Source organism: Mycobacterium sp. H4Y (assembly GCF_000364405.1).
Taxonomy (GTDB): Bacteria; Actinomycetota; Actinomycetes; order Mycobacteriales; family Mycobacteriaceae; genus Mycobacterium; species Mycobacterium intracellulare.
In genome coordinates this window covers 2,994,875-3,051,585 of record NZ_AKIG01000001.1, presented here as the reverse complement: position 1 = coordinate 3,051,585, position 56,711 = coordinate 2,994,875, and the positions used below count along the sequence as shown (strand labels likewise).

Here is a 56,711-nt window from a genome sequence, read left to right as displayed (position 1 = left end):
GGCCGGTCAGCGCGTGCAGGTGATCCGGCGCGACAGGCGAAAGGGCGGGGTGCTCGACTTCGACACCACGGTGGTGGGGGCCGCCGACGGAAGCATCGCGGGTCTGCTCGGCGGCTCGCCCGGGGCGTCGACCGCGGTGCCGATCATGCTCGACGTGTTGCAGCGGTGCTTTGCCAACCGTTTTCAGTCGTGGTTGCCCGCGCTCAAGGAGATGGTTCCCTCTTTGGGGGCGTCGCTGTCGGACGAGCCGGCGCTCTACGACGAGGTCTTTTCGTGGGGAACGAAGGTACTGGGGTTGGATGTCAATGACTGAAGCACTGCGGCGTATCTGGGCCAAAGACCTTGATGCCCAGACACTTTACGAGCTGCTCAAGTTGAGGGTGGAGGTGTTCGTCGTCGAACAGGCGATCCCGTATCCCGAACTGGACGGCCGTGACCTCCTCGCCGAAACCCGGCACTTCTGGCTGGAGACGGCCGACGGCGAGGTGATCTGTACGCTGCGGCTGATGGAGGAGCACGCCGGAGGCGAGAAGGCGTTCCGCATCGGGCGCCTGTGCACCAAGCGCAGCGCCCGTGGCCAGGGCCACACCACCCGGCTGCTGCGCGCGGCCCTGGCCGAGGTGGGTGACTACCCGTGCCGGATCAACGCGCAGACCTATCTGGCCGACATGTACGCGCAGCACGGATTCGTGCGCGACGGCGACGATTTCGTCGACGACGGCGTCCCGCACGTGCCCATGCTGCGGCCGGGCTCCGGTCTGGCGGCCAAGCCGTGAGGCCCTACCCGTTCAGCGCCATCGTCGGGCACGACCAGCTGCGTCTCGCCCTGCTGTTGTGCGCCGTGCGCCCTGAGATCGGGGGCGCCCTCATCCGCGGCGAGAAGGGCACCGCCAAGTCGACGGCCGTGCGCGGCCTGGCGGCGCTGCTGTGCGCGGCGACCGGCAGCGATTCCGGCCTGGTCGAAATGCCGCTCGGGGCAACCGAAGACAGGGTCATCGGCTCGCTGGATCTGCAGCGGGTGCTGCGCGACGGCGAGCACGCTTTTTCCCCGGGCCTGTTGGCCCGCGCGCACGGCGGGGTGCTCTACGTCGACGAGGTCAACCTGCTGCACGATCATCTCGTCGACGTGCTGCTCGACGCCGCGGCGATGGGGCGGGTGCACATCGAACGCGACGGCATCTCGCATTCGCATGAGGCGCGGTTCGTGTTGATCGGCACCATGAATCCCGAAGAGGGCGAACTGCGTCCGCAGCTGTTGGACCGCTTCGGGCTCACCGTCGACGTGCACGCCTCACGCGACGTCGACGTGCGGGTGCAGGTCATCCGGCAGCGAATGGCGTATGAGGCCGACCCGGACGGCTTCGCGGAGCGATACGCCGCCGCCGACGCCGAGCTGGCCCGGCGCATCGCCGCGGCCCGCGCGCTCGTCGACGATGTGGTGTTGCCCGACAACGAGTTACGGCGCATCGCGGCGCTGTGCGCGGCGTTCGATGTCGACGGCATGCGCGCGGACCTGGTGGTGGCCCGCACCGCCGTCGCCCACGCTGCCTGGCGCGGGGCGCCCGCCGTCGAGGAATCCGACATCCGGGTCGCCGCCGAGCTGGCGCTGCCGCACCGGCGCCGCCGCGACCCCTTCGACGATCCGGGGATCGACCGCGACCAGCTGGACGAAGCCCTGGCGCGGGCCGGCTCCGAGCCGGACCCCGAGCCCGACCCGCCCGGCGGCGGTCAAACGCCGGACACCGAACAGGCTGGGCCACAACGGGACTCGGGGGACAGCACCACGGGGAAGCCGCCGAAGTCCAAGCCCAGCGCGCCTCCGTCGAAAACCTTCCGCACCCGCGCGCTGCGCGTCCCCGGGGTGGGGGAGGGCGCGCCCGGGCGGCGGTCGCGGGCGCGCAACGCCGGCGGCAGCGTCATCGCCGCCACCGACGGGGACGACACCAGTTGCGGCGGGCACGGACTGCACGTGTTCGCCACGCTGCTCTCGGCCGCCGAGCGCGCCGGGGCCGGGCCGCTGCGGCCCGGGCCCGACGACGTGCGCCGCGCCGTGCGCGAGGGACGCGAGGGCAACCTGGTGATCTTCGTGGTGGACGCCTCGGGTTCGATGGCCGCCCGCGACCGGATGGCGGCGGTCAGCGGCGCCACGCTGTCGCTGCTGCGCGACGCCTACCAGCGCCGCGACAAGGTCGCCGTGATCACCTTCCGGCACCAGCAGGCGCAATTGTTGCTACCGCCGACCTCCTCGGCCCACATCGCCGGGCGGCGACTGGCCCGCTTCGACACCGGCGGCAAGACGCCGCTCGCCGAAGGCCTGCTGGCCGCGCGCGAGCTGATCGTCCGGGAGAAGGCGCGCGACCGGGCCCGCCGCGCCCTGGTGGTGGTGCTCACCGACGGCCGGGCCACCGCCGGACCGGATCCGTTGGGCCGCACCCGATCCGCGGCGGCCCGGCTGGTGGCCGAAGGCGCGGCCGCGGTGGTCGTGGATTGCGAGACGTCGTTCGTGCGGCTGGGCCTGGCCGAGCAGCTGGCCCGCCAACTCGGCGCACCCGCCGTTCGGCTGGAGCAGCTGCACGCCGATTCGTTGACGCGTGCGGTACGCGACGTCGCGTGAGAAAGGTAACCCGTTATGCCGCAAGGAGTTCCAGTCCAGGTTCCCGATGATGGCCTGACCACCCGGGCGCGACGTCACACGCCGGTGCTGGCGGTGCACACCGGCGCCGGCAAGGGGAAGTCGACGGCGGCGTTCGGAATGGCGTTGCGGGCCTGGAACGCCGGGCTTTCCGTCGCGGTGTTCCAATTCGTCAAGAGCGCGAAGTGGAAGGTCGGCGAGGAGGCGGCGTTCGCCGCGCTCGGCGACGTGCACGAACAACACGGCGCCGGCGCGCCGGTCGAATGGCACAAGATGGGTGCGGGCTGGTCCTGGACGCGCAAGGCGGGCAGCGACACCGATCACGCGGCGGCCGCGGCCGACGGCTGGGCCGAAATCGCGCGCCGGCTGGTCGACCAGCGCCACGACTTCTACGTGCTCGACGAGTTCACCTATCCGCTGAAGTGGGGCTGGGTCGACGTCCACGAGGTGGTCGAGGTGCTCGCGGCGCGGCCCGGCCACCAGCACGTCGTCATCACCGGACGCGACGCCCCGCGGCCGCTGATCGACGCGGCCGACCTGGTCACCGAGATGACCAAGCTCAAGCATCCGATGGACGCCGGGCGCAAGGGGCAGAAGGGCATCGAGTGGTGAGTGTTCCCGCCGTGGTCATCGCCGCACCCGCGTCCGGCAGCGGAAAGACCACCGTGGCAACGGGTTTCATCGGCGCTTTGCGCCGGGCGGGGCACACCGTCGCGCCGTTCAAGGTGGGCCCGGACTTCATCGATCCCGGGTATCACGGCCTGGCCGCAGGCCGGCCGGGCCGCAACCTCGACCCGGTGCTGGTCGGGGAGGGCCTCATCGGCCCGCTGTACGCGCATGGTGCCGGGGGCGCGGACATCGCGGTGATCGAGGGCGTGATGGGGCTGTTCGACGGGCGGATCGGGCCGTCCGCCGCCACCCCCGCCGCCGGATCGACTGCCCACGTCGCCCGCCTGCTGGGCGCCCCCGTCGTCCTGGTCATCGACGCGCGCGGTCAAAGCCAGAGCATCGCCGCGCTGCTGCACGGCTTTTCGACGTTCGACACCGCGACCCGGGTCGCCGGCGTGATCCTGAACCGGGTCGGCTCGGCCCGCCACGAGCAGGTGTTGCGGCAGGCCTGCGAGCAGGCCGGTGTCCCGGTGCTGGGGGCGATCCCGCGGTCGGCCGAATTGGAGCTTCCCACAAGGTATCTGGGCCTGGTCACCGCCGTGGAGTACGGCCGCCGGGCCCGGCAGGCGATCGACGCGATGACCGCGTTGGTCGCCGCCCACGTCGACCTGGCGGCCGTGATCGCGGTCGCGCGGGCCCCGGTGGCCGGGGAGCCGTGGGATCCGGCGGCGGCGGTGGGGGACTCGGCGCGGCGGCGCGCCACCGTGGCCGTGGCGGCCGGGAAGGCCTTCAGCTTCGGCTATGCCGAGCACCCGGAGCTGCTGGCGGCCGCCGGCGCGGACGTCGTCGCATTCGATCCGCTCAGCGACGCGTTGCCCGACGGCAGCGATGCGGTGTTGCTGCCCGGCGGCTTTCCCGAACAGTTCACCGCCGAGCTGTCCGCCAACGAGGTCGTGCGCCGGCAGATCAAGGAGCTGGCCGCCGCCGGCGCGCCCGTGCACGCCGAGTGCGCCGGGCTGATCTACCTGGCCGCCGAGCTCGACGGCCACCCGATGTGCGGCGTGCTGGCCGGACACGCCCGGTTCACCCCGCAGCTGACGCTGGCCTACCGCGACGCCGTCGCCGTGGCCGACTCCCCGCTGTACACCGCGGGCCAGCGGGCCGTCGGGCACGAATTCCACCGCACCGCAGTCACATTCAGCGACAGCTACCAGCCGGCATGGATGTACCAAGCCCCCGACGCCGACGACGCCGACGAAGCCCCCGATGCCGGCGGGGCCGTGCGCGACGGCGTCGTGCACGCCGGCGTGCACGCGTCGTATCTGCACACCCACCCGGCCGCCGCGCCGGAGGCGGTGGCGCGCTTCGTCGCCCACGCGGCCCGGCGAGCGGGTTCGCGGACGTAACGTCACGGCGAAAAATCCGGCCGAACTTCGCCGTGGCGTTACGCGCGCGGTGCCAAGGCCACGAACCACTAAGCTTGCCGGGTGACTGAGAGCGCCTACCTCGTAGGGCTGCGGCTGACCGGTAAGAAGGTCGTCGTCGTGGGCGGCGGCACCGTCGCCCAGCGCCGGCTGCCGTTGCTCATCGCCAGCGGCGCCGACGTCCACGTCATCTCCCGCAGCGCCACCCGGTCGGTCGAGGCCATGACCGGAATCACCCTGGCACTGCGCGAATACCGCGACGGCGACCTCGACGGCGCGTGGTACGCGATCGCGGCCACCGACGACCCGCGCGTCAACGAGGCCGTGGTCGCCGAGGCCGAAAGCCGCCAGATCTTCTGCGTCCGGGCGGACGTCGCCGTCGAGGGAACCGCGGTGACGCCAGCGTCTTTCAGCTATGCCGGGCTGTCCGTCGGCGTCCTGGCCGGCGGCGAGCACCGGCGTTCGGCGGCGATCCGCTCGGCCATCCGGGAGGCGCTGCAGACCGGGGTCATCACCCCCGAGGGCCCGGTGGGCTCCGACGCCGTCAAGGGCGGCGTGGCGCTGATCGGGGGCGGTCCCGGCGACCCCGAACTGATCACCGTGCGCGGGCGCCGGCTGCTCGCCCAGGCCGACGTCGTGGTCGCCGACCGCCTCGCGCCGCCGGAACTGCTCGCCGAACTGCCCCCACACGTGGAAGTCATCGACGCCGCCAAGATCCCGTACGGCCGGGCGATGGCCCAGGACGCCATCAACGACGTGATGATCGAACGCGCCCGGGCCGGAAGCTTCGTGGTGCGCCTCAAAGGGGGGGACCCCTTCGTCTTCGCCCGCGGCTACGAGGAGGTGCTCGCGTGCGCCGAGGCCGGGATCCCGGTCACCGTGGTGCCGGGTGTGACAAGCGCCATAGGGGTGCCCGCATTGGCGGGTGTCCCCGTCACCCATCGGGCGATCAACCACGAGTTCGTGGTGGTCAGCGGCCATCTCCCTCCCGGGCATCCCGAATCGTTAGTGAATTGGGATGCGCTGGCCGCGATGTCCGGCACGATTGTTTTGCTGATGGCCGTCGAACGCATCGAACTTTTCGCCGAAGCCCTTTTGGCAGGCGGTCGACCAGCGGATACGCCCGTGCTTGTCGTTCAGCACGGAACGACGGCCGCTCAACGCACTTTGCGGGCCACCCTCGCCGACACGCCCGAAAAGATTCGCGCCGAGGGGATCCGACCTCCCGCGATCATCGTGATCGGCGCCGTGGCGGCTTTCGGGGTTTAAACGCTTCTTAAGATTACTGTAAGGTAACCCTTTATGACGGCTCTCAACGACTCAGAGCGCGCTGTCCAAAACTGGACGTCTGCACGCCCCGATCGTCCGGCCCCGGTGCGCACGGCGGAGACCGCCGCAAAGCCCCCGGCGGAGACCGCCTCCAATCGCATCAGCAAGTACTACCCGGCGTGGCTGCCCTCGCGACGCTTCATCGCGGCCGTCATCGCCATCGGCGGTATGCAGCTGCTTGCGACGATGGACAGCACCGTCGCGATCGTCGCGCTCCCCAAGATCCAAAACGAGCTCAGCCTGTCCGACGCCGGCCGCAGCTGGGTGATCACCGCCTACGTGCTGACGTTCGGCGGGCTGATGCTGCTCGGCGGGCGGCTCGGCGACACCATCGGGCGCAAGCGCACCTTCATCGTCGGTGTCGCCCTGTTCACCATCTCCTCCGTGCTGTGCGCCGTCGCCTGGGACGAGGCGACCATGGTCATCGCCCGGCTGTCGCAGGGCGTCGGGTCGGCCATCGCCTCGCCGACGGGCCTGGCGCTGGTGGCGACCACCTTCCCCAAGGGACCGGCGCGCAACTTCGCGACCGCGGTCTTCGCCGCGATGACGGCCGTCGGCTCGGTGATGGGCCTCGTGGTCGGGGGAGCGCTCACCGAGGTGTCGTGGCGGCTGGCGTTCCTGGTGAACGTGCCGATCGGCCTGGTGATGATGTATTTGGCCCGCACCGCGCTGCGCGAGACCAACCGCGAGCGGATGAAGCTGGACGCCACCGGCGCCATGCTGGCCACCCTGACGTGCACCGCCGCGGTGTTCGCCTTCTCGATGGGGCCGGAAAAGGGGTGGGTTTCGATCACCACCATCGGTTCGGGTGTGGTGGCGATGCTCGCCGGGCTGGGCTTCATCATCGTGGAGCGCACCGCCGAGAACCCCGTGGTGCCGTTCGATCTGTTCCGCGACCGCAACCGCCTGGTCACGTTCACCGCGATCTTCCTGGCCGGCGGGCTGATGTTCAGCCTGACCGTGTGCATCGGCCTGTACGTGCAGGACATCCTCGGCTACAGCGCGCTGCACGCCGGCGTCGGCTTCATCCCGTTCGTCATCGCGATGGGGATCGGCCTCGGCATCTCCTCGCAGCTGGTGTCGCGGTTCTCGCCGCGGGTCTTGACCATCGGCGGCGGCATCCTGCTCTTCTGGGCGATGCTCTACGGCTGGGCGTTCATGCACCGCGGCGTCGCCTACTTCCCCAACCTGGTGTTGCCGATCGTGGTCGGCGGGATCGGCATCGGCATGGCCGTCGTGCCCCTGACGCTGTCGGCCATCGCCGGTGTGGGTTTCGATCAGATCGGTCCCGTCTCCGCGGTCACGCTGATGCTGCAAAGCCTGGGTGGCCCGCTCGTGTTGGCCGTCATCCAGGCCGTGATCACTTCGCGGACACTGTATTTGGGCGGCACCACCGGCCCGGTCAAGACCATGAACGACGCGCAGCTGCAGGCGCTCGACCACGGGTATACCTACGGCCTGCTGTGGGTGGCCGGCGTGGCCGTCATCGTCGGCGGCGCGGCGCTGCTCATCGGCTACACCCCCGACCAGGTTGCGCACGCGCAAGAGGTCAAGGAAGCGATGGACGCCGGGGAGCTGTAGCTCACCGCATGCGGGCACTGCGCCTGTCACGGGCGCTCTTCGCAGCACGCTAGGCTAGCCCGCTGTGATCACCCGGATGTCCCAGCTGTTTTTGCGCACGTTGCGCGACGATCCCGCCGACGCCGAAGTCGCCAGCCACAAGCTGCTGATCCGGGCCGGCTACATCCGACCCGTCGCACCCGGGCTGTACAGCTGGCTGCCGCTGGGCCTGCGGGTGCTGCGCCGCATCGAGCGCATCGTCCGCGAGGAGATGAATGCCATTGGCGGGCAAGAGATCCTGTTTCCCGCCCTGCTGCCCCGCGCGCCGTACGAGGCGACGAACCGGTGGACCGAATACGGCGACTCGGTGTTCCGGCTCAAAGACCGCCGCGGTAACGACTACCTGCTGGGCCCGACACACGAGGAGTTGTTCACCCTGACGGTCAAGGGCGAATACAGCTCCTACAAAGACTTTCCGGTCCTGCTCTACCAAATCCAGAACAAGTACCGCGACGAGGCGCGGCCCCGCGCCGGCATCCTGCGCGTGCGGGAGTTCCTGATGAAGGACTCCTACTCGTTCGACGTCGACGACGCCGGGCTCAAGGCCGCCTACCACGCGCACCGCGAGGCCTATCAGCGAATCTTCGCGCGCCTGCAGGTGCGCTACGTCATCGTCTCGGCGGTGTCCGGCGCCATGGGCGGCAGCGCCTCCGAGGAGTTTCTGGCCGAAAGCCCGGTCGGCGAGGACACCTTCGTGCGCTGCCTGGAGTCCGGCTACGCGGCCAACGTCGAGGCCGTCGTCACGGCGCGTCCGGAGGCGCAGCCGATCGACGGGCTGCCCGAGGCGGTGGTCCACGACACCGGCGACACCCCGACCATCGCCACCCTGGTGGACTGGGCCAACACCGCCGACCTGGGCCGCACCGTCACCGCGGCCGACACGCTGAAGAACGTCCTGCTCAAGGTGCGCGAGCCCGGTGGGGACTGGGAGCTGCTGGCCATCGGGCTGCCCGGCGACCGCGAGGTCGACGACAAGCGGCTGGGCGCGGCGCTCGAGCCGGCCGAATACGCGATGCTCGACGACGCCGACTTCGCCAAGTACCCCTTCCTGGTGAAGGGATACATCGGCCCGAAAGCGTTGCAGGACAACAATGTTCGCTACCTGGTCGATCCACGCGTGGTCGACGGCACCAGCTGGATCACCGGGGCCGACGAGCCCGGCCGGCACGTCGTCGGGCTGGTCGCCGGCCGCGATTTCACCGCCGACGGCACCATCGAGGCCGCCGAGGTGCGCGACGGGGACCCGTCGCCGGACGGCGCGGGCCCGCTGGTGTCGGCGCGCGGCATCGAGGTCGCGCACATCTTCCAGCTCGGCCGCAAATACACCGACGCCTTCACCGCCGACGTGCTCGGCGAGGACGGCAAGCCGGTGCGCCTGACCATGGGCTCCTACGGCCTGGGCGTCTCGCGGATGGTGGCCGTGATCGCCGAGCAGCACCACGACGAGCTGGGGCTGCGGTGGCCGCCGTCGGTCGCGCCCTTCGACGTCCACCTGGTGATCGCCAACAAGGACGACCGGGCCCGCACCGGGGCCACCGAGCTCGCCGGCGAGCTGGACCGGCTGGGCGTCGACGTGCTGCTCGATGACCGGCAGGCCTCGCCCGGCGTGAAGTTCAAGGATGCCGAGCTGTTGGGCGTGCCCTGGATCGTGGTGGTGGGGCGCGGCTGGGCGGACGGCGTGGTGGAACTGCGCGACCGCTTCGGCGGGCAAACCCGCGAACTGGCGACGGGGGCGTCGCTGGCGGGCGAGATTGCGGCCACCCTTAACGACTAGCTAGTCGTTGCCGCCCGGGAAGCTCGTCGTGATCGGCCAGGCCCCCAAGACCCGGTTCCACCGGGCGGCCATCACCGCGCTCTGCACCAGCGCCGTCGAGGCGAACGCCCGGTCCTCGGCGGTCTCGGCGTGTTCGGCGACAACGCGCCACGCGCCGGCGCCGTCGTTCTCCATCCGCGCGGCCAGCCGCGCAGCGTCCGCCGGGCTGCCGACCACCAGGGGCAGCTGGTAGCCGGCGGCGGCAACCGGGGCGGTGACCTTGCGGGCGGTCAGCATCGCGATGACGTCGTCGCGGCGCTGCCGGTGCTGCTCGAGCGCCTCCACCACCATGCCGTTGACGCTGGGCGGCGACATGGCCGAGACGATGCCGTAGCCGTAGATCGTCGAGTGTTCGATGGCCAGCGCGTCGGACAGCGCGGCGTTGTCGGCGTCCTTCCCCGAGCTCATATCGACGGCCCCCCGGGCACCAGCGCCACGGTGTAGGACGCCGTGCAGGACGCGGCGATCGAGGCGAGCAGCCCGGCCCGGTAGCCGGATTCGGTGCCCACCAGGCGAGCGGCGCTGTCGGCCGAGGCGTGCAGCGCGTTGATCACGTCGGCCACCGGCGGCGGGGGAGGCGGGGCGCCGGCCGGCTCGGCCTGACTCGGGCTGGGCGTTTCGCTCGACGACGGCGCGGCGAGCTTGCCGGCGGCCCGCGCGATCTCGGTGGACAGCGCGCGGGCGTGCGCGGCGCGCTGGCTCGCCACCACCGTCAGCGCGGCGGCGACCTGCGGGGGGTTCCCGACGGCCGAGGCGGCGGCACTCGCCAGCGCGCTGTCGTGGCGCGCCTGGTCCAACGGGCCCAGCAGTTGTTCGACGGGCGGGGGCTTGGGCGCGGACTTTCCGCACGCGGACACCACACCGAGCGCGGCCAAAGCGACGCCGCCGGAGAGGACGTCTCGCCGGTTGACGAACGGAACTGCGCTAGGCACAAGCACATCCTGCCACCGGTGCGTCGGCGGGCACGAAGCCAGCACGCGATCGCGCCGCCATCCGCGATTCCTGGCGTATCGTGGATAGCTGGTTCTCGCAGAGGACAGCCAGCACGTTCTCCGCCGGGACACCGGAAGCCGGACGCGAAGCCATCGCGGCGGCGACATCCGCCAGATGACCGGACAACTCAAGATGAGGAGCTCGCCGTGACCACCGGGCTACCGTCGCAGACGCAGGTGATCGAGCTACTCGATGCAGAGTTTGCGCGCGCGGGATACGAGATCGAAGACGTGGTCATCGACGCACGCACCCGGCCCCCACGCATCACGGTGATCGCCGACGGCGACGACGGCCTCGACCTGGACACGGCCGCCGCGCTGTCACGCTCGGCGTCGGCGCTGCTCGACGATCTGGACACCATCGGCGACCACTATGTGCTCGAGGTCTCCTCGCCCGGTGTGGACCGCCCCCTGACCCGCGCGAAGCACTTCCGCCGCGCCCGCGGCCGCAAGGTCGACGTCACCCTCTCCGACGGATCGACGCTGACCGGCCGCATCGGCGAGACGAACGAGGACGCCGTCGCGCTGGTGGTTCGCACCGGCCGGGACTGGGCGATCCGCGAAATCTCGCTCGGTGATGTCGTCAAAGCTGTTGTCCAGGTGGAGTTTTCGCCCCCTGCCGACGCCGAACTGGCATTGGCGAAGCGTGGGGCTGGGGAGGAGCGGCGCAGATGAACATCGACATGGCCGCACTGCATGCGATCGAGGTGGATCGGGGCATCTCGGTCAACGAGCTGCTCGAGACCATCAAGTCCGCGCTGCTCACCGCCTACCGGCACACCGAGGGCCATCAGAACGACGCGCGCATCGAGATCGACCGCAAGACCGGCGTCGTCCGGGTGATCGCCCGGGAGACCGACGAAGACGACAACGTCATCAGCGAATGGGACGACACCCCCGAGGGCTTCGGGCGCATCGCCGCCACCACCGCACGCCAGGTGATGCTGCAGCGATTCCGCGATGCCGAGAACGAGCGCACCTACGGCGAGTTCTCCACGCGTGAGGGCGAGATCGTCGCGGGCGTGATCCAGCGTGACAGCCGGGCCAACGCGCGCGGCCTGGTGGTGGTCCGGATGGGCACCGAGACGAAGGCGTCCGAGGGCGTGATCCCGGCGGCCGAACAGGTCCCCGGGGAAAGCTACGAACACGGCAACCGCGTGCGGTGCTACGTGATCGGGGTGACCCGCGGGGCCCGCGAGCCGCTGATCACGCTGTCGCGGACCCACCCCAACCTGGTCCGCAAGCTGTTCTCCCTGGAGGTGCCCGAGATCGCCGACGAGTCGGTCGAAATCGTGGCCGTGGCGCGCGAGGCCGGCCATCGCTCCAAGATCGCGGTGAAGTCGAACCTGCCCGGCCTGAACGCCAAGGGCGCCTGCATCGGCCCGATGGGGCAGCGGGTCCGCAACGTGATGAGCGAGCTCTCCGGCGAGAAGATCGACATCATCGACTACGACGAGGACCCGGCCCGCTTCGTCGCCAACGCGTTGTCGCCGGCCAAGGTGGTCTCGGTGTCGATCATCGACCAGTCCGCCCGCGCCGCCCGGGTGGTCGTCCCCGATTTCCAGTTGTCACTGGCCATCGGCAAGGAGGGGCAGAACGCGCGGCTGGCCGCCCGGCTCACCGGATGGCGCATCGACATCCGCGGGGACTCGCCCGGCGGGCACGCGGAGAGCGAGCCCGAACACGGCGCCACCCACGGAATGGCCCACGACCGCTAGGGCGCGCCCGCACACCCTCGGGCGGTGCTGACCATCGATCCGGTGACGCTAGACTAGCCGTGATCCAGCGTGAGCCTTCGGCCTCCGAAACCCAGAAGGGCGCACCGACACATGGGTGGACCCGTGCGGACGTGTATCGGGTGCCGAAAGCGAGAGTTGGCCGTCGAACTGCTTCGCGTGGTGGCTGTGCCGACCGGGAACGGCGAATTCGCCGTGATCGTTGACACAGGCAGTCGCCTGCCGGGGCGGGGTGCATGGCTGCACCCCGTGCCGCACTGCGCACAACAGGCGATCCGGCGGCGGGCTTTCACCAAGGCGCTGCGCATCACCGGTTCACCGGACACCTCCGCGGTGGTCGAGCACATAGAGTCGCTGAATGCGCCCGATCGCCCGGCAACAGAACAGGTAGCAAAGAACATGAGCACACCGTGAAGTCCCGATGACAATGTGTCATAGCTAAACCCGAGGCGCGGCCCCACGACTGTCGCCTCATAGACAGGAGATGTAGTGGCAGGTAAGGCCCGCGTACACGAGTTGGCAAAGGAACTCGGTGTCACCAGCAAGGAAGTCCTCGCCCGACTGAATGATCAGGGCGAATTCGTCAAATCCGCGTCGTCGACGGTGGAAGCGCCGGTCGCTCGCCGGCTGCGCGAGTCCTTCGGGGGCGGCAAGCCCGCGGCCGAGAAGGCCCCCGCGAAGGCCGCGAAAGGCGAGGCCAAGGCGTCCGCCAAGGCCCCCGACAAGTCGCTCGACGCGGCCCTCGACAACGCGATCAACAAACCCGCCGGCAACGGCGAAGCGACCGCGACGCCGGCCCAGCCCGGTGGCGCGGCGCCCGCTGCCGCCGCCCAGGCCTCCGGCGCCGCGCCGAGCGACGCCCCGGCGCGACCGGGGCCGGCCCCCGCGCGGCCGTCGGCGCCGTCGCCGGGGCAGCCGAAGCCGCCCGCTCCCGGCCAGGCGCCGCACCCCGGCATGACGCCGGGCCCGCGCCCCGGCCCCATCCCCAAGCCCCGCGCCCCGCGCGTCGGCAACAACCCGTTCTCGTCGGCGCAACCCGTCGACCGGCCCATCCCGCGCCCGGCGGCGCCGCGTCCCGGAGCGCCCCGCCCGGGCGCGCCGCGGCCCGGCGCCTCCCCGGGCAACATGCCACCCCGGCCCGCCGGCGCCGCCGGACAGGGCCGCCCGCCGCGCCCCGGCGCCCCGCGGCCCGGCGGCGGCCGGCCCGGTGGTCCCGGCGGTCGTGACGGGGGAGGCGGCAACTACCGCGGCGGTGGCGGCGGAGTCGGCGCCCCGCCCGGAGGCGGCGGCGGTTTCCGCGGCCGGCCCGGTGGCGGCGGCCGTCCCGGCCAGCGCGGCGGTGCGGCCGGCGCGTTCGGCCGTCCCGGCGGCGCGCCCCGGCGTGGCCGCAAGTCGAAGCGGGCGAAGCGCGCCGAGTACGAGAACATGCAGGCCCCGGTCGTCGGCGGTGTGCGGTTGCCGCACGGCAACGGCGAGACGATCCGGCTGGCCCGCGGCGCGTCGCTCTCCGACTTCGCCGACAAGATCAACGCCAACCCGGCCTCGCTGGTGCAGGCGCTGTTCAACCTCGGTGAGATGGTGACGGCCACCCAATCGGTGGGCGACGAGACGCTCGAACTGCTGGGCAGCGAGATGAACTACGTCGTCCAGGTCGTCAGCCCCGAGGACGAGGACCGCGAGCTGCTCGAGTCCTTCGATCTGACCTACGGCGAGGACGAAGGCACCGAGGAAGACCTGCAGACCCGCCCGCCGGTGGTGACCGTGATGGGTCACGTCGACCACGGTAAGACGCGGCTGCTGGACACCATCCGTAAGGCCAACGTGCGCGAGGCCGAGGCGGGCGGCATCACCCAGCACATCGGCGCCTACCAGGTGTCCGTCGAGCACGACGGCGACGAGCGGCCGATCACCTTCATCGACACCCCGGGTCACGAGGCGTTCACCGCCATGCGTGCCCGCGGCGCGAAGGCCACCGACATCGCGATCCTGGTGGTCGCCGCCGACGACGGCGTCATGCCCCAGACGGTGGAGGCCATCAACCACGCGCAGGCCGCCGACGTGCCCATCGTGGTGGCGGTCAACAAGATCGACGTGGAGGGCGCCGACCCGGCCAAGATCCGCGGCCAACTCACCGAATACGGTTTGGTGGCAGAGGATTTCGGTGGCGAGACGATGTTCGTCGACATCTCCGCCAAGCAGGGCACCAACATCGATGCGCTGCTCGAGGCGGTCCTGCTGACCGCCGACGCCGCCCTGGACCTGCGGGCCAACCCCGACATGGAGGCCCAGGGTGTCGCGATCGAGGCGCACCTGGACCGCGGCCGCGGGCCGGTCGCGACCGTGCTGGTGCAGCGCGGCACGCTGCGCGTCGGCGACTCGGTGGTCGCCGGCGACGCCTACGGGCGCGTGCGCCGCATGGTCGACGAGCACGGCGACGACGTCGAAGAGGCGCTGCCGTCGCGGCCCGTGCAGGTCATCGGGTTCACGTCGGTGCCCGGCGCCGGTGACAACCTGCTGGTCGTCGACGAGGACCGCATCGCCCGCCAGATCGCCGACAAGCGCAGCGCGCGCAAGCGCAACGCGCTGGCGGCCCGCTCGCGCAAGCGGATCAGCCTGGAGGACCTGGACTCGGCGCTGAAGGAAACCAGCCAGCTGAACCTGATCCTCAAGGGCGACAACGCCGGTACGGTCGAGGCGCTCGAAGAGGCCCTGATGGGCATCCAGATCGACGACGAGGTGGCGCTGCGCGTCATCGACCGCGGCGTCGGTGGCATCACCGAAACCAACGTCAACCTGGCGTCGGCGTCGGACGCGGTGATCATCGGCTTCAACGTGCGGGCCGAGGGCAAGGCCACCGAGCTGGCCAACCGCGAGGGCGTGGAGATCCGCTACTACTCGGTGATCTACCAGGCGATCGACGAGATCGAGAAGGCCCTGCGCGGCATGCTCAAGCCGATCTACGAGGAGAACCAGCTGGGTCGCGCCGAGATCCGGGCGATCTTCCGGTCCTCCAAGGTGGGCATCATCGCCGGCTGCATGATCAGCTCCGGCGTGGTGCGGCGCAACGCCAAGGCCCGGTTGCTGCGCGACAACGTCGTGGTCACCGAGAACCTCACGATCAACTCGCTGCGACGCGAAAAGGATGATGTGACCGAGGTCCGCGAGGGCTTCGAATGCGGTATGACGCTGGGCTATTCCGACATCAAGGAAGGCGACATCATCGAGTCCTACGAGCTGGTCCAAAAGGAACGGTCGTGACCCGGCATGGCTGACCCCGCCCGGGCCCGCCGCCTGGCCAAGCGGATCAACACGATCGTCGCCTCGGCGATCGAGTTCGAGATCAAGGACCCCGGGCTCGACGGGGTCACCATCGTGGACGCGAAGGTGACCGCCGACCTGCACGACGCGACCGTGTTCTACACGGTCATGGGGCGCACGCTGGACGACGAGCCGGACTACGGCGCCGCCGCGGCCGCGCTGGAGCGGGCCAAGGGCGCGCTGCGCACCATGGTCGGGGCGGGCACCGGCGTGCGCTTCACGCCCACCCTCACGTTCACCCGCGACACCACGTCGGACAACGTGCAGCGGATGGACGAGTTGCTGGCGCGGGCCCGCGCCGCGGACGCTGATCTGGCGCGGGTTCGTTCGGGCGCCAAGCCGGCTGGGGAGGCCGATCCATACCGGGATAGCGGATCGGGCGCCGAGCCCGGCCTCGACGGGAGCATCGGTGACGACGACCAACGCGAATACTGAACTGGCCGGTGTGGGTGCACGCGTCGACGCGCCGGCCGCCGTCGACCTACTGTCGGACGCCGCCACCGTCGCGGTGATCGCCCACGTGCATCCCGACGCCGACACCATCGGCGCCGGTCTGGCGCTGGGTTTGGTGCTCGACAAGTGCGGCAAACGGGCCGAGGTCAGTTTCGCCGAGCCCACCGGCCTGCCGGAATCGCTGGCTTCGCTGCCGGGCCGCCACCTGCTGGTCAGCCCGGACGCGATGCGCCGCGACGTCGATCTGGTTGTCACCGTTGACGTTCCGAGCGTCAAGCGGCTGGGCGCGTTGAGCGAGCTGGCCGTGTCGGGCGCCGAGGTGCTGGTGATCGACCACCACGCCTCCAACGACATGTTCGGCACCGCCAATTTCGTTGATGTGTCGGCGGATTCGACGACGATGATGATCGCCGACATCCTCGACGCGTGGGGCAAGCCCATCGATCCCGACGTCGCGCACTGCATCTACGCCGGCCTGACGACCGATACCGGATCGTTCCGCTGGGCCAGCGCGCGCGCCCTTCGTCTGGCCGCCCGGCTGGTCGACGCCGGCGTGGACAACGCCGCCATCAGCCGGACCCTGATGGACACCCATCCGTTCGGATGGCTGCCGCTGCTGTCGCGCGTGCTGGCGTCGGCCCAGTTGGTGCCGGGCGCGGCCGGCGGCCGAGGGCTGGTGTATGCCGTTGTCGGCCACCAGGATTGGAGCGGCTCCCGCCCGGAGGAAGTCGAAAGCATCGTCGACATCGTGCGGACCACGCAGCAGGCCGAGGTGGCCGCGGTCTTCAAGGAGGTCGCGCCGGGGCAGTGGTCGGTATCGATGCGGGCCAAGGCCGAAGTGGACCTGGCGACGGTCGCGTCCGCATTCGGCGGCGGCGGGCACCGGCTGGCGGCCGGCTACTCGACCACCGGCCCCATCGAGGACGCCGTCGCGGCGCTGCGCACCGCGCTCGGGTGACCGAGCCGGATCGACCCGACGCCGGGGGCCGTCGGATCGCCGGCCTGGCGCTGCCCGCGCTGGGCGTGCTGGCGGCCGAACCGCTCTACCTGCTCTTCGATACCGCGGTCGTCGGCCGGCTCGGCGCCCTGAGCCTGGCCGGGCTGGCCATCGGCGGGCTCCTGCTCAGCCTGGTGGGTTCCGACCTCACCTTCCTGTCCTACGGCACGACGGCACGCTCGGCCCGCCACTTCGGCGCCGGCAACCGCTCGTCGGCGGTGATCGAGGGCGTGCAGGCGACGTGGTTGGCGCTGGGGTTGGGCGCGCTCGTCGTGATCGCCGTGCAGGCCGCGGCGGTGCCGCTGGTGTCGGTGATCGCCGGCGGCAAAGTGGGCGGGGAGGGGATCGCCGCGGCGGCGCTGCCGTGGCTGCGCATCGCGATCTTCGGCGCCCCGGCCATATTGGTGTCGCTGGCGGGGAACGGGTGGATGCGCGGCGTGCAGGACACCGTCCGCCCGCTGCGTTATGTGGTTGCCGGCTTTGGGCTTTCGGCGCTGCTGTGCCCGCTGTTGGTCTACGGCTGGCTGGGGTTGCCGCGGTTGGGGCTGGCCGGATCGGCGGTGGCCAACCTGGCGGGCCAGTGGCTGGCCGCGGTGCTGTTCGGGCGCGCGCTGCTGGCCGAGCGGGCACCGCTGCGGCTGGACCGCGCCGTGCTGCGGGCCCAACTCGTGATGGGCCGGGACCTGGTGGTGCGGACGCTGGCTTTTCAGGCCTGCTTCGTCTCGGCGGGCGCGGTCGCCGCCCGATTCGGCGCCTCGGCGCTGGCCGCGCATCAGGTCGTGCTGCAGCTGTGGGAATTCCTTGCGCTGGTGTTGGATTCGTTGGCCATAGCGGCGCAGGCCCTCGTGGGCGCCGCGCTGGGCGCCGGTGACGCCGCGCACGCGAAATCGGTGGCGCGGCGGGTGACGCTGTTCTCGGCGGCGGCCGCCGCCCTGCTGGCGGCCGTCTGCGCGGTCGGGTTTTCCGCGCTGCCCCGCCTGTTCACCGACGACCGTTCGGTGCTGGCCGCGATCGGAGTGCCGTGGTGGTTCCTGGTGGCCCAATTACCCTTTGCCGGAATTGTTTTCGCCCTGGATGGCGTGCTGCTGGGTGCGGGGGACGCCGCGTTCATGCGCACCGCCACCGTGATCAGCGCGCTGGTCGGCTTCTTGCCGTTGATCTGGCTGTCGCTGGTGTTCGGCTGGGGTCTGGCCGGCATCTGGACGGGGCTAACCACGTTCGTGCTGCTGCGGCTGGTCTTCGTTGGCGCCCGGGCGATCTCGGGCCGCTGGGCGGCCACCACGGGCCGCTAGAACGCCCAGCTGCCCGAGCGCTGCACGACGAATCCGTGGTCGCCGCTGGTGGTGTCCAGGCAGGCGACCAGGTTGTCGGCTCCCACCGCGCAGGTGACGTTGAGGTAGGTCAACTTCTGGCCCGCGGCCAACAGCTTGGCGCCCGTGGGCAGCGCGGGCGGGTTGCCGTCGCATCCGCTGTAGGACATGCGGCTCAACTGGTAGCCGGGGCCCTTGAAGTCGACGGAACCCACGACGCAATCGCCCGGCCTCGGGCGGCCCCCGGGGATGGGGACGTCGTCCATGCCCGACATGTCGCCCTTGCACTTGATGTCCTGTGAGGGTTGCGGCGCGGGCGCCGGCCCGCCGTAAAAGTCACAGACCAGCGCGTACGGGGCCGAAAAGGCGATCCGCGGCGAGGCGCCGGTGCTGAGGTAGCCCTCGGGCGGGACGGCGGTGTAGCCGTCGAGGTTGGGGAACTTCGGCGGCGGCTGGGCGGCCGCGAGGGGCGCACCGGCCGCGATCGCCGATGCCGCCAGCGCCAGGCAGGCGAGCGCCCTGCTGATTCCCACAACCGCGCGCATCACCTGATCGTATTGGGTGGCCGGAAATCGGCCCGACCGGACCGCCCGGTCAGCGAACCTGCGCCCGCCCGCGTTGCAACACGGCCTCCCGGTTGGCGGCGATGTCGTCGCCGCTGGTCCGGAACTGCCGGGCGGCCGTCGCCTCCTGCCAGAGCCCGGCGCCGGTCTGCGCGTCGTCGATGCGGTGATAGGACGCCAGCAACGCCCGCACCGCGTCCTGGTTGTTCCCCACGATCGACGCGGCGACCTGGCGCGCGGCACCCAGCAGCCGCTCGTGGGGCACCACCTCGGTCACCAGGCCGGCGCGCAGCGCGTCGGCGGCGGACAGGTAGTCGCCGGTCATGCTCATCCGCCGGGCCAGGCCGATGCCCACCTTCTGCGGTAACCGCACGCTCAGCCCCCAGGTGGGCAGCAGGCCCACCCGGGCGTGCGTGTCGGCGAAGCGGGCGTTCTCCGAGGCGATCAGGATGTCGCAGTACAGCGCCAGCTCCAGCCCGCCGGTCACCGCGGCGCCGTTGATGGCGCCGATCACCGGCTTGGTCATCGCCGGCCACCGCGGCGAGATGTCCGGCAGCGCCGTCGAGCCGCCGAGCTCCTTGAGATCGAGTCCCGCGCAGAACACCGGGTCGGCGCCGGTGACGATGACGACGTCGACGTCGTCGTCGGTTTCGGCGTCGGCCAGCGCGCCGAAGAAGCGGTCCCGCAACGCCGAGGACAGCGCGTTGCGCGATTGGGGGCGGTTCAGGGTCAGGGTGCGGACCCGTTCCTCGGTGTCGATCAGCAGGATCTCGTCGGTCATGAATGCAACCGTAGTCAGCCGTCCGTTGCGACCGGAGGCGGTACGGCGGGGCAGCGCTTATCGTGGGGACCATGTGCCGGAACATCACCGAACTGCGGGGTCTTCAGCCGGCGGCCACCGCGGAGGAAATCGCCGCGGCGGCCCGCCAGTACGTGCGCAAGGTCAGCGGCATCACCCACCCGTCGGCCGTCAACGCCGAGGCGTTCGAGCAGGCGGTCGCCGAGGTCACCGAGACGACGACCCGGCTGCTCGGGCGGCTGGCCCCGCGGCGTCAGCCGCCCAAGACGGTGCCGCCGTTGCGCCGGCCCGAGGTGGTGGCCCGGTTGGCGGGTGCGACATGACGGTGACCGCCACGATGCCCGCGCTCAAAGAGTGGAGCGCCGCGGTCCACGCCCTGCTCGACGGCCGCCAACGGGTGCTGCTGCGCAAGGGGGGCACCGGGGAGAAGCGGTTCGACCTTGCCGCCCGCGAATTCCTGTTGTTCCCGACGGTCGCGCACAGCCACGCCGAGCGGGTGCGCACCGAACATCGAGACCTGCTCGAGCCCGCCGCCGCCGACAGCACCGACGACGAGCTGGTGATCCGCGCGGCCGCGAAAGTCGTTGCGGCGGTGGCTGTTGAGCGGCCCGACGGCCTGGCGGCCATCGAGGACCTGCACATCTGGACGCCCGAGTCGGTGCGCGCCGACCGGCTCGATTTTCGCCCCAAGCACAAGCTGGCCGTGCTGGTGGTGTCGGTGATCCCGTTGGCCGAACCGGCACGCATCGCCCGGACGCCCGAATACGCCGGCTGCAAGAGCTGGGTGGAGCTGCCGGTGCACGCACCGTTGGCGGCGCCGGTGCACGACGATCCCGCGCTAGACGCCGTCGCCGCCCGCGTCCGCGATGCCGTCGGCTGACAACTCCGCCGGGCCGACGGGCAACACCAGCCGGGAGCGTCCGTAGCGCACGCTGTGGGTGACCGGCGTGGCGCGCCGGGCGGTCAGCACCGGTTCGTCGCCGCCGAGGTTGTGCGCGTAGCGCGGGGACCAACTACCGGCGATCAGCACCCGGATGCGTGACCCGGCGCGGAACCGGTGGGCGATGCCGTCGAGCTCGAGGCGAACGACCTTCTCCGACTTCGTCTTCGCCGCGGTGGCCAACCGGCGGTAGGCCTCGCTCACGTTGCGCGACCGGCCCTTCGGATCGACCTCACTCACCCGCACGAACAGGTCGACGTGCGGATTGTCGGCGCCGTGTGCGAGCTCGACGACCGGGGTTCCGTAGGCGTACAGGTCCTGGGTGAGGGTGGCGCTGGTGAACGCCAGCACGTCGGCGCGCGACGCGAGCCGGCCGTCGTCGCGGTAACCGCCGTTGGCGGACAGCATCGGGCCGCCGATGGTCGGTGTCGGATCGGCCGGGTCGTAGCGAAACGTGGCCGGGGACAGCCCTTTCAGCGTCGGGGCGGTCTCACCCAGGTAGCCACCGGGCCGCAGGTACAGCGCGCGCTCGGTGGTGACGGGCGGCCACGCGGGCAGGCTGCGCCACCCTTGGCCTCGACCCACGCCGGTGACGTAGACCCGGACCGGGCTGGGCCGGCGGGCGGGGGCCTCACCCAGGTGAGTGCCCAGCCAATCCAGCGTCTCCCGGGCGCAGGTGGCGAGCCCGGTGGTGAGCAGCTGGGTGTGCGTCCACGGGCCGACGGTGAGCGCGACATCGACTCCCCGGCCGTGCAGATGCGCGTACTGCCGCAGCGTCTGCCCGATGAAGAGGTCCTGCCAGCCGCCGATGAGCAGCACGGGCACCTGAACCCGGTCCAGCGCCTCGTTGCAGCGCAACGCATTCCAGAAGGGATCGCCGGGATCGCTGTGTTCGGCCCACGATTCGAACCAGGGTGCGCCCGTGCCGAGCAGGGCCCGGGCGGCTTCGCCCAGTGGCGTCGCGGCCGCGGCCCGCGGCACCTTGCGGCGGGTCTGCAACTGGCGCAGCGCGGCGCGGGCCCGCACCGGGTCCTCCTGGTGCGCCACCATGTCGCTCCAGCCCAGGAAGTCGTTGACCGCGAACGACCCTGTGCCCCAAGTCGATTCGTTGAAGTCATGCGGTCCCACCGCGATCACCGCGGTCGCCAGTTCCGGCGGGGGATCCTGCAACAGGGCCCACTGCGTGAATCCCAGGTACGACATGCCGATGGTGGCGAAGCGGCCGGTGAACCACGGCTGCTCACGCAGCCATGCGACGGTGTCCGCGCCGTCGGCGATCTCGTCGGCCATCGGCTCGAAAACTCCGCCGGACCCGAACGTTCCGCGCACGCTCTGCAGCACCACGTGGTAGCCGCGCGCCGCGTACAGCGCACCGAATATCAGGGTGAACGGGAACCCGCGTCCGTAGGGGCTGCGGATCAGCACGGTGCCGACGGGGGTGGCGGGCGTGTAATGGTCGGCCACCAAGGCGACCCCGTCGCGCATCGGCACGCGCACGCGCTCCACGGTGTAGTCGGTGGTCGCCGGCGGCAGACCCAGCAACCGGCCAAGGGCCTTGCCGCCCAAGTGATTCACGGTGTGCAGGGTCGGCTGCGCGGGGCGGATCGAGGTGATGCTCACCCTAGAACTTGTAATACGGAGCGAGGTCGTTGGCGCGCTGCAGGTTGGTCTGCATGCAATCGACCTCGGGGTCGGAGTAGACGGTCGAGTAGTACAGCGCCTGCTGCAGCACACCGTAGCTGGTCTTGAACACGACCATGCAGGAGTAGAACCAGTAGCTGTTGTGATAGGTCGGCTTGAGCACCCAGTACTGCGCGGCGCGGTGGCCCGCGATCGTCGTCTCGACGGCGTCGGCGGGCAGCGAGGCCTCGTAGGTGCGCCAGATGATCGGCTCGACGGCCACCTGATAGTTGCCGGCGTCGAAGTGGCAGCGCAGCCCGTCCTCGTGCTCGGGCGGTGTGAATCCCAGCCCGACGCGCTGGACGACGTCGAACGGGATGTCCTCGCACGCGTCGAACGGGCGCGGATCGGTGGTCGCCACGATCGGGCTCTTCATCGTGGTTTCCATCGGCTGGGCGGTCGACCGCAGCTCGACGGGTCGATCGCCGCCACCCGGTAGGGAAGGGGAACCGGACAACACGCCCACCGTGCCCCCGATGGCCGCTGTGAGCAGCGCACCGAGCGCCCCCATCAGACGAACATTGGCGAACACGACACCCCCTGACGCCGCAGCGGTCCTTTCGGGGGAGTGTACAAGTCGCGCGCTCGGGGTCACAGGCAAAGGTGAACTTGTTCTAGTTCACCCGCCGACCGGGCGCGAAAACAGATCGCCCGGCCCGGGTCGTTAGGGTGGTTATTCGTGGCTGGGCATAGATCGGGGCAGGACTCGACCAACGGTGGGCAACCGACGCTGTGGGCGGTGTCCGACCTGCACACCGGTCACCTCGGCAACAAGCCGGTCACCGAATCGCTGCATCCGTCGTCGCCGGAGGACTGGCTGATCGTCGCCGGCGACGTCGCCGAGCGCACCGACGAGATTCGCTGGGCCCTTGACCTGCTACGACGGCGGTTCGCCGAGGTGATCTGGGTGCCCGGCAACCACGAGCTGTGGACCACCACCCGCGACCCCGTGCAGGTCTTCGGCAAGGCGCGCTACGACTACCTGGTCAACATGTGCGACGAGATGGGTGTGATCACGCCGGAGCATCCGTTCCCGGTCTGGACCGAGCGCGGCGGTCCGGCCACGATCGTGCCGATGTTCCTGCTCTACGACTACAGCTTCTTGCCCGAGGGGGCCACGAGCAAAGCCGAGGGGCTGACCATCGCGCGGGACCGCAACGTGGTGGCCACCGACGAGTTCCTGCTCTCCCCGGAGCCGTACCCCACCCGCGAGGCGTGGTGCCGCGAGCGCCTGGAGATCACCCGTGCCCGCCTCGAAGAGCTGGACTGGATGACGCCGACCGTTCTGGTGAACCACTTCCCGTTGGTCCGCGATCCCTGCGACGCGCTGTTCTACCCGGAGTTCTCGCTGTGGTGCGGAACCACCAAGACCGCCGACTGGCACACCCGCTACAACGCCGTCTGCTCGGTCTACGGTCACCTGCACATCCCGCGCACCACCTGGTATGACGACGTGCGCTTCGAGGAGGTGTCGGTGGGCTATCCGCGGGAGTGGCGGCGCCGCAAGCCGCCCAGCTGGCTGCGCCAGGTACTGCCGGATCCCCAGTACGCGCCCGGTGACCTCAACGACTTCGGCGGCCACTTCGAGATCACCCCCGAGATGCGACAGCAGGCCACGCAGTTCCGGGAACGGTTGCGGCAGCGGCAATCACGATGACGGGGGAGCACACGCTGGTGTCCTCCGTGTTGCCGGCCACCGACGGCCTGGCCTACTCGGAGGTGTATTCCGATCCGCCCGATCTCGCCCCGCTGCCCGAAGAGGAGCCGTTGATCGCGAGATCGGTGGCCAAGCGGCGCAACGAGTTCATCACCGTCCGGCACTGCGCCCGCATCGCGCTGGGCGAGCTCGGCCTGCCGCCGGTGCCGATCCTCAAGGGCGAGAAGGGAGAACCCTGCTGGCCCGACGGCGTGGTCGGCAGCCTCACCCACTGCACGGGGTACCGCGGCGCGGTGGTGGGCCGCACCGACGCGCTGCGCTCGGTGGGCATCGACGCCGAACCGCACGACGTGTTGCCCGACGGCGTGCTCAACGCGATCAGCCTGCCGGCCGAACGCACCGAGATCCCCGCCCACCTGTCGGGGGATCTGCATTGGGACCGAATCCTGTTCTGCGCCAAGGAGGCGACGTACAAGGCGTGGTTCCCGCTGACCAAACGGTGGCTGGGCTTCGAGGACGCCCACATCACGTTCGAGTCCGACGGCCCCGGCGCGGCGACGGGCCGGTTCGTCTCGCGGATCCTGATCGATCCGGCGGCGCTGTCCGGTCCGCCGCTGACGGAGCTGGCGGGCCGCTGGTCGGTCGAGCGCGGGCTGGTGCTGACCGCCATCGTCCTATGAGCGGTCCGGGCATCGTCGTCGTCGACAAGCCGCCGGCGATGACCAGCCACGACGTCGTGGGCCGCTGCCGCCGGATCTTCTCCACCCGGCGGGTGGGGCACGCGGGGACCCTGGACCCGATGGCCACCGGAGTGCTGGTGATCGGCGTCGAGCGCGCCACCAAGATCCTTGGCCTGCTGTCGGCTTCTTCGAAGTCGTACGCGGCCACCATCCGCCTGGGCCAGAGCACGTCGACCGACGACGCCGAGGGCGAGCCGGTGCGCAGCGTCCCGGCGGGGCACCTGACCGCCGAGGCGATCGGGACCGCCGTCGAGGGGCTGCGGGGTGACATCGCGCAGGTGCCCTCGACGGTCAGCGCCATCAAGGTGGGCGGCAAGCGCGCCTACCGCCTGGCCCGCGAGGGCCACGCCGTCGAGCTCGAGGCCCGCCCGGTGCGCATCGACCGGTTCGACGTGCGCGACATTCGCCCCGGACCGCACGGCGTGGACGTGCTCGACGTCGACGTCGAGGTCGATTGCTCGTCGGGGACCTACATCCGTGCGCTGGCCCGCGATCTGGGTGCCGCGCTGGGGGTGGGCGGGCACCTGACGGCGTTGCGCCGCACCCGGGCCGGCCGCTTCGGGCTAGACCAGGCGTATTCGCTCGACGAGCTCGCCGAGCGGCCGCGGCTGAGCTACAGCCTCGACGAGGCCTGCCTGCTGATCTTTCCGCGCCGGGAGTTGTCCGCCGGGGAGGCCGACGCCGCCGCCAACGGCCGGTCCCTGCCGGCGGCCGGGATCGACGGCGTCTACGCCGCCTGTGACCCCGACGGCCGGGTGGTTGCGCTGTTGCGCGACGAGGGGGCGCGGACCAAGTCGGTGGTGGTGGTCCGCCCGGCGACGCTTTAGCCGCCCCGGCCGAACGGTTGGTTGGGGTCCGTTGCACACTGGAATGCCTACGGGGCGAGGGAAAGGACAACGATGTCTACCAAGCAGTCCAACAAGGTTTACGTCATCGGCGTCGGCATGACGAAGTTCGAGAAGCCGGGTCGCCGCGAGGGCTGGGACTACCCCGACATGGCGCGCGAGTCGGGGACCAACGCGCTGGCCGACGCCGGCATCGCCTACCACGAGGTGCAGCAGGGCTACGTCGGCTACGTCGCCGGGGATTCGACGTCCGGGCAGCGCGCGCTCTACGAGCTCGGCATGACGGGGATCCCGGTGGTCAACGTCAACAACAACTGCTCCACCGGGTCCACCGCGCTCTTCCTGGCCGCGCAGGCGATCCGCGGCGGCATCGTCGACTGCGCGATCGCGCTGGGTTTCGAGAAGATGCAGCCCGGTTCGCTGGGCGGCGGAGCTCAGGACCGCGAATCGCCGATGGGCAAGCACGTCAAGGCGATGGCCGCGATCGACGAGTTCGCGATGCCCGTCGCGCCGTGGATGTTCGGCGCCGCCGGCCGCGAGCATATGAAGCAATACGGTTCCACCGCAGAGCATTTCGCCAAGATCGGCTACAAGAATCACAAGCACTCGGTGAACAACCCGTTCGCCCAGTTCCAGGAGTCCTACACGCTCGAGGACATCCTGGCGGCGCGGATGATCTCCGACCCGCTGACCAAGCTGCAGTGCTCGCCGACCTCCGACGGTTCGGGCGCGGCCATCCTGGCCTCGGAGAGCTTCGTCGACAGCCACGGGCTGGCGGGCCAGGCGGTGGAGATCGTCGGTCAGGCCATGACCACCGACTTCGCGTCGACGTTCGACGGGAGCGCCAAGAACCTCATCGGCTACGACATGAATGTGCAAGCCGCACAACAGGTCTACGACCAGTCCGGGCTGGGTCCGCAGGACTTCCAGGTGATCGAACTGCACGACTGCTTCTCGGCCAACGAGCTACTGCTCTACGAGGCGCTGGGCCTGTGCGGGCCGGGTGAGGCGCCCAAGCTGATCGACAACAACGACACCACCTACGGCGGCCGCTGGGTGGTCAACCCCTCCGGTGGCCTGATCTCCAAGGGGCACCCGCTGGGCGCGACCGGGCTGGCGCAGTGCGCCGAACTGACGTGGCAGCTGCGCGGGACGGCCGAGGCGCGTCAGGTCGAGGGCGTCAGCGCCGCACTGCAACACAACATCGGACTGGGCGGCGCCGCCGTCGTCACCGCCTACCAGCGCGCCGAACGCTAAGGGCGCCATGATCGAGTGGTCCGACACCGACCTGATGGTCCGCGACGCCGTTCGGCAGTTCGTCGACAAGGAGATCCGCCCGCATCTCGACGAATTGGAAACCGGCGCGATGTCGCCCTATCCGATCGCGCGCAAGCTGTTCAGCCAGTTCGGCCTCGACGCCATGGCCGCCGAATCGGTCAAGAAGATGCTGGACCGGGAGCGCTCGGGAGAGCGTCAAAGCGACGGCGAGGCAAGCGGTTTCGGCGGCGGAGCCCAGGGATCGATGATCGCGGTGCTGGTCTCCGAGATCGCCCGGGTCAGCATCGGGTTGCTGAGCACCGCCTCGGTGAGCCTCGGTCTGGGCGCGGCGACCATCATGAGCCGCGGCACGCTGGCCCAAAAGGAGCGCTGGCTGCCCGAGCTGATGACGCTGGAAAAGATTGCCGCGTGGGCCATCACCGAGCCGGACTCGGGCTCGGACGCGTTCGGCGGCATGAAGACCTACGTCAAACGCGACGGTGCCGATTACATCCTCAACGGGCAGAAGACGTTCATCACCAACGGGCCCTGCGCCGACGTCCTGGTCGTGTACGCCAAACTCGACGAGGGCTCGACCGAAGACAAGCGCAACCGCCCGGTGCTGGTGTTCGTGCTCGACGCCGGCATGCCGGGCCTGACGCAGGGCAAGCCGTTCAAGAAGATGGGCATGATGTCCTCGCCGACCGGCGAGCTGTTCTTCGACAACGTGCGGCTGAGCCCGGATCGCCTGCTCGGCGAGAGCGAACAGCACACCGACGGCGACGGCCGCGACAGCGCGCGCGCCAACTTCGCCGCCGAGCGGATCGGGATCGCGATGATGGCCCTGGGCATCATCGACGAATGCCACCGGCTGTGCGTCGACTACGCGAAGAGCCGCACGCTGTGGGGCCGCAACATCGGGCAGTTCCAGCTGATCCAGCTCAAGCTGGCCAAGATGGAAATCGCACGAATGAACGTGCAGAACATGGTCTTTCACACCATCGAGCGCCAACAGTCCGGTAAACCCCTGACGCTGGCCGAGGCGTCGGCGATCAAGCTGTACTCGTCGGAGGCGGCGACCGAGGTGGCCATGGAGGCCGTCCAACTGTTCGGCGGCAACGGATATATGGCCGAGTACCGGGTGGAGCAGCTGGCCCGCGACGCCAAGTCGCTGATGATCTACGCCGGCAGCAACGAGGTGCAGGTCACCCACATCGCCAAGGGATTGCTGGCCGACTGAGCTACGCGGTCACCCAGATCGCCCGCGCGGCCGGGCTGCCCAGGTCGACGGTCGTCTCGTCGCCGTCGCCGGATTCGATCGCCACCGAGATCATGCCCGCGAACTCGCGGCGGGTCAGGACCCGCAGCCGGGAGTCGAGGTTGATGCCGACGTCGGTGAAGTAGCGCAGCATCTCGGGGTCGGCGTCGGAGATGCGGGCCACCGTCCCGGCGTCGCCGTCGCCGCACGCCCACAGCTGGCGCGCCGGCGGGGTGGGCACCTGCCCGTCGGTGGCGGGGATGGGGTCTCCGTGCGGATCGCGCTGCGGGAATCCCAGCTTGGCGTCGATGCGGGCCACCAGGCGATCCGACACCGCGTGCTCGAGCACCTCGGCCTCGTCGTGCACCTCGTCCCACGCGTAGCCCAGCTCGTTGACCAGGAAGGTCTCCAGCAGCCGGTGGCGGCGCACCATCTCGAGCGCCGCGCGCCGCCCGGCCTCCGTCAGCGTCACCGCGCCGTACTTCTCGTGGTCGACGAGGCCCTGCTCGGCGAGTTTGCGGATCGACTCCGAGGCCGTGCTGGCCGACACCCCGATCTTCTCGGCCAGCATCTTCGTGCTGACCTTGTCGGGGGACCACTCCTGGGCATTCCAGATCGCCTTGAGGTAGTCCTGGCCGACCGCGGTGAGACCGCCACGCTCTTCGTCAGCACTCACAACGACAAAGTTTAGGCAACCCCATCCAGATCCGGCGTGTTCCCCGCCACCCTGGCGGGTGTCGGGCCCTCTCCGATCTCCCGGCCGGGCACTCGGCGCCGTAGGCTTGCGGTCGTGCAGCGGTGGCGCGGCCAAGACGAGATTCCCACGGACTGGGGCAGGTGTGTGCTCACCATCGGTGTGTTCGATGGTGTGCATCGCGGGCACGCGGAGCTGATCGCGCATGCGGTGAAGGCGGGGCGGGCGCGCAGCGTGCCGACGGTGTTGATGACGTTCGACCCGCACCCGATGGAAGTGGTCTATCCCGGCAGCCATCCGGCCCAGTTGACGACGCTGACGCGGCGCGCCGAGCTGGTCGAGGAACTCGGCATCGACGTCTTCTTGGTGATGCCGTTCACCACCGACTTCATGAAACTCACGCCGGACCGCTACGTGCACGAGCTGCTGGTGGAGAACCTGCACGTGGTCGAGGTCGTCGTGGGGGAGAACTTCACCTTCGGCAAGAAGGCGACCGGCAACGTCGAGACCCTGCGGCGCGCCGGCGATCGATTCGGGTTCGCCGTGGAGTCGATGTCGTTGCTCTCCGAGCACCACAGCAACGAGACCGTCACGTTCTCGTCCACCTACATCCGGTCCTGCGTGGACGCCGGCGACGTGGTGGCGGCCACCGAGGCCCTGGGTCGCCCGCACCGGGTCGAGGGCGTGGTGGTGCGGGGGCACGGCCGCGGCGCCGAACTGGGCTTCCCGACCGCGAACGTGGCGCCGCCGATGTATTCGGCCATCCCGGCCGACGGCGTGTACGCCGCGTGGTTCACCGTCCTCGGCCACGGCCCGGTGACCGGCACCGTCGTGCCGGGCGAGCGTTACCAGGCCGCGGTCTCCGTCGGCACCAACCCGACCTTCTCCGGGCGCACCCGCACCGTCGAGGCGTTCGTCCTGGACACCGACGCCGACCTGTACGGGCAGCACGTGGCGCTGGATTTCGTCGGCCGCATCCGTGGGCAGCACAAGTTCGACTCCGTCGAGGAACTCATCGTCGCGATGGGCGAGGACACCGAACGGGCCCGCACCATCCTGTCGACGCAGGACTGATCCACCGCGGTTGTCAGGAAGCGACCAGGTCGTCGATCTGGTTGATGGCCGACGACGAGCCCTCGACCACCCCCATGTCGAGCACCTGTTGCAGCGCCTCGGCGGACTCGAAGGCGCTCACGTAGGTCGCGCGAGTGCCGCCGCCGTGCTCGGTGAAGGTGTAGACGTTCCTCGAGACCGGCAGTCCGGGGTTCGGGTTGAAGTCCAGGTCGGCGAAGCCGTCGAGGAACGAGAAGCTCGTCGGCTCGTCGACGGCCGTGATCTCCCAATATCCGGCGTATTTCTCGCCGTCCGGACCGGTCATGAAGTACGTCGTGCGACCTCCGGGCGTCAGGCTGTGGTCGACGACGGTCGCCGGATGGGACGGCGGCCCCCACACCTTCTCCAGTTGACGCGGGTCGGCGTAGACCTGCCAGATCCGGTGCACCGGCGCGGCGAAGTCCGCGGTGATGGTCAGCGTCAGGTTGTCGGGATCGTGCTCGACGCCGGTCACGGGCATGGTTCAGTCCTCCTTGGTTGAGTCGGATGAGATGAGTTCGTCGATGCGTGCGATCCGGTCGCGCCAGAGGAGTTCCAACTCGGCGAGCATCGACGCCACCGACCGCACGGCCGTCACGTCACCGCTGGCCAGCTGCTCGCGACCGCTGCGTCGTTTGGTGACCAGGCCGGCCTTCTCGAGCACGACGACGTGCTTCTGCACCGCGGCGAAGCTCATGTCGTACTTGCGGGCGAGCGTGGAAACCGAGTGTTCCCCGGCCAGCGTCCGTCGCATGATGTCGCGCCGGGTTCGGTCGGCGAGCGCGTGGAACACGGCGTCCACCCGGTCCTCTTCGTCCACGTTCACCCGGCCAACATACAACCAAATGGTTGTATGTTGTCAAGTGTGCGGCGCTGGCCTGCGATTTCGGCGAACATCGCGGCCGCTGATAGACTCGCCCCCCGATACGGAGTGTGCTGCAGTCCGCGGCGGCCACGACCGAAATTTTCGCGGCACCGATTGATGGAGATAGTTCGTGGCGCTGACAGCCGAGCAGAAAAAAGAAATCCTGGGCACCTACGGCCTGCATGACACCGACACCGGTTCCCCGGAGGCGCAGGTCGCGCTGCTGACCAAGCGGATCGCCGACCTGACCGAGCACCTCAAGGTGCACAAGCACGACCACCACTCGCGGCGCGGCCTGTTGCTGCTGGTCGGGCGCCGGCGCCGGCTGCTCAAATACGTCGCCCAGATCGACGTGGAGCGCTACCGCTCGCTGGTCGAGCGCCTCGGCCTGCGCCGCTGACGCCGCCGTCGCCGGGGCTATGACGCCCGCCCGATCCCGCGCGATGCTGGCGGGGCGGGCCCGCCCGTGTAGAGTAAGGACGTTCTGGGCCGGTTCGGCCCGAGCAAAACGGTGCGGCCACGCAGATCCGCGTGCGCCGTTCCAGCGTGTCACTACGCACCTTCGAGGGAGCAGCCCAGTCTGCATCGGGCGGTCTTCGGTAGTGGCTGCCGGGCTCTCCGGATCTGGGGCTTCTCGGCCGCTTCGATCGATGGCCGTAGCCGCATTCAGACTGGCTCTTCGGGATAGCTCCCAGGGTGACTCGCAGGCCCCAACGGGTGCTGCGGACCCTCTCCAGGTTGCGCGTGACGACGCGAAACAGCCGAATAAGAGAGGCCGTACGGACGTCCATGTCTGTCGCTGAAATTGAAGAGGGCGTGTTCGAGGCGACCGCCACCATCGACAACGGGAGCTTCGGCACCCGCACCATCCGTTTCGAGACCGGCCGGCTGGCCCAGCAGGCCGCCGGCGCCGTGGTCGCGTACCTGGATGACGAAAACATGCTGTTGTCGGCGACCACCGCCAGCAAGAGCCCCAAGGAGCACTTCGACTTCTTCCCGCTGACCGTCGACGTGGAGGAGCGGATGTACGCCGCCGGTCGCATCCCCGGCTCGTTCTTCCGTCGCGAGGGCCGTCCCTCCACCGACGCGATCCTGACCTGCCGGCTCATCGACCGCCCGCTGCGCCCGTCGTTCGTCAGCGGGCTGCGCAACGAGATCCAGGTCGTGGTCACGGTCATGAGCCTGGACCCCAACGACCTGTACGACGTGCTGGCGATCAACGCCGCGTCGGCCTCCACCCAGCTGAGCGGGCTGCCGTTCTCGGGTCCGATCGGGGGCGTGCGGGTCGCGCTCATCGACGGCCAGTGGGTGGCGTTCCCGACCGTCGAGCAGCTCGAGCGGGCGGTGTTCGACATGGTGGTGGCCGGCCGCAAGGTGGACGGGGACGTCGCGATCATGATGGTCGAGGCCGAGGCCACCGAGAACGTCATCGAGCTCGTCGAGGGCGGCGCCCAGGCGCCGACGGAAACCGTTGTGGCCGAAGGGCTCGAGGCCGCCAAGCCGTTCATCGCCACCCTGTGCACCGCGCAGGAGGAGCTGGCCGGGGCGGCCGCCAAGCCGGTCGGCGAGTTCCCGACGTTCCCGGACTACGCCGAAGACGTCTACTACTCGGTCGCCTCGGTGGCCACCGACGAGCTGGCCAAGGCGCTGACCATCGGCGGCAAGGCCGAGCGCGACGCGCGCACCGACGAGCTGAAAGCCGAGGTGCTCGCGCGGCTCACTGGGGACTCTGGGACCTACGAGGGCCGCGAGAAAGAGGTCAGCGCCGCGTTCCGCTCGCTGACCAAGAAGCTGGTGCGCCAGCGCATCCTCACCGATCACTTCCGCATCGACGGCCGCGGCATCACCGACATCCGCGCGCTCTCGGCCGAGGTCGCCGTGGTGCCCCGCACGCACGGCAGCGCGCTGTTCCAGCGCGGTGAGACCCAGATCCTGGGCGTGACCACGCTCGACATGGTCAAGATGGCCCAGCAGATCGACTCGCTGGGGCCCGAGACCTCCAAGCGCTACATGCACCACTACAACTTCCCGCCGTTCTCCACCGGCGAGACGGGCCGGGTGGGTTCGCCCAAGCGGCGCGAGATCGGGCACGGCGCGCTCGCCGAGCGGGCCCTGATCCCGGTGCTGCCCGGCGTCGAGGATTTCCCGTACGCCATCCGCCAGGTCTCCGAGGCGCTGGGCTCCAACGGCTCGACGTCGATGGGGTCGGTCTGTGCGTCCACCCTGTCGCTGCTGAACGCCGGTGTGCCGCTGAAGGCGCCGGTGGCCGGCATCGCGATGGGCCTGGTCTCCGACGACGTCGAGATCGACGGCCGCACCGAGCGCCGGTTCGTCACGCTGACCGACATCCTGGGCGCCGAGGACGCGTTCGGCGACATGGACTTCAAGTGCGCCGGCACCAAGGACTTCGTCACCGCGCTGCAGCTGGACACCAAGCTCGACGGCATCCCGTCGCAGGTCCTGGCGGGCGCCCTGGGCCAGGCCAAAGACGCGCGCCTGACGATCCTCGAGGTCATGGCCGAGGCCATCGACGCGCCCGACGAGATGAGCCCCTATGCCCCGCGGGTCACCACCATCAAGGTTCCGGTGGACAAGATCGGTGAGGTCATCGGCCCCAAGGGCAAGGTCATCAACGGCATCACCGAGGAGACCGGCGCGCAGATCTCCATCGAGGACGACGGCACCGTGTTCGTCGGCGCCACCGACGGGCCCTCGGCGCAGGCCGCGATCGACCGGATCAACGCCATCGCCAACCCGCAGCTGCCGACGGTCGGCGAACGTTTCCTCGGAACCGTGGTCAAGACAACGGATTTCGGCGCGTTCGTCTCGCTGCTGCCCGGTCGCGACGGCCTGGTGCACATCTCCAAGCTCGGCAAGGGCAAGCGCATCGCGAAGGTCGAGGACGTGGTGAACGTCGGCGACAAGCTGCGCGTCGAAATCGCCGACATCGACAAGCGCGGCAAGATTTCGCTGGTGCTGGTGGAGGACGACAACTCGGCGCCCGCCGATGCCCCGGCGGCCGCCCCTGCCGATGCCGCGAGCTGATTCGGGAAAGCGAGCAGCTGACCCCGGGCTGCGGCGGGGTAACCACACGGCCGCGGCGGACCCGCACGCCGCACTGCGGCGCACGACGCTGCCGGGCGGCTTGCGGGTGGTCACCGAATACCTGCCCGCGGTGCGTTCCGCCTCCGTCGGAGTGTGGGTCGGGGTCGGCTCGCGCGACGAGGGTGCCACCGTCGCCGGCGCGGCCCACTTCCTCGAGCACCTGCTGTTCAAGTCGACCCCCAGCCGCACCGCGGTGGACATCGCCCAGGCGATGGATGCCGTCGGGGGAGAGCTGAACGCGTTCACCGCCAAGGAGCACACCTGCTACTACGCGCACGTGCTCGACAGCGACCTGGCGCTGGCAATCGACCTGGTCGCCGACGTGGTGCTCAACGGCCGCTGCGCCGCCGAGGACGTCGAACTGGAACGCGACGTGGTCCTCGAGGAGATCGCGATGCGCGACGACGACCCCGAGGACGCGCTCGGCGACATGTTCTTGGGCGCGCTGTTCGGTGACCACCCGGTGGGCCGCCCCGTCATCGGCACCGCGCGGTCGGTGACGTCGATGACGCGTAGCCAGCTGCACTCGTTTCACGTCCGGCGCTACACGCCCGAACGCATGGTGGTGGCGGTGGCCGGCAACGTCGACCACGACGAGGTCGTCGCGCTGGTGCGCGAGCACTTCGGCCCGCACCTGGTCCGCGGGCGCGCACCCATCGCGCCGCGCAAGGGCGCCGGGCGGGTCAACGGCCGGCCCGGGCTGGCGCTGGGCCACCGGGACGCCGAGCAGACCCACGTGTCGCTGGGGGTGCGCACGCCCGGCCGCGGCTGGCAGCACCGGTGGGCGCTGTCTGTGCTCAACACCGCCCTGGGCGGGGGCCTGAGTTCTCGGCTGTTCCAAGAGGTCCGGGAGCTGCGCGGGCTGGCCTACTCGGTGTACTCGACGGTCGACATCTTCGCCGACAGCGGCGCGCTGTCCGTGTACGCGGCCTGCCAGCCCGAACGTTTCGCCGAGGTCATGGAGGTGACCGGTGCGGTCCTCGACGCCGTGGCGCGCGACGGCATCACCGAGGCGGAGTGCCGGATCGCCAAGGGCTCGCTGCGCGGCGGCCTGGTGCTCGGCCTGGAGGACTCGGGCTCGCGGATGAGCCGGCTGGGCCGCAGCGAGCTCAACTACGGCAAGCACCGCAGCATCGAGCACACCCTGCGGCAGATCGACCAGGTGACCGTCGATGAGGTCAACGCCGTCGCCCGCCGGCTGCTCGGGCAGCGCTACGGCGCCGCGGTTCTCGGCCCCTATGCCGCCAAACGGTCACTGCCCCAACAACTTCGGGCGATGGTAGGCTAGCTCGAATGTCCGCCTCCTCACCCGCGCCCCCTCGGCGCTCGCCGTCGGCGGACTAGCCGAATGGTACTGGGCTTTTGGGACATCGCGGTGCCCATCGTGGGTGCCCCGATGGCCGGCGGCCCCGGGACTCCCGCGTTGGCCGCGGCGGTGTCCAACGCCGGTGGGCTCGGTTTCGTCCCCGGCGGGTACCTCACCGCCGAGCGGTTCGCCGACGACATCGCCGCCGCGCGCAAGGCCACCACCGGCCCGCTGGGCGTGAATCTGTTTGTGCCCCAGCCCAGTGTGGCCGACTGGGTGGCCCTGGACTACTACGCGGCCGAACTCGAAGAGATCGCCGATCACTACCAGGTGGAGGTCGGTCACCCGCATTACGGCGACGACGACGGGTGGGAGCAGAAGCTCGAGGTGGTCGCCGACGTCCGGCCCGAGCTGGTGTTGTTCACGTTCGGCGTCCCGCCGCCCGACGTGATCCGGCGCCTCGGCGCGCTGGGCCTGCTGGTGATGGTCACGGTGACGTCGGCGTACGAGGCCGGGGTGGCCGTCGCCGCCGGCGCCGACAGCCTGGTGGTCCAGGGCCCCGCCGCGGGCGGGCACCGCGGCACGTTCGCGCCCGACATGGAACCCGCCAACGAGTCGCTGCACCAGCTCATCGACCGCATCCGCAACACCCATGACATCCCGATCATCGCCGCCGGCGGGCTGGGCACCGCCGACGAGATCGGCGCCGCCCTGCGCCGGGGAGCGGTGGCCGCACAGGTCGGCACCGCGCTCCTGCTCGCCGACGAGGCCGGCACCAACCCCGCCCACCGCACCGCCCTGAAGAACCCGCTGTTCGCGACCACCGTTGTGACACGGGCCTTCTCGGGCCGCTACGCGCGCGGGCTGGAAAACGACTTCACCCGCATGCTCGACCACGTGGCGCCGCTGGGCTACCCCGAGGTCAACCAGATGACATCGCCCATCCGGGAAGCCGCCGCCGCCCTCGAGGACCCGAACGGGATACCGCTGTGGGCCGGGGCGGCCTTCAAGCACGCCAGCGCCGGCCCCGCGGCCGACATCATCGCCGGACTCGTGGCCACCGATTAGCCGATTAGCCGATTAGCCGATTAGCCGATTAGCCCAGCACGCCGGCGGGGTCGGTGCACGGCAGCCCGAGATCGGCGGCCACCTGCCCGGACAGCAGCGCGCCGTCGTGCGTCGAAAGGCCTTTGGCCAGAGCATGATCCGATCGGCACGCCGCCCGCCAGCCGCGCTCGGCGAGCGCGAGCACATACGGCATGGTCGCGTTCGTCAGCGCCACCGTCGACGTCTTGGGCACCGCGCTGGGCATGTTGGCCACGCAGTAGAACAGCGTGTCGTGCACGGCGAAGGTCGGGTCGTCGTGCGTGGTCGGCCGCGAGTCCTCGAAGCAGCCACCCTGGTCGATCGAGATGTCGACCAGCACCGCGCCCGGCTTCATCTGCGCGACAAGGGAATTCGAGACCAGGCTGGGGGCCTTGGCGCCGGGGCGCAGCACGGCGCCGATGACCAGGTCGGCGCGCTTGACGGTGCCCTCCAAGTCGTAGGCCGACGAGTACCGGGTGCGGACCTGCCCGCCGAACTCGGCGTCGAGCAACCGCAGCTTGTTGATGTTGACGTCGAGCACCGACACCATCGCCCCCATGCCGTTCGCGACGCGGGCCGCGTTGTAGCCAGCGGTACCCGCCCCGATCACCACGACGTCGGCCGGCTTGACGCCCGGCACGCCGCCCATCAGCACGCCGCGCCCGCCGTGGGTGCGCATCAGGTGATACGCCCCCACCTGAGCGGACAGCCGGCCGGCCACCTCGCTCATCGGCGCCAGCAATGGCAGTGTGCCGTCGGCGGTTTGGACCGTCTCATATGCGATCGACGTCGTTCCGGACGCCAGCAAGGCCTCGGTGCACGCGCGCGAGGCGGCCAGATGCAGATAGGTGAACAGAATCTGGTTGCGCCGCAACAGCTCATACTCGGCCGGCACGGGTTCTTTGACCTTGAGCAGCAGGTCGGCGTCGCCCCAAACCTGTTCGGCCGTATCGGCGAGTTGCGCGCCCGCCGCCTTGAACTCGGAGTCGGCGATCGACGATCCCTCGCCGGCGCCGGTCTGGACGAGCACGTCGTGTCCGCGGCGGACCAACTCGGCGACACCGGCGGGGGTGATGGCCACGCGAAACTCGTTCGTCTTGGTCTCGGTCGGTACGCCGACTCGCATGATCGCCCCTCGTTCGCGCAGTCACTTTCGATTGTGAAGAAACTTCACAGGGCCCGCAATCGATATGCATCGCATCGCCCGCTGGCTATGATCGGCGGATGACCGCCCCGTGCGTTTCGGCCACCGTGCAGATCGACGCCCGCCCCGACGTGGTGTACCGGCTCATCACCCACCTGCCCACCCTGGCTTCGCTGGCCGAGGAGGCGGTGGCGATGCAGTGGCGCAAGGGTGACGCGGTCGCCCCGGGCGCGGTTTTCGCGGGCCACAACGAGAACCGCGGCCGACGCTGGAGCACCAGATGCACCGTCACCGACGCCGAACCGGGCCGCCGCTTCGCCTTCGACGTGCGCTACACCATTCTTCCCGTCGCCCGCTGGCAGTACGACATCGTCGCCGCGGACGGCGGATGCGAGGTCACCGAGAGCACCTGGGACCGCCGGCCCGGGTGGTTCCGCAAGGTCGCCGGCAAGGCCACCGGCGTCAGCGATCGGGTGGCCGCCAACACCGAGCACATCCGGCTTACCCTGCAGCGCCTCAAGCAGCGCGCCGAAACCGAGTAGCCGAAGAGCCGCGGGAGTTCCGATGACGCGACGCGATCCCGCCGTAGCGGTCGTCGGAGCGGGCATGTCCGGGCTGTGCGTCGCAATTGCGTTGCTGCGCAACGGCATTACCGATGTGACAATCTTCGAGAAGGCTGACGAGGTGGGCGGCACCTGGCGCGACAACACCTACCCGGGCCTGACCTGCGACATACCGTCCCGGGTCTACCAGTACACGTTCGCCACCAACCCGCACTGGTCGCACATGTTCTCGCCGGGCGGTGAAATCCAGGACTACTTCCGGAAAATCGCGGACCGGTTCGGCCTGCGGGACCGCATCCGGTTCGGCACCGAAATCACCGACGCCCGTTTCGAGAACGGGTGCTGGTCCCTGCGCACCGCCGCCGGAGAACAGTGCGCGGCGGACTTTTTGATCACGGCCACCGGCGTGTTGCACCATCCCCGGATGCCGTCGATCGCCGGCCTGGACGACTTCGGCGGCCACGTCTTTCACTCGGCGCGCTGGGACCATTCCGTCGAGCTGGCCGGCCGGCGGATCGCGATCGTCGGCAACGGGTCCACGGGCGTGCAACTCGTCTGCGGCCTGGCCGGCGTGGCGGGCAGGGTCGTGCTGTTCCAGCGCACGGCGCAGTGGGTGCTCAAGCTGCCCAACCCCCGCTACACCCGGTTGGCCGGCATCACCCGCGACAGGTTTCCGTGGCTGGACCGGATGGCGTACCGCGGCTACAGCACGGTGTTCGACCTCTTCGCGGTGGGGCTGACCAAGCCCGGCGTGCGCCGAAAGATCATGGGGGCGCTGTGCCGCGCCAGCCTCCGCGAGGTCCGCGACCCCGAACTGCGCCGGGCGCTGACCCCCGACTACACGCCGATGTGCAAACGGCTGGTGATGTCGGGCGGCTTCTACCGCGCGATGCAGCGCGACGACGTCGACCTGGTCACCGCCGGCATCGACCACGTGGAGCGGCGCGGCATCGTGACCGACGACGGCGTCCTGCACGACGTCGACATCATCGTGCTCGCCACCGGCTTCGACACCCACGCGTTCTTCAGGCCGATGCGGCTGATCGGCCGCGACGGCATCGCCGCCGACGACGTGTGGCGCGACGGGCCGCGGGCCTATCAGACCGTCGCGATGCCGGGCTTCCCCAACTTCTTCATGATGCTGGGGCCGCACAGCCCGGTCGGCAACCTGGCGCTCACGACCGTCGCCGAATCGCAGGCCGATCACATCCTGGGGTGGATCCAGCGTTGGCGCCGAGGGGAATTCGACACCGTCGAACCGACACGCTCGGCGACCGACAGCTTCAACGCCCGGCTGCGGGCCGCGATGCCGAACACCGTGTGGACCACCGGCTGTGACAGCTGGTATCTCAACAAGGACGGCGTGCCCGAGGTGTGGCCGTTCACCCCGGCCGCGCACCGCGCCATGCTGGCCAACACCGATCCGGGATCCTACGACCTGCGCCCGGTCGCGCCCTAGACACCGGCCGGACAAAACCCGGTACCGACGGTTCCGCATACTTGGTTGCGCAACTATACTGGCAGCGCGCGGCGTCGGAAACGCCGAGGTAGGGGGCAATAATGCTGACCGTTGACGACCAGGCGGCGGGTCCGCACGACGCGTCGCTCGACCACGAACGGCTCGTCCTCGAGGCGCGCGACGTGCACTTCGATTGGGCGGCACTGCCGTTCCATTACGTGCCCGGCGAGCCGTTCTCCACCCACGTCCTCAACGTCCTGCACCTGCTGCTGCCCGCGGGCGAGGAGTTCTTCGTCGACGTGTTCAAGAAGACCCTGCCGCTGATCAAAGACGATCAACTGCGGCTCGACGTCCAGGGATTCATCGGGCAGGAGGCGGTGCACTCCCAGGCGCACGCCGGCGTGCTCGCCCACTTCGCCGCGCGGGGCATCGACCTGACCCCGTATACCGGCCAGATCAAGTGGCTGTTCGACAAGCTGCTCGGACCGCGGCCCCACTGGAGCGAGCGCCGCCGGCACAGCTGGCTGCTCGAGCAGGTGTCCGTGGTCTCCGCCATCGAGCACTACACCGCCATCCTGGGCGAGTGGATCCTGAATTCGCCGGCCCACGACGCGATCGGCACCGATCCGGTGATGCTGGACATGCTGCGCTGGCACGGCGCCGAGGAAGTCGAACACAAGGCGGTGGCCTTCGACACCATGAAGCATCTGCGGGCCGGCTACTGGCGGCAGGTCCGCGCCCAGCTGGTGGTGTCGCCCGCCATGCTGCTGTTGTGGATTCGCGGCGTGCGGTTCCTGTACTCGCTGGATCCCCACCTTCCGCCGGGCACCAAGCCGCGCTGGCGGGACTACTTCGCCGCCGCGCGCCGCGGATTGGTGCCCGGGCCACTGCGATTCGTGCGTGCGATCGGGAACTACTACCGCCCGGGCTTCCACCCCTCGCAGCTCGGCGGGCTGGGACTGGCCGTGGACTACCTGGCCGTCTCACCGGCCGCGCGGGCCTCGCACTGACCGATGAGCACCACGTCGAGCATCACCGCCAGCGACGGCGTCACGCTGGCCGTGCACCGCTACACCGACATCGACCCGGCGCGCCCGACCATCCTGGCGATCCACGGCTTTCCGGACAACCACCACGTGTGGGACGGCGTCGCCGGCGAGCTGGCCGGCCGACCCTACAATTTCGTCGCCTACGACGTGCGCGGGGCCGGTGAATCATCGTCTCCCGCAGAGTCTTCCGGGTACCGGTTCGCGCAGCTCGTCTCCGACATCGAGGCGGTCATCGACAGCCTGGGCGTCGAGCGGGTCCACCTACTGGGCCACGACTGGGGCTCGATCCAGGCCTGGGCGGCGGTCACCGACGACTCGGTGATGCCCAAGGTCGCCTCGTTCACATCGATCTCGGGCCCGCACCTGCAATACGCGGGGGCGTTTCTGCGGTCCGCACGCACGCCACGGGCCGTGGCCCAGGTCGCCAGGCAGCTGATCTCCTCGGGCTACATCGGCTTCTTCTTGTGCCCGGGGGTACCCGAGCTGTCGTTTCGCTCGCACATCGGCGTGAAAGTCATTGAGGCCCTTGAGCGCATCGGCCGCTCCAGCACCCGCAGCCAGCGCCACGACACCAGGCGGTCGGTCACCGACTATGTCAACGGGCTCAACCTGTACCGGCAGAACATGCCCGCGCCCATGCTGGCGCCAGGCCCGCAACTCCCCGAGACCTCCGTCGCGGTCCAGACGTTGGTTCCGCGGCGGGACGTCTTCGTCACCCCCGCGCTGCAGCGCTTCACCGGCGCAATTCCTCAGGGCGCCAGGGTGATCGCGATCGAGGGCGGGCACTGGGTGGTGACCTCGCGCCCCGACGTCGTCGCCCGGCTGACCGCCGAGTGGGTCGACCGGACCGTCGCCGGTGCGCCCCCGGCGGTCGAGTCGCGCGGCGAACGGGGCGAGGTGCGCGGCAAGCTCGCCCTGGTCACCGGCGCGGGTGCCGGGATCGGCAGGGCCACCGCGGTGGAGCTGGCCCGGCGCGGCGCCCGCAAGATCGTGCTGGCCGACCGCGATCGGGCCGCCGCCGACGAGACCGCCGACGCGGTCCGCGCCGCGTGCGCCGAGCCCGCGGTCTACCAGGTCGACGTCAGCGACGAGGCCGCGATGAATGACCTTGCCACACAGGTGCGTAACGAGCACGGGGTGGTCGACATCCTGGTGAACAACGCCGGCATCGGGATGGCGGGCCGCTTCCTGGAGACCAGCTCGGCGAATTGGGAAAACATCATGGGGGTCAACGTCGGCGGCGTCATCTCCGGCAGCCGGGCGTTCGGTGCGCAGATGGTCGAGCGCGGCGAGGGCGGAACGATCATCAACGTGGCCTCGGCCGCGGCCTTCCTGCCGTCGAAGTCGATGGTCGCCTACAGCACCACCAAGGCGGCGGTGCTGGCGCTCAGCGAATCGCTGCGCGCCGACTTCGCCGACGAGGGCATCCGCGTCACCGCGGTGTGCCCGGGCTTCGTCAACACCAACATCGCCAAGAGCACCATCTACGCCGGGATGAGCGCCGAGCAGCAGGAGCGGGCGCGGGGCAAGGCCGACGCCGCCTACCGGCGGCGCAACTTCACCCCCGAGGCGACCGCCAAGGCGATCGTGAAGGCCGTCAAGACCGGACCGGCGGTGCTGCCGATCGCCGCCGAATCCAGGATCGGCTACGCGATGCGACGCATCAGCCCGGGGGCGGTTCGGCTGTTCGCGCGGTTGGACATTCGGCAGACGTAGGGGGAGCGGTGCCGGAAAGCATTTGGGCCAGCAGGCCCGCCGACCTGTACGGCCGGCGCGCCCACGACCGCTTCGGGTCGTTGCTGTGGGGTGTGCGGGCGGTGTTCGAGGGGTTCGCCTCGGTGTCGCGGTGGGAGCCTTCGCGGGTGAAGCCGGTGCAGCGCACGCTGACCGCGGTCGTGACCCAACGCGAGCTCGTCGCGCCCGATGTCGTCGCGCTGACGTTGGCCGACCCCGACGGTGGGCTGCTTCCCTCCTGGACGCCCGGCGGGCACATCGACGTCCTGTTGCCCTCCGGCCGGCGCCGGCAGTACTCGCTGTGCGGTCCGCCCGGGCGGCGCACCGACTACCGCATCGCGGTGCGCCGCATCGCCGGCGGCGGCGGCGGATCCATCGAGATGCACGAGGCTTTCGGCGCGGGCGACACGTGCGAATTCGAAGGCCCGCGCAACGCGTTCTATCTCGGCACCGCCGAACGCGACGTCTTGTTCGTCATCGGCGGCATCGGCGTGACCCCCATCCTGCCGATGATCCGCGCGGCCGCGCAGCGCGGGATCGATTGGCGCGCAATCTATACCGGGCGCAGCCGCGAATACATGCCGCTGCTCGACGAGGTGATATCGGTGGACCCGGACCGGGTGACGGTGTGGGCCGACGACGAACACGGCCGCTTCCCGAGCGTGGCGGAACTGCTGGCCGGGGCCGGCCCGGCGACCGCCGTCTACGTGTGCGGGCCGAGCGCCATGCTCGAGGCCGTGCGGACCGCCCGCGATCAATATGCCGGCGCGCCACTGCATTACGAGCGGTTCAGCCCGGCGCCGGTTGTCGACGGGGTTCCGTTCGAACTCGAGCTCGCGCGCTCCCGGCGGGTGCTCGCGGTGCCCGCCAACCGCACGGCGCTGGACGTCATGCTGGACCGCGACCCGACGACGCCCTACTCGTGCCGGCAGGGGTTCTGCGGCACGTGCCGGGTCAAAGTGCTTGCCGGACAAGTGGATCACCGCGGGCGTGCCTCGCCCGGCGACGACGGCATGCTGGTGTGCGTGTCGCGGGCCGACGGCGGGCGCGTCGTCATCGACGCCTGAGCCGGTTACGGCCGGGACGGCTCCAGGTAGGCGGCCAGCGCGTTGGTCAGGCCCCGGCGCGCCATGTCCAGGTCGGCGTAGGAGCCCAGCTGGCGCTCGGACACCAGGCCACGCATCGCGCCGGGGATCAGGGCGGCCACCTCGCGGACCCGGTCGGGGTCGACGGCCAGACCGGCGAAGGCCTGCTGGCAGGTCTCCAGCCAGCTCTTGCCCCAGGAGAACAGCTCGGCGGCCGTGCGCGGATAGAGGCGTTCGAGCTCGTCGGGATCGCGGGGCAACGCCGCGCGCAGGTTCTCGATCGCGCGCGAATCGGCCGATGCCAGGCCGGTGTAGAGGGTGTCGATGATGGCGCCGACGCGTTCGCGCAGCGGGGCGTCCGGCGATATCGGGGCCGACAGCGTCGAGAACGTCGCGGCGCGGCGCTCGGCGGTGCGGTGCAGCACCGCGGCCCAGAACCCGTCGGTGTCGCCGAACTGGTACTGCACCGCGCCCCAGGTGGCGCCGATGTCCTTGGCGATGCGGTTGGCCGACACCGAGCCCGGCTCGCCGGAGGCCAGCGAGCGCAGCGCGGCCTCGAGCATGCTTTCGCGAGTCGCATGGCCCCGCCGGTTCGGGCGCCGGCCCGCGATCCCGGCTCCGCTGGTCTGACGGGTCATTGGGCGATCCTATCCACTCGGCGGGGAGGGCGGCGATGTTTTCATAGAGGGTACTTTGATTTTCTCGGGCCGCGGCTTATATTCGTACCCGAGGGAGGGCAGCTCATATGGCAGGGTTCGATGGCTAAGCCGCCGTTGCCGATGAAGCCGACCGGTTGGTTCCAGGTCGCCTGGTCCGACGAGATCGGCGTCGGCGACGTGCACAAGATGAAGTACTTCGACTCCGAGATGGTCGCCTGGCGCGCGGAATCGGGTCAGCTCACCGTGATGAACGCCTACTGCGAGCACCTCGGGGCGCACCTGGGGTACGGCGGCACCGTCGTCGGCGAGGTGCTGCAGTGCCCGTTCCACGGCTGGCAGTGGAGCGCCGACGGGCGCAACGTCTGCATCCCGTACCAGGACCGCCCCAACCGCGGCCGGCGCATGCGCACCTACCCCGTGGTCGAACGCAACGCGTCGGTCTACATCTGGCACGACGTCGAGCGCCGCGAACCGTACTTCGAGCCGCCGGATGTGTTCGCCGCCTTCGACGACGGCAGCAGCGCCGACGAGTACTACCCGCAGCAGCGGCTGTACCGCGAAACCCTGGAAATGCACCCGCAGTACGTGCTGGAAAACGGGGTGGACTTCGCGCACTTCAAGTTCGTGCACAAGACCCCGATCGTGCCGGTGTTCACCCGTCACGACTTCGCCGAGCCGGTGTCGTACGTCGATTTCACCATCACCTTCGAGGGCGACGACGGCCAGAAGATCGAGGACGTCAACAGCGGCGTGCAGGCCATCAACGGCGGCCTGGGCATCGCGGTGACCAAGAGCTGGGGGATGATCGACAACCGCACCATCTCCGCGATCACCCCGGTGGACGAGCGCACCTCCGACGTCCGGTTCATGGTCTACATCGGCCGCGCGCCGGGCGGCGATTCGGAACGCGCCGAACGCAAGGCGGCCGAATTCGGCCAGGAAGTGATCCGCCAGTTCACCCAGGACATCGAAATCTGGCAGCACCAACGGTATTCGGATCCACCCGCACTGGCCCCCGACGAGTACGAGGGATTCACGGCAATTCGCCAGTGGGCCAAGCAGTTCTATCCCGAGGCGTTCGTATCGCAGGAAGGCTTAGCGCAATGAGCACAGCACCGATCCGCGTCTTTCAGGTCGGAAGCGGCAACGTCGGCTCGGAGATGATCAGGCGGATCGCGACCCAGCCCGATCTCGAACTCATTGGCGTGCATGCCTATTCGCCGGAGAAGGTCGGCACGGACACCGGGGAGTTCGCCGGCATGGGGGCCAACGGGGTGAAGTTCACCGGCACCATCGAGGAGATCATCGCCGCCAAGCCGGACGTGCTGACCTTCCACGGCGTGTTCCCCGACGAGGACCTCTACTTACACGTGCTCGAGGCGGGCATCGATATCGTCACCACCGCGGACTGGATCACCGGCTGGCACCGGGACACCAATCACCCGCACCCGTCGGGCAAACCGGTGAGCAAGCTGCTGGCCGAGGCCTGTGAGAAGGGCGGTGCCACGTTCTACGGCACCGGAATGAACCCGGGGCTCAATCAGATTCTGGGCGTGGTGTGTTCGGCCGACGTCGCCGACATCGAGAACATCACCACCATCGAGTCCGTCGACGTGTCGTGCCACCACTCCAAGGACACCTGGATCGAGGTGGGCTACGGCCAGCCCGTCGACGACCCCGACATCCCGTCGAAGCTCGAGAAATACACCCGCGTCTTCGCCGACAGCGTGTACATGATGGCCGACTGCTTCGACCTGACACTCGACGAGGTCACGTTCAGCTACGAGCTGGGCGCCTGCACCAAGGACGTCGACCTGGGCTGGTACACGCTGCCCAAGGGTTCGCTGGGCGGCAACTACATCCGCTACCAGGGCATGGTCGACGGCGTGCCGCGGGTCGAGACGCACCTGGAATGGCAGATGACCCCGCACACCGACCCCAGCTGGAACATCAAGGGCTGCTACATCACCCAGATCAAGGGTGATCCGTGCATTTACAACAAGCACATGATCTTTCCCAAGCCCGGCGTGGACCTGTCCAACCCGGACAGCTTCGCCTCGATCGGCATGACCGTGACCGGCATGCCCGCCCTCGCCGCGATCAAGTCGGTGATCGCGGCGCCGCCGGGGCTCATCACCAGCGCCGACCTGCCGCTGCGCGGCTTCGCCGGGCGGTTCAAGAAGTAGGCCGGGTCACGGCCCGGCGCGGTCGCCGATGCCGCGCTCGGGGTGGTGATAGTCGTTGGTGCGGACCCCGCGGTCCAGCCGCGGCGGCGGGATCCACTCGGTGTCCCCGCGGGCATTCTTCCGTGTCCGCCAGCCCTTTTCGACCAGCCGGTGGTGCGGCCCGCACGCGAAGGTGAGGTTATCGGCGTCGGTCGCGCCCCCGGCCGCCCACTCTTTGAGGTGATGCGCCTCGCACCAATAGCCGGGCGCGTCGCAGCCGGGGTGGGTGCAGCCGCGGTCCTGCGCGTACAGGACGACGCGCTGGTCCGGTGAGGCGATGCGCCGCGACCGGCCGAGATACAATGGGCGGCTTGAGTGTTCGTCGAACACGGCAAGATAGTGGTACGCGTGGCGGCCCATCCGGATCACGTCGCGCATCGGCAGCAGCGTCCCGCCACCGGTCACGGCCCGCCCGGTGCCCGACGTCAACTCCCGCAGCGTGGTCGCCACGATCACGGCCACCGGCAAGCCGTTGTGCTGGCCGAGTTTCGGATCGCCCAGCTGACCGCGCACCAGGGCGTTGAGCGCGTCGTGCTGGCGCTGGGCATGGCTGCGCAGGTCTCGCCGCACGCGCTCGTCATCGGGTTCGCCTGCAACGCAAGGTGTTTCATCGTCCGGGTTGCACATTCCGGGCGCCGCGAAGTGGGACATCCACGCATCGAGATTGGCGCGCAGCTCCGGGGATGCGACCAGTTTTCCGACGCTCATCCCGTCGGGGCTCTGACCGCACCAGGTGAAGCCGCGCTGACGCGCGCGGTCGGCGTCGGAGAATTTGCCGTCGGGATTGATCGACAGCGCGTAGCGGTGCGCAAGCTTCTGCAGCTGATCGGGCCGTACCTTCGCGGCCTCATTCGCCAGGAATCGCTCGGCGGTTTCGACCTTGGCCACGGGTGTGGACGCCGGAAGGTCGCGGACAAACGACTGAATCACCCGCAGGTGCTGGCCGTCGAGCAGGCCGTCGCGCCACGCCACCGCGGTCGCGGGGAGCTCGGGCGGCAACTCCTGGCCGGTGAGGGTCAGCCGCGGCGACAGCCGGGTTGCGTCGTGCAGCCGCCGGCTCGCCTCGCCGCAGCCGATCCGCAGCCAGTCGGCGATCACCTTGTGCACCGGGCCGCCGAGGGCGGCGGGATCCTCCCTCGCCAGGCCGGCGATCACGTCGTGGCTCACCGCGATCTGGCGCCGGCGCGAGGCCTCCATCCGCTCGAGCGCGCGCAGCCGCACGGCGGGGTCCAACCGGTCGAAGTTCAGCCCGCGGATCGCCGCGGCGGCGGCGTCGAGCGCGTCCAGGGCGGCGGACACCTCAGGCGGCACTTCGATCGAATGCATGTTCGAATTTTATCGGCGGCCACCGGCCCGGCGAAACGCACCATGCGGCATCTGTGGATAGACGGCGAACTGTGGACAACGTGGCCCGGTCTAGGGTGAAGACCATGCGAGTGGGAGTGCTGGGAGCCAAGGGAAAAGTCGGATCGACGATGGTGGCCGCCGTGCAGGCCGCCGAGGATCTGACGCTGTCCGCCGAGGTGGATGCCGGTGACCCGCTGAGCCTGCTGACCGACGGCGGCACCGAGGCCGTCATCGACTTCACCCACCCCGACGTGGTGATGGGCAACCTGGAGTTCCTCATCGGCAACGGGATTCACGCCGTCGTCGGCACCACCGGCTTCACCGCCGAGCGTCTCCAGCAGGTGCGGGCCTGGCTCGCCGAGAACCCGAAAACCTCGGTGCTGATCGCGCCGAACTTCGCCATCGGGGCGGTGCTGTCGATGCACTTCGCCAGGCAGGCGGCGCCCTTCTTCGACTCGGCCGAGGTGATCGAGCTGCATCACCCGCACAAGGCCGACGCACCGTCGGGCACCGCCACGCGCACCGCCAAACTGATCGCCGAGTCACGAAAAGGCTTGCCGCCCAACCCCGACGCCACGAGCACCAGCCTGCCGGGCGCGCGGGGCGCCGACGTGGACGGGATCCCGGTGCACTCGGTGCGCCTGGCCGGGCTGGTCGCGCACCAGGAGATCCTGTTCGGCACGGAGGGGGAGACGCTGAGCATCCGCCACGACAGCCTCGACCGGACATCGTTCGTGCCGGGCGTGCTGCTGGCGGTGCGGCGCATCACCGAACACCCCGGACTGACGGTGGGCCTGGAGCCCCTGCTCAACCTGCAATGACCAAAGCGCTGCGCACCCAACTGCTCGTCGCCTTCATGTGCGTCGCGCTGTTGGTGTACTTCGCGCTGCTGGGGCGGGTGGCCGTCGCCATGATCGCCTCCGGGCGGGCCGCCGCCGTCGGCCTCGGGCTGGCGGTGTTGGTCATGCCCGTCATCGGCCTGTGGGCGATGGTCGCGACCCTGCGCGCGGGGTTCGCGCATCACCGGCTCGCGCGCCTGATCGCCGCCGACGGAATGGAACTGGACACCAGCGACCTGCCGCGCCGGCCGTCGGGCCGCATCCAGCGCGACGCGGCCGACGCGCTGTTCGCCACGGTGCGCACCGAAGTGGAAGACCATCCCGACGACTGGCGGCGCTGGTACCGGCTGGCCCGCGCCTACGACTACGCCGGGGATCGACGCCGCGCCCGCGAAGCCATGAAGACGGCCCTGAACCTGCAGGGCGACCATGAGTAAGACGCTGCTGATCGTGCACCACACGCCGTCGCCGCACACGCACGAGATGTTCGAGGCGGTCGTCTCCGGCGCGACCGACCCCGAGATCGAGGGCGTGGAGGTGCTGCGCCGCCCGGCGCTGACGGTGTCGCCGGCCGAGATGCTGGCCGCCGACGGCTACCTGCTGGGCACCCCGGCCAATCTCGGCTACATCTCGGGCGCCCTCAAGCACGCGTTCGACTGCTCCTACTACCAGCTGCTCGACTCCACCCGCGGGCGACCGTTCGGGCTGTACCTGCACGGCAACGAGGGCACCGAAGGCGCCGAGCGCGCGGTCGACACCATCACGACCGGGCTGGGTTGGTCCAAAGCCGCTGAGACGGTGGTGGTTTCGGGCAAGCCCGGCAAGGAGCAGCTGCAGGCGTGCTGGGAACTCGGAGCGACGGTCGCCGCCCAGTTGATGGATTACGCGTAGGTCGGCTTGAACGCGTCGGCCGGTTGGGCCAGGGCCAGCGCCGAGCTGGTGCCGAGCGGGCCGTGCCGGTCGAACAGGGTGGCCGCCCCGGTGGCGACCCCGGCCGTGCCGTAATGGCTCTGGGCGGCGAGCCCGAGGAATTCGCCGTCGGGCAACCTGCTCGCGGTGACGGTGTAGTCGGCGTTGATATAGCGCAATCCGCCGGTGCCCCAATGGGTGAGCGAACTCGTGATGTCACCGACGAACGCCAGGCGGGTGAACGGGGTCAGCGGGTGGCCCTGCACCATCGGCCGAAAGATCCTGGCCCACGCGAACTTCTGCGAGTCGGACTGCTCCCACTCGCCGGCGGCGATGCCCGGGCTGCCGTCGCGGGTGGCCCCATACCCCCAGATGAGGAACGGCATTCCCGACGAGAAGCCGTCGGAGGATGTCGGCAGCGGCGGCATCTCGACCGGGAAGGACCACACCCGGCCGTCCGGATGATCGCCGCGACGCAAAAACAGCGCGCTGGCCCGCGCCACGACCGTGCCGTTCTGCACCAGCTCGCCGTCGACCAGCTTGATGCGCCGACCCTCCCGCAGGACCGATGTCCGGATCTGCACCGGCGACATCAGCGCCGGGCGCAACAGGTCGACCGTGAACCGGGCGGGCTGCAGGTCCGGATCGACGCCGGATTGCTCTATGCCCCAACCCAACAGGCCGCCCACGATCTGGCCGCCCATGGCCGCGCCCCACGGCCCTTGCGTCATCGCGCCCGGAACATAGGAGTCGCCGTCTACAGTGAAAAACGCCTCGGGCATGATGGCGGAATCGTTCGTCACCGCTATCACGATAGGACACCGGATAGTTAAGGACCGGGTATGCCTCCAGTGATCGAAATCGCGCGCGACCACAACCCGTTCCCGACGGTCGGCGTGTCCCGCGGCCGCGACGGCGTCCCGCGCTACGACGAGCTGCCCGCCACCCTGCTGGACATGCTCGCCGAACACGTCGACACACGTCCGGGCAGCGAGGCGGTGGTCGAGCTGGGCGGCGGCCGGCTGACGTACCGACAGCTCTGGGACCGCTCCGCGCGGGTGGCCGGTGGGCTGCGCGCGGAAGGCATCAAGCCGGGCGACCGGGTCGCGGTGCGGTACCCCGCGGGGATCGACTGGGTGCTCGCGTTCTGGGGCGTCGTGATGGCCGGCGGCATTGCGGTGGCGGTCAATACGCGCTCCGCTCAACCGGAGGTCGACTTCGTCCTGTCCGACTCGGGTGCGGGGCTCGATCTGGCGCCGGATTCCCCGCTGCCCGACGGGCCGCCGTACGTCAGCGAGCACCTCGGCCGCGCCGACGTGGCCGCCCTGTTCTACACGTCGGGCACCACCGGCCACCCCAAAGGGGTGCCGACCACGCACGAGGCGTTCCTGACCAACACCGAGAATTCGCTGCGGTGTTCGGGGTTCGCACGGGACGTCGGTGAGCGCTTGCGCACCCTCATCTCGGTGCCGCTGTTCCATGTGACCGGCTGCAATACCCAGCTTTTGGTCGCGATGCGGCTCGGGGGCACCTCGGTGATCATGCCTACCCTCAACCTTGACGAGTTGATCACCGTGCTGACCACCGAGCGCATCTCGCTGATGGTGACCGTCCCGGCGGTCTACGCGCTGTTGTTGCGGCACAAGGCCTTTGCCGGCACAGACGTTTCCGGTGTGCGCTGGGTGGGCTACGGCGGCGCGCCGATCGCCCCGTCGTTGGTGCGCGCGGTTCAAAATGCCTTTCCGCAAGCCACGGTGTTCAATGGGTACGGCATGACCGAGACCGCGTCGCTGGCGACGGTGCTGCCCCATCACGACGCCGTCGAGCACGCCGATTCGGTGGGATATGCCGTGCCCTCGGTGGATCTCGGCGTGATCCCGTTCGACGAGGACGAGCCGGGTGTGGGGGAGTTGGTCATCCGCGGAGCCAATGTGACCGGCGGCTACTGGAATCGGCCGGAGGCGAACGCAGCCACCTTCACCGACGGCTGGCTGCACACCGGCGACGTGGTGCGCGTCGACGACGCGGGCAGGGTGCACCTCATCGACCGGCTCAAGGACATCATCAACCGCGGGGGCGAGAACGTCTCCAGCGTCGAGGTCGAGGCCGTGCTGCTGGGGGCGCCCCACGTCGCGGACGCCTGCGTGCTCGGGGTCGCCGACGACGTCATGGGGGAGAAGGTGGGGGCCGTGCTGTTCGGCGGTGACGACGACATCGACGTGCCGGCCGTGCTGGAGCACTGCCGCGGCCGGCTCGCCGATTTCAAAGTGCCGCAATACGTCACGGTGGTCGATACCGCGCTGCCGCGCAACGCCGGCGGCAAGCTGCTCAAGGCCAGGCTCCGCGAACAGGTGCGGTGGGGGGAGCCGCTGCGATGAGCGCGAGCCTGTTGGTCGCCAACCGCGGCGAGATCGCACTGCGAATCATCCGCACCGCAACCGAACTGGGCATGCGGACGATCGCCGTCTACGCCGGCGACGACGCGCAGAGCCCGCACGTGCACGCGGCCGACGAGGCGATCGGGTTGCCCGGCAGCGGCCCGCGGGCCTACCTGGACCAGTCCGCCGTGTTGGCGGGGGCGAAGAGCTCCGGCGCGGACCTCATCCACCCCGGATACGGATTCCTCAGCGAGAACGCCGAATTCGCCGACGCGTGCGCGGCCGGCGGCCTCACGTTCGTCGGCCCCGACCCCGGGGTGCTCGGGTTGCTCGGCCACAAGACCGCGGCCCGCGGCGCCGCGCTGGCCGCCGGGGTGCCGGTGCTGCCCGCGACCGACGGGGCGAGCAGCGTCGGGGACGTCAAGGCGTTCTTCGCGGCGCAGCAGGGCGGCATCATGCTCAAGGCCCTCGCCGGCGGCGGCGGACGGGGAATGCGCAAGGTGCACCGCGCCAATCAGATCGACGACGCCTACCAGCGCTGTGCGGCCGAGGCGCAGCTGGGTTTCGGCGAACCGGCGCTGTACGCCGAGGCGCTGCTCGACGACGCCCGCCACATCGAGGTGCAGGTCGTCGCCGCGCCGGCCGGCCACCAGACGCACGCGCTGGCGGTCGGGGATCGCGACTGCAGCATCCAGCGCCGCTACCAGAAGCTGGTCGAAATAGCCCCCGCCCAAGGGCTTTCGGATGAGCTGCGCCGGGCGCTGCATCAGGCGGCGGTGCGGCTGTGCGCGCGCGTGGGCCTGCGGGGGCTGGCCACGGTCGAATTCCTGGTCACCGGCGAGGATTTCGTCTTCCTCGAAGTCAACCCGCGAATCCAGGTGGAGCACACCGTCACCGAGGAAACCACCGGACTCGACCTGGTGGCCGTCCAGCTGGCGATCGCCGGCGGCGCGTCCTTCTACGGGCTGGGGTTGCCGGCCGGCATCGCGTCCGACGGGCTCGAAGTCATCGGCGAGCCGGCCGCCCAGCGCGGCATCGCGATTCAGCTCAGGGTCAACGCGGAGACGTTCGGGCCCGACTTCTCCGTGCTGGCGTCGGCGGGCACGCTCACGGCGTTCACCCCGCCCAGCGGGCCGGGCGTGCGGGTCGACACCTATGGCCGGCCCGGGCTGGTCGTGAGCCCCCAGTACGACTCGCTGCTGGCCAAGGTCATCGTCCATGTGCGGGGGACGTCGTGGCCGGCGGCGCTACGCAAAGCCGGCACCGCCCTGTCCGAGTTCGGCATCGAGGGCATCCACACAAACATCGGATTCCTCCGCGAGCTGCTGCGCGCGGACCGCGTCGAATCCGGTTGGGTGAGCACCGATTTCGTCGACCAGAAACTTCGCGAGCTGGCCCGCGCCGCGCAATCACACGAGCAAGAACCGCCGCCGGCGGAGGTCGAGCTCTATCCCGACGAGGACGCGCTGCGCGCGCAGCTGGCCGGCACCGTGGTCGAGGTGGCGCCCGAGGGGGCGCAGTACGCCGCCGGAAGCCAACTGGTCGTCCTGGAGGCGATGAAGATGCAGCACGTGCTCGTCGCGCCGGACGCGCTGCGGACCGTCCGGACTCTGGTGACGCCCGGGCAGGTCGTCGGCACCGGCGACCCGCTGCTGATCTTCACCCGCACGGACGCGGGGGACCGCGGAGAATCCGCAAGGGCCGCAACCGATCTCGACCGGCCGCGCGCCGACCTCGACGAGGTGACGCGGCGCCACGCGCTCACCCTGGACGAGGGCCGTGCGGCGGCCGTCGCCAAGCGGCACCAGCAGGGCCGCCGCACCGCGCGGGAGAACATCGCCGATCTGGTCGATCCCGGCAGCTTCGTCGAATACGGCGCGTTGGCCATCGCGGCGCAGCGCAGCCGCCGTTCCGAAGAGGACCTGATCGCCAACACCCCGGCCGACGGCCTGGTGGCCGGCCTGGCGACCATCGGCGCGGAGCGGTTCGGGCGGGCCGCCGCCGAGGCCGTCGTGGTGTCCTACGACTACACCGTGCTGGCCGGCACGCAGGGCATGCGTAACCACGCCAAAACCGATCGCGCCTTCGACCTGGCCGCGCGCAAGCGGCTGCCCGTGGTGCTGTTCGCCGAGGGCGGCGGGGGGCGACCGGGCGACACCGACGTCGGCGGCGCTGCCGGGCTGGACGTGCCGACCTTCCGGATGCTGGCCGGGCTGCGCGGCGAGGTGCCGCTGGTGTCGATCGTGTCCGGCCGATGCTTTGCCGGCAACGCCGCCCTGGCCGGGGTCTGCGACGTGATCATCGCCACGCCGGACGCCAACATCGGGATGGGCGGGCCGGCGATGATCGAGGGCGGCGGGCTGGGCGTGTACCCGCCGGAGGCGATCGGGCCGATCGGTGTGCAGCGCCGCAACGGCGTGGTCGGCCTGGTCGCCCGGGACGAGGCGCACGCCGTGGCGCTGGCCAAGCAGTACCTGTCCTACTTTCAGGGCAGCCTGGGTGAGTGGGAAGCGCCCGACCCCCGGCTGGCCCGGCATGTGGTGCCGCAGAACCGGTTACGCGCCTACGACGTGCACCGGGCGATCGAGTCGATCGTCGACGTCGGATCGGTCCTTCAGCTGCGGGCAGACTACGGCGTGGGCATCGTCACCGCGCTGGTGCGCGTCGAAGGGGTGCCGTACGGGCTGATCGCCAACAGCACCCACCACCTAGGCGGCGCGATCGATGCCGAGGCGGCCGACAAGGCGGGCGACTTCCTGGCCCTGTGCGAATCGTTTGGGCTGCCGGTGATTTCGCTGTGCGATACCCCCGGCTTCATGGTGGGTCCTGACGCGGAGACCCAGGCGGCGGTGCGCCGCTTCGGCCGCATGTTCGTACTCGGCGCGCGGCTGACGGTGCCGCTGGGCATGATCATCTTGCGCAAGGCATACGGGCTCGGCGCGATGGCGATGGCCGGCGGCTCCTTCCGCGCGCCCCAGTTCACCATCGCCTGGCCGACCGGCGAGATCGGCGGCATGGGATTGGAAGGCGCTGTGCGCCTTGGCTACAGCAAGGAGCTGGCCGCGGTCGACGATCCCGCCGAACGGCAGAGTCTCTTCGATCGCCTCGTGGCCGCCGCCTACGAGCACGGCAAAGCGTTGCGGGCGGCCACCACGTTCGAGCTGGACGACGTGATAGACCCGTCAGCCTCCCGGGCCTGGATCACCAGGCTCTCGGGAGGCTGACCGGGTTTGAGCGATTATCCGTGGCCGGAGCCGCAGCCGACGCCGGGCAGGCAGCCGGTGCCGCCGGGCACTCCGCCGGGGCCGGCGAACTGGCCGCCGGAGCCGCAGCCCACACCCGGGACGCAGCCCTGACCACCGGGTCCGCCGCCGGGACCCTCGAACTGGCCTCCCGAGCCGCAGTTCCCGTTGGCGTCGCAGCCGCCACCGCCCGGATCCTGCTTGAAGGTGATGTGGGTCGGCGCTGGTCCGGCTACGGAAACGTCAGCAACGGCCGCGGGCGCGGCAGCGATAGCCGCAGCCACAGCCCCGGCGACAACCAGCGGTTTCATGAGTGTCAATTTCGATAGCATGCGCGTGGCATACCACCTCAACACATGTCCAAAACATCGCGAATAAGATTCGGTGGCAAACGACGGAAGGCCAACGACATGACCTCACAAGATCTGACCGGCCGTACCGCAATCATCACCGGCGCGTCACGTGGAATTGGCCTGTCGATCGCTCAACAGCTCGCGGCAGCGGGCGCCAACGTGGTGCTGACCGCGCGCAAGCAGGAGGCGGCCGACGAGGCCGCCGCGCAGGTCGGCGAGCGGGCCGTCGGCGTCGGGGCGCACGCGGTCGACGAGGAGGCCGCCCGGCGCTGCGTGGACATGACCCTCGAGCGCTTCGGCACCCTCGACATCCTGGTCAACAACGCCGGGACCAACCCCGCGTACGGCGCGCTGATCGACCAGGATCATGCCCGTTTCACCAAGATCTTCGACGTCAACCTGTGGGCTCCGCTGCTGTGGACCTCGCTCGCCGTCAAGTCGTGGATGGGTGAGCACGGCGGATCGATCGTCAACACGGCCTCCATCGGCGGCATGCACCAGTCGCCGGCGATGGGCATGTACAACGCCACCAAGGCGGCGCTGATCCACGTCACCAAGCAACTGGCGCTGGAACTTTCGCCGCGCGTGCGGGTCAACGCGATCTGCCCCGGGGTGGTGCGCACCCGGCTGGCCGAGGCGCTGTGGAAGGACCACGAGGATCCGCTGGCGTCGTCGATCGCGCTCGGGCGCATCGGCGAACCGATCGACGTGGCCGCGGCGGTCGCCTTCCTGGTCTCCGACGCGGCGAGCTGGATCACCGGCGAAACCATGGTCATCGACGGCGGTCTGCTGCTGGGCGCCGCGCAGGGATTCCGGTCCGCCCCCGGCGGCGGTCAATGAACGCCTTCGACGCGGCCGAGCTGGACGCGCGGGTGCAGGCACTGCTCGACGAGCACGATCCGAAGGACGGCGACGCGCGGGAATTCCTTGGCGCGCAATACGATGCGGGACTGGCCTGGGTGCACCTGCCGCGGGGCTTCGGCGGGCTGGATCTGCCGCGCACCGCTCAGGAGCGCGTCGACGCCCGGCTGGCCGCCGCCGGGGCGCCGGTGGGCGGCACCCCCAAGAACTACATCGGCATGGGCATGGCCGCGCCGACCATCGCGGCGTTCGGCACCGACGAACAGAAGCGAAAGTTCTTGCGCCCGTTGTTCACCGGTGAGCAGATCTACTGCCAGCTGTTCAGCGAGCCGGGTGCCGGATCCGACCTCGCCGGGGTGTCGACCCGCGCGGTCCGCGACGGCGACGAGTGGATTGTCAACGGGCAGAAGGTGTGGACGTCGCAGGCGCAGCACGCGCACATGGCCATCCTGGTCGCCCGCACCGATCCGGCCGTGCCCAAACACGCCGGCCTGACCTACTTTCTCTGCGACATGACGCAGCCCGGCGTCGAGATCCGGCCGCTGCGCCAGATCACCGGCGAGGCCGAGTTCAATGAGGTCTTCCTCACCGACGTCCGGGTGCCCGACGCGAACCGGCTGGGCCCGGAGGGTGGGGGCTGGCGGGTCGCGACCACCACGCTGAACAACGAACGGGTCGCCATCGGTTCCCGCGCCGGCGCGCCGCGCGAGGGCGGCCACATCGGCAAGGTCGCCGACGCCTGGC

Annotated in this window: 54 protein-coding genes and 1 pseudogene (2 of these 55 running past the window's edge); 41 read left to right on the top strand and 14 right to left on the bottom strand. The window is 70.1% G+C overall.

The annotated features are described in order from the left end of the window. The 8 genes and pseudogenes from mqo to W7U_RS13385 all read left to right on the top strand — a co-directional run. Window positions 1-313: the final stretch of a malate dehydrogenase (quinone) gene (gene mqo / locus W7U_RS13420; RefSeq protein WP_050989421.1), read on the top strand. Its footprint begins 1,121 nt before the window's first position; the window shows 313 of its 1,434 coding nt (coding positions 1,122-1,434); its start codon lies off the left edge, out of view; the stop codon is at window positions 311-313. Beyond that, window positions 306-776 carry a GNAT family N-acetyltransferase gene (locus tag W7U_RS13415; RefSeq protein WP_008258755.1) on the top strand — a complete coding sequence of 157 codons (471 nt, stop codon included), beginning with the start codon at window positions 306-308 and terminating at the stop codon, window positions 774-776. Before mqo ends, W7U_RS13415 begins: the two co-directional genes overlap by 8 nt. Beyond that, the gene (locus W7U_RS13410) at window positions 773-2,614 is read left to right on the top strand and encodes a magnesium chelatase subunit D family protein (protein WP_008258752.1); all 1,842 of its coding nucleotides are present in this window, start codon (window positions 773-775) and stop codon (window positions 2,612-2,614) included. The genes W7U_RS13415 and W7U_RS13410 overlap by 4 nt, the downstream gene beginning before the upstream one ends. 15 nt (window positions 2,615-2,629) lie before the next feature. Beyond that, window positions 2,630-3,244: a cob(I)yrinic acid a,c-diamide adenosyltransferase gene (gene cobO / locus W7U_RS13405; protein ID WP_008258748.1), complete on the top strand. Its 615-nt coding sequence runs from the start codon at window positions 2,630-2,632 to the stop codon at window positions 3,242-3,244. Next, the gene (locus W7U_RS13400; protein WP_008258742.1) at window positions 3,241-4,647 is read left to right on the top strand and encodes a cobyrinate a,c-diamide synthase; all 1,407 of its coding nucleotides are present in this window, start codon (window positions 3,241-3,243) and stop codon (window positions 4,645-4,647) included. Before cobO ends, W7U_RS13400 begins: the two co-directional genes overlap by 4 nt. An 81-nt stretch (window positions 4,648-4,728) precedes the next feature. Next, window positions 4,729-5,945, top strand: a pseudogene (gene cobA, locus W7U_RS13395) (uroporphyrinogen-III C-methyltransferase). Window positions 5,946-5,967: 22 nt separating this feature from the next. Continuing rightward, a complete protein-coding gene (locus W7U_RS13390; RefSeq protein ID WP_036429088.1) occupies window positions 5,968-7,575 on the top strand; it encodes an MFS transporter in 1,608 nt (535 codons plus the stop codon). 64 nt (window positions 7,576-7,639) lie between these two features. Further along, on the top strand, window positions 7,640-9,388 hold the full coding sequence (locus tag W7U_RS13385) for a proline--tRNA ligase (RefSeq protein WP_008258736.1): 1,749 nt from the start codon (window positions 7,640-7,642) through the stop codon (window positions 9,386-9,388). Here W7U_RS13385 and W7U_RS13380 read toward each other — a convergent pair whose 3' ends face one another. Then, window positions 9,389-9,835: a ferritin-like domain-containing protein gene (locus W7U_RS13380; RefSeq protein WP_008258734.1), complete on the bottom strand. Its 447-nt coding sequence runs from the start codon at window positions 9,833-9,835 to the stop codon at window positions 9,389-9,391. Then, complete coding sequence (locus tag W7U_RS13375) at window positions 9,832-10,359, bottom strand: hypothetical protein (RefSeq protein ID WP_036429086.1); 528 nt, start codon at window positions 10,357-10,359, stop codon at window positions 9,832-9,834. The genes W7U_RS13380 and W7U_RS13375 overlap by 4 nt, the downstream gene beginning before the upstream one ends. Window positions 10,360-10,566: 207 nt before the next feature. Between W7U_RS13375 and rimP the strand changes: the two genes are divergently transcribed. The 7 genes from rimP to W7U_RS13340 all read left to right on the top strand — a co-directional run bounded on the left by rimP (window position 10,567) and on the right by W7U_RS13340 (window position 18,215). Further along, window positions 10,567-11,094, top strand: a complete 528-nt coding sequence (gene rimP / locus W7U_RS13370) for a ribosome maturation factor RimP (RefSeq protein WP_008258727.1) — start codon at window positions 10,567-10,569, stop codon at window positions 11,092-11,094. Next, entirely contained in the window at window positions 11,091-12,137 is a 1,047-nt protein-coding gene (gene nusA, locus W7U_RS13365) for a transcription termination factor NusA (protein ID WP_008258725.1), read from the top strand. The genes rimP and nusA overlap by 4 nt, the downstream gene beginning before the upstream one ends. A 156-nt stretch (window positions 12,138-12,293) precedes the next feature. Then, window positions 12,294-12,569 (top strand): YlxR family protein, encoded by a 276-nt coding sequence (locus W7U_RS13360; protein WP_008258723.1) that lies wholly within the window; start codon window positions 12,294-12,296, stop codon window positions 12,567-12,569. Window positions 12,570-12,644: 75 nt separating this feature from the next. After that, window positions 12,645-15,413 (top strand): translation initiation factor IF-2, encoded by a 2,769-nt coding sequence (infB, locus tag W7U_RS13355; protein WP_036429083.1) that lies wholly within the window; start codon window positions 12,645-12,647, stop codon window positions 15,411-15,413. 6 nt (window positions 15,414-15,419) lie between these two features. After that, on the top strand, window positions 15,420-15,908 hold the full coding sequence (rbfA, locus tag W7U_RS13350; protein WP_008258717.1) for a 30S ribosome-binding factor RbfA: 489 nt from the start codon (window positions 15,420-15,422) through the stop codon (window positions 15,906-15,908). After that, window positions 15,883-16,884 carry a bifunctional oligoribonuclease/PAP phosphatase NrnA gene (locus W7U_RS13345; protein WP_170320576.1) on the top strand — a complete coding sequence of 334 codons (1,002 nt, stop codon included), beginning with the start codon at window positions 15,883-15,885 and terminating at the stop codon, window positions 16,882-16,884. The genes rbfA and W7U_RS13345 overlap by 26 nt, the downstream gene beginning before the upstream one ends. Then, window positions 16,881-18,215 carry an MATE family efflux transporter gene (locus tag W7U_RS13340; protein ID WP_008258712.1) on the top strand — a complete coding sequence of 445 codons (1,335 nt, stop codon included), beginning with the start codon at window positions 16,881-16,883 and terminating at the stop codon, window positions 18,213-18,215. The genes W7U_RS13345 and W7U_RS13340 overlap by 4 nt, the downstream gene beginning before the upstream one ends. Here the strand turns inward: W7U_RS13340 and W7U_RS13335 are convergent. After that, entirely contained in the window at window positions 18,212-18,778 is a 567-nt protein-coding gene (locus W7U_RS13335) for a hypothetical protein (RefSeq protein ID WP_008258707.1), read from the bottom strand. The two genes, W7U_RS13340 and W7U_RS13335, sit on opposite strands and share 4 nt — an antisense overlap. Window positions 18,779-18,827: 49 nt before the next feature. Further along, window positions 18,828-19,577 carry an enoyl-CoA hydratase gene (locus W7U_RS13330; protein ID WP_008258700.1) on the bottom strand — a complete coding sequence of 250 codons (750 nt, stop codon included), beginning with the start codon at window positions 19,575-19,577 and terminating at the stop codon, window positions 18,828-18,830. 71 nt (window positions 19,578-19,648) lie between these two features. Between W7U_RS13330 and W7U_RS13325 the strand changes: the two genes are divergently transcribed. Together W7U_RS13325 and W7U_RS13320 are read left to right on the top strand one after the other, a co-directional pair. Then, on the top strand, window positions 19,649-19,918 hold the full coding sequence (locus tag W7U_RS13325; protein ID WP_008258698.1) for a DUF2277 family protein: 270 nt from the start codon (window positions 19,649-19,651) through the stop codon (window positions 19,916-19,918). Continuing rightward, a complete protein-coding gene (locus W7U_RS13320; RefSeq protein ID WP_008258696.1) occupies window positions 19,915-20,475 on the top strand; it encodes a DUF1802 family protein in 561 nt (186 codons plus the stop codon). Before W7U_RS13325 ends, W7U_RS13320 begins: the two co-directional genes overlap by 4 nt. On the opposite strand, the gene W7U_RS13315 is transcribed toward W7U_RS13320, so the two are convergent. Next, a complete protein-coding gene (locus W7U_RS13315; protein WP_008258695.1) occupies window positions 20,434-22,155 on the bottom strand; it encodes a CocE/NonD family hydrolase in 1,722 nt (573 codons plus the stop codon). The genes W7U_RS13320 and W7U_RS13315 overlap by 42 nt on opposite strands. 1 nt (window position 22,156) lies before the next feature. Further along, window positions 22,157-22,747 carry a hypothetical protein gene (locus tag W7U_RS13310; RefSeq protein ID WP_020823175.1) on the bottom strand — a complete coding sequence of 197 codons (591 nt, stop codon included), beginning with the start codon at window positions 22,745-22,747 and terminating at the stop codon, window positions 22,157-22,159. A 147-nt stretch (window positions 22,748-22,894) separates the two neighbouring features. Here W7U_RS13310 and W7U_RS13305 point away from each other — a divergent pair, with 147 nt between their 5' ends. From W7U_RS13305 to W7U_RS13285, 5 genes are all read left to right on the top strand, one after another. After that, window positions 22,895-23,872 (top strand): metallophosphoesterase, encoded by a 978-nt coding sequence (locus W7U_RS13305; protein ID WP_036429080.1) that lies wholly within the window; start codon window positions 22,895-22,897, stop codon window positions 23,870-23,872. Continuing rightward, entirely contained in the window at window positions 23,869-24,552 is a 684-nt protein-coding gene (locus W7U_RS13300) for a 4'-phosphopantetheinyl transferase (RefSeq protein ID WP_008258687.1), read from the top strand. The genes W7U_RS13305 and W7U_RS13300 overlap by 4 nt, the downstream gene beginning before the upstream one ends. After that, window positions 24,549-25,439 carry a tRNA pseudouridine(55) synthase TruB gene (truB, locus tag W7U_RS13295; RefSeq protein ID WP_008258686.1) on the top strand — a complete coding sequence of 297 codons (891 nt, stop codon included), beginning with the start codon at window positions 24,549-24,551 and terminating at the stop codon, window positions 25,437-25,439. Before W7U_RS13300 ends, truB begins: the two co-directional genes overlap by 4 nt. A 72-nt stretch (window positions 25,440-25,511) precedes the next feature. Beyond that, complete coding sequence (locus W7U_RS13290; protein ID WP_008258684.1) at window positions 25,512-26,714, top strand: lipid-transfer protein; 1,203 nt, start codon at window positions 25,512-25,514, stop codon at window positions 26,712-26,714. Between the two features lie 7 nt (window positions 26,715-26,721). Then, window positions 26,722-27,954 (top strand): acyl-CoA dehydrogenase family protein, encoded by a 1,233-nt coding sequence (locus W7U_RS13285; RefSeq protein ID WP_008258674.1) that lies wholly within the window; start codon window positions 26,722-26,724, stop codon window positions 27,952-27,954. 1 nt (window position 27,955) lies between these two features. Here the strand turns inward: W7U_RS13285 and mntR are convergent, their stop codons facing one another. Next, entirely contained in the window at window positions 27,956-28,648 is a 693-nt protein-coding gene (gene mntR / locus W7U_RS13280) for a manganese-binding transcriptional regulator MntR (RefSeq protein WP_008258671.1), read from the bottom strand. Between the two features lie 114 nt (window positions 28,649-28,762). Between mntR and W7U_RS13275 the strand changes: the two genes are divergently transcribed. Next, window positions 28,763-29,740 carry a bifunctional riboflavin kinase/FAD synthetase gene (locus W7U_RS13275; RefSeq protein WP_014712052.1) on the top strand — a complete coding sequence of 326 codons (978 nt, stop codon included), beginning with the start codon at window positions 28,763-28,765 and terminating at the stop codon, window positions 29,738-29,740. A gap of 13 nt (window positions 29,741-29,753) precedes the next feature. Here W7U_RS13275 and W7U_RS13270 read toward each other — a convergent pair whose 3' ends face one another. Both W7U_RS13270 and W7U_RS13265 read right to left on the bottom strand, forming a co-directional pair. Continuing rightward, window positions 29,754-30,239 carry an SRPBCC domain-containing protein gene (locus W7U_RS13270; protein ID WP_008258667.1) on the bottom strand — a complete coding sequence of 162 codons (486 nt, stop codon included), beginning with the start codon at window positions 30,237-30,239 and terminating at the stop codon, window positions 29,754-29,756. Window positions 30,240-30,242: 3 nt separating this feature from the next. Beyond that, window positions 30,243-30,584 carry a metalloregulator ArsR/SmtB family transcription factor gene (locus W7U_RS13265; protein WP_008258665.1) on the bottom strand — a complete coding sequence of 114 codons (342 nt, stop codon included), beginning with the start codon at window positions 30,582-30,584 and terminating at the stop codon, window positions 30,243-30,245. 169 nt (window positions 30,585-30,753) lie between these two features. Here W7U_RS13265 and rpsO point away from each other — a divergent pair, with 169 nt between their 5' ends. From rpsO to W7U_RS13245, 4 genes are all read left to right on the top strand, one after another. Continuing rightward, window positions 30,754-31,023, top strand: coding sequence for a 30S ribosomal protein S15 (gene rpsO, locus W7U_RS13260; RefSeq protein WP_003878661.1), 270 nt, complete (start codon window positions 30,754-30,756; stop codon window positions 31,021-31,023). A gap of 389 nt (window positions 31,024-31,412) precedes the next feature. Beyond that, window positions 31,413-33,668, top strand: coding sequence for a polyribonucleotide nucleotidyltransferase (locus W7U_RS13255; protein ID WP_020823172.1), 2,256 nt, complete (start codon window positions 31,413-31,415; stop codon window positions 33,666-33,668). Next, window positions 33,655-35,016 carry a pitrilysin family protein gene (locus W7U_RS13250; RefSeq protein ID WP_020823171.1) on the top strand — a complete coding sequence of 454 codons (1,362 nt, stop codon included), beginning with the start codon at window positions 33,655-33,657 and terminating at the stop codon, window positions 35,014-35,016. The genes W7U_RS13255 and W7U_RS13250 overlap by 14 nt, the downstream gene beginning before the upstream one ends. 60 nt (window positions 35,017-35,076) lie before the next feature. Continuing rightward, window positions 35,077-36,102, top strand: coding sequence for a nitronate monooxygenase (locus tag W7U_RS13245; protein WP_008258660.1), 1,026 nt, complete (start codon window positions 35,077-35,079; stop codon window positions 36,100-36,102). Between the two features lie 28 nt (window positions 36,103-36,130). Here W7U_RS13245 and ald read toward each other — a convergent pair whose 3' ends face one another. Then, on the bottom strand, window positions 36,131-37,246 hold the full coding sequence (gene ald / locus W7U_RS13240; RefSeq protein ID WP_008258659.1) for an alanine dehydrogenase: 1,116 nt from the start codon (window positions 37,244-37,246) through the stop codon (window positions 36,131-36,133). Window positions 37,247-37,344: 98 nt separating this feature from the next. Here ald and W7U_RS13235 point away from each other — a divergent pair, with 98 nt between their 5' ends. The 5 genes from W7U_RS13235 to W7U_RS13215 all read left to right on the top strand — a co-directional run bounded on the left by W7U_RS13235 (window position 37,345) and on the right by W7U_RS13215 (window position 43,136). After that, window positions 37,345-37,806 carry an SRPBCC family protein gene (locus W7U_RS13235; RefSeq protein WP_008258657.1) on the top strand — a complete coding sequence of 154 codons (462 nt, stop codon included), beginning with the start codon at window positions 37,345-37,347 and terminating at the stop codon, window positions 37,804-37,806. 22 nt (window positions 37,807-37,828) lie between these two features. Beyond that, window positions 37,829-39,286 carry an NAD(P)/FAD-dependent oxidoreductase gene (locus tag W7U_RS13230; RefSeq protein WP_008258656.1) on the top strand — a complete coding sequence of 486 codons (1,458 nt, stop codon included), beginning with the start codon at window positions 37,829-37,831 and terminating at the stop codon, window positions 39,284-39,286. A gap of 101 nt (window positions 39,287-39,387) precedes the next feature. Next, window positions 39,388-40,296, top strand: coding sequence for a metal-dependent hydrolase (locus W7U_RS13225; RefSeq protein WP_008258655.1), 909 nt, complete (start codon window positions 39,388-39,390; stop codon window positions 40,294-40,296). A gap of 3 nt (window positions 40,297-40,299) precedes the next feature. Beyond that, window positions 40,300-42,051 carry an SDR family oxidoreductase gene (locus W7U_RS13220; RefSeq protein WP_008258654.1) on the top strand — a complete coding sequence of 584 codons (1,752 nt, stop codon included), beginning with the start codon at window positions 40,300-40,302 and terminating at the stop codon, window positions 42,049-42,051. Between the two features lie 8 nt (window positions 42,052-42,059). After that, window positions 42,060-43,136: a PDR/VanB family oxidoreductase gene (locus tag W7U_RS13215; RefSeq protein WP_036429076.1), complete on the top strand. Its 1,077-nt coding sequence runs from the start codon at window positions 42,060-42,062 to the stop codon at window positions 43,134-43,136. Window positions 43,137-43,141: 5 nt separating this feature from the next. On the opposite strand, the gene W7U_RS13210 is transcribed toward W7U_RS13215, so the two are convergent. Beyond that, the gene (locus tag W7U_RS13210; RefSeq protein WP_008258652.1) at window positions 43,142-43,792 is read right to left on the bottom strand and encodes a TetR/AcrR family transcriptional regulator; all 651 of its coding nucleotides are present in this window, start codon (window positions 43,790-43,792) and stop codon (window positions 43,142-43,144) included. Window positions 43,793-43,912: 120 nt separating this feature from the next. Here W7U_RS13210 and W7U_RS13205 point away from each other — a divergent pair, with 120 nt between their 5' ends. Together W7U_RS13205 and W7U_RS13200 are read left to right on the top strand one after the other, a co-directional pair. Further along, complete coding sequence (locus W7U_RS13205) at window positions 43,913-44,920, top strand: Rieske 2Fe-2S domain-containing protein (RefSeq protein WP_014712050.1); 1,008 nt, start codon at window positions 43,913-43,915, stop codon at window positions 44,918-44,920. After that, entirely contained in the window at window positions 44,917-45,999 is a 1,083-nt protein-coding gene (locus tag W7U_RS13200) for a dihydrodipicolinate reductase (RefSeq protein ID WP_008258649.1), read from the top strand. The genes W7U_RS13205 and W7U_RS13200 overlap by 4 nt, the downstream gene beginning before the upstream one ends. Before the next feature lie 6 nt (window positions 46,000-46,005). On the opposite strand, the gene W7U_RS13195 is transcribed toward W7U_RS13200, so the two are convergent. Next, entirely contained in the window at window positions 46,006-47,364 is a 1,359-nt protein-coding gene (locus W7U_RS13195; protein WP_008258637.1) for an HNH endonuclease signature motif containing protein, read from the bottom strand. Window positions 47,365-47,468: 104 nt separating this feature from the next. Here W7U_RS13195 and dapB point away from each other — a divergent pair, with 104 nt between their 5' ends. The 3 genes from dapB to W7U_RS13180 are packed head-to-tail and all read left to right on the top strand — an operon-like array spanning window position 47,469 to window position 49,115. Next, on the top strand, window positions 47,469-48,206 hold the full coding sequence (dapB, locus tag W7U_RS13190; protein ID WP_008258635.1) for a 4-hydroxy-tetrahydrodipicolinate reductase: 738 nt from the start codon (window positions 47,469-47,471) through the stop codon (window positions 48,204-48,206). Continuing rightward, window positions 48,203-48,661: a hypothetical protein gene (locus W7U_RS13185; RefSeq protein ID WP_008258634.1), complete on the top strand. Its 459-nt coding sequence runs from the start codon at window positions 48,203-48,205 to the stop codon at window positions 48,659-48,661. Before dapB ends, W7U_RS13185 begins: the two co-directional genes overlap by 4 nt. Continuing rightward, window positions 48,654-49,115 (top strand): flavodoxin family protein, encoded by a 462-nt coding sequence (locus W7U_RS13180; RefSeq protein ID WP_008258632.1) that lies wholly within the window; start codon window positions 48,654-48,656, stop codon window positions 49,113-49,115. Before W7U_RS13185 ends, W7U_RS13180 begins: the two co-directional genes overlap by 8 nt. On the opposite strand, the gene W7U_RS13175 is transcribed toward W7U_RS13180, so the two are convergent. Further along, complete coding sequence (locus tag W7U_RS13175; protein WP_036429303.1) at window positions 49,106-49,915, bottom strand: thioesterase family protein; 810 nt, start codon at window positions 49,913-49,915, stop codon at window positions 49,106-49,108. The genes W7U_RS13180 and W7U_RS13175 overlap by 10 nt on opposite strands. 60 nt (window positions 49,916-49,975) lie before the next feature. On the opposite strand from W7U_RS13175, the gene W7U_RS13170 reads away from it, so the two are divergent. Then, window positions 49,976-51,511, top strand: a complete 1,536-nt coding sequence (locus W7U_RS13170) for an AMP-binding protein (protein WP_170320575.1) — start codon at window positions 49,976-49,978, stop codon at window positions 51,509-51,511. Beyond that, on the top strand, window positions 51,508-54,735 hold the full coding sequence (locus W7U_RS13165) for a carboxyl transferase domain-containing protein (protein ID WP_008258628.1): 3,228 nt from the start codon (window positions 51,508-51,510) through the stop codon (window positions 54,733-54,735). Before W7U_RS13170 ends, W7U_RS13165 begins: the two co-directional genes overlap by 4 nt. Before the next feature lie 14 nt (window positions 54,736-54,749). On the opposite strand, the gene W7U_RS13160 is transcribed toward W7U_RS13165, so the two are convergent. Next, entirely contained in the window at window positions 54,750-55,064 is a 315-nt protein-coding gene (locus W7U_RS13160) for a hypothetical protein (protein ID WP_008258627.1), read from the bottom strand. Window positions 55,065-55,163: 99 nt separating this feature from the next. Here W7U_RS13160 and W7U_RS13155 point away from each other — a divergent pair, with 99 nt between their 5' ends. Both W7U_RS13155 and W7U_RS13150 read left to right on the top strand, forming a co-directional pair. Beyond that, a complete protein-coding gene (locus W7U_RS13155; protein ID WP_008258626.1) occupies window positions 55,164-55,946 on the top strand; it encodes an SDR family oxidoreductase in 783 nt (260 codons plus the stop codon). Next, window positions 55,943-56,711 carry the 5' portion of an acyl-CoA dehydrogenase family protein gene (locus tag W7U_RS13150; protein WP_008258625.1) on the top strand. Its footprint extends 422 nt past the window's final position, so the window shows 769 of its 1,191 coding nt (coding positions 1-769); the start codon lies at window positions 55,943-55,945; its stop codon lies beyond the right edge, outside the window. Before W7U_RS13155 ends, W7U_RS13150 begins: the two co-directional genes overlap by 4 nt.

Bases quoted from the DNA above. Each gene is read 5' to 3' on its own strand.
- W7U_RS13170 (WP_170320575.1), top strand. From the start codon at position 49,976: ATGCCTCCAGTGATCGAAATCGCGCGCGACCACAACCCGTTCCCGACG.
- W7U_RS13210 (WP_008258652.1), bottom strand. From the start codon at position 43,792: ATGACCCGTCAGACCAGCGGAGCCGGGATCGCGGGCCGGCGCCCGAAC.
- W7U_RS13245 (WP_008258660.1), top strand. From the start codon at position 35,077: ATGGTACTGGGCTTTTGGGACATCGCGGTGCCCATCGTGGGTGCCCCG.
- W7U_RS13255 (WP_020823172.1), top strand. From the start codon at position 31,413: ATGTCTGTCGCTGAAATTGAAGAGGGCGTGTTCGAGGCGACCGCCACC.
- W7U_RS13175 (WP_036429303.1), bottom strand. From the start codon at position 49,915: ATGCCCGAGGCGTTTTTCACTGTAGACGGCGACTCCTATGTTCCGGGC.
- W7U_RS13195 (WP_008258637.1), bottom strand. From the start codon at position 47,364: ATGCATTCGATCGAAGTGCCGCCTGAGGTGTCCGCCGCCCTGGACGCG.
- W7U_RS13180 (WP_008258632.1), top strand. From the start codon at position 48,654: ATGAGTAAGACGCTGCTGATCGTGCACCACACGCCGTCGCCGCACACG.
- W7U_RS13335 (WP_008258707.1), bottom strand. From the start codon at position 18,778: ATGCGCGCGGTTGTGGGAATCAGCAGGGCGCTCGCCTGCCTGGCGCTG.
- W7U_RS13290 (WP_008258684.1), top strand. From the start codon at position 25,512: ATGTCTACCAAGCAGTCCAACAAGGTTTACGTCATCGGCGTCGGCATG.
- W7U_RS13225 (WP_008258655.1), top strand. From the start codon at position 39,388: ATGCTGACCGTTGACGACCAGGCGGCGGGTCCGCACGACGCGTCGCTC.
- W7U_RS13185 (WP_008258634.1), top strand. From the start codon at position 48,203: ATGACCAAAGCGCTGCGCACCCAACTGCTCGTCGCCTTCATGTGCGTC.
- W7U_RS13270 (WP_008258667.1), bottom strand. From the start codon at position 30,239: ATGCCCGTGACCGGCGTCGAGCACGATCCCGACAACCTGACGCTGACC.
- W7U_RS13415 (WP_008258755.1), top strand. From the start codon at position 306: ATGACTGAAGCACTGCGGCGTATCTGGGCCAAAGACCTTGATGCCCAG.
- W7U_RS13380 (WP_008258734.1), bottom strand. From the start codon at position 9,835: ATGAGCTCGGGGAAGGACGCCGACAACGCCGCGCTGTCCGACGCGCTG.
- W7U_RS13390 (WP_036429088.1), top strand. From the start codon at position 5,968: ATGACGGCTCTCAACGACTCAGAGCGCGCTGTCCAAAACTGGACGTCT.
- dapB (WP_008258635.1), top strand. From the start codon at position 47,469: ATGCGAGTGGGAGTGCTGGGAGCCAAGGGAAAAGTCGGATCGACGATG.
- nusA (WP_008258725.1), top strand. From the start codon at position 11,091: ATGAACATCGACATGGCCGCACTGCATGCGATCGAGGTGGATCGGGGC.
- W7U_RS13200 (WP_008258649.1), top strand. From the start codon at position 44,917: ATGAGCACAGCACCGATCCGCGTCTTTCAGGTCGGAAGCGGCAACGTC.
- W7U_RS13250 (WP_020823171.1), top strand. From the start codon at position 33,655: ATGCCGCGAGCTGATTCGGGAAAGCGAGCAGCTGACCCCGGGCTGCGG.
- W7U_RS13325 (WP_008258698.1), top strand. From the start codon at position 19,649: ATGTGCCGGAACATCACCGAACTGCGGGGTCTTCAGCCGGCGGCCACC.
- W7U_RS13320 (WP_008258696.1), top strand. From the start codon at position 19,915: ATGACGGTGACCGCCACGATGCCCGCGCTCAAAGAGTGGAGCGCCGCG.
- W7U_RS13220 (WP_008258654.1), top strand. From the start codon at position 40,300: ATGAGCACCACGTCGAGCATCACCGCCAGCGACGGCGTCACGCTGGCC.
- W7U_RS13300 (WP_008258687.1), top strand. From the start codon at position 23,869: ATGACGGGGGAGCACACGCTGGTGTCCTCCGTGTTGCCGGCCACCGAC.
- W7U_RS13230 (WP_008258656.1), top strand. From the start codon at position 37,829: ATGACGCGACGCGATCCCGCCGTAGCGGTCGTCGGAGCGGGCATGTCC.
- rbfA (WP_008258717.1), top strand. From the start codon at position 15,420: ATGGCTGACCCCGCCCGGGCCCGCCGCCTGGCCAAGCGGATCAACACG.
- W7U_RS13205 (WP_014712050.1), top strand. From the start codon at position 43,913: ATGGCTAAGCCGCCGTTGCCGATGAAGCCGACCGGTTGGTTCCAGGTC.
- cobO (WP_008258748.1), top strand. From the start codon at position 2,630: ATGCCGCAAGGAGTTCCAGTCCAGGTTCCCGATGATGGCCTGACCACC.
- W7U_RS13160 (WP_008258627.1), bottom strand. From the start codon at position 55,064: ATGAAACCGCTGGTTGTCGCCGGGGCTGTGGCTGCGGCTATCGCTGCC.
- W7U_RS13235 (WP_008258657.1), top strand. From the start codon at position 37,345: ATGACCGCCCCGTGCGTTTCGGCCACCGTGCAGATCGACGCCCGCCCC.
- W7U_RS13330 (WP_008258700.1), bottom strand. From the start codon at position 19,577: ATGACCGACGAGATCCTGCTGATCGACACCGAGGAACGGGTCCGCACC.
- W7U_RS13285 (WP_008258674.1), top strand. From the start codon at position 26,722: ATGATCGAGTGGTCCGACACCGACCTGATGGTCCGCGACGCCGTTCGG.
- W7U_RS13165 (WP_008258628.1), top strand. From the start codon at position 51,508: ATGAGCGCGAGCCTGTTGGTCGCCAACCGCGGCGAGATCGCACTGCGA.
- W7U_RS13155 (WP_008258626.1), top strand. From the start codon at position 55,164: ATGACCTCACAAGATCTGACCGGCCGTACCGCAATCATCACCGGCGCG.
- ald (WP_008258659.1), bottom strand. From the start codon at position 37,246: ATGCGAGTCGGCGTACCGACCGAGACCAAGACGAACGAGTTTCGCGTG.
- truB (WP_008258686.1), top strand. From the start codon at position 24,549: ATGAGCGGTCCGGGCATCGTCGTCGTCGACAAGCCGCCGGCGATGACC.